Here is a 45,928-nt window from a genome sequence, read left to right on the forward strand (position 1 = left end):
CTGGTCTACAAACTCGACGAGAACTTCATGCCGATCGAGCCGGCCGAGTACCTCGACCCCGAGGCAGCAGCGGCTGGTGCCGCAGCGGTGGCGTCGCAGGGTAAGAAGTAGTCGAAATCCCCAGACCGATACGAAAGGGCGGGAACCGATTCGGTTCCCGCCCTTTCTCGTCAACTCAACCGGGTGTCAGTCGTCGCTCTCGGCGGTCCAGTCGCCGGTTGCGAGGTACTGGACCTTCTTCGAGATCGACACGGCGTGGTCGGCGAAACGCTCGTGATAGCGAGAAGCGAGTGTCGCGTCCACCGTTGCGACAGGCTTACCCTTCCAGGTCTCGCCGAGAACCTTGTCGAACACCTTGACGTGCAACTCGTCGACTCGGTCGTCCTCGTTGCGGATCTCCTCCGCGAGGCGTACGTCCTGGGTGCGGAGGAGCTCGGTGAGCTTGTGCGCGATCTCCACATCGAGGCGACCCATCTCCGCGAAGGTCGAGCGGAGCCCCTTGGGTACCGCTCGCTCCGGGTAGCGGTATCGGGCGAGCTGGGCGATGTGCTCAGCCATGTCACCCATCCGCTCGAGGGACGAACTGATCCGGAGGGCGCTGACGACGATCCGCAAATCGCGCGCGACGGGTTGCTGCCGCGCCAGGATGTTGATCGCGAGTTCGTCGAGAGCAACGGTGAGTTCGTCGATTCGTACGTCGTTCTCGATCACTTCCTCGGCGATGGAGACGTCTGACTCGCTGAACGCCTGCACCGCGTTCGTGATGGAGATCGCCACGAGCTCGGAGATGGCGACGAGCCGTTCCTGAACCTCGGCCAGCTCCTGCTGGAATACTTCACGCATCTGATCTCCGTTCGGATGTTGGGGTCCGGCGCCCACATTTCAGGCGCCCGGGAACAAGCCCCGCCGCAACTCTGCCCACCCGAGGTTAACGTTTGGTGGCGTGCTTCTGAACAGGGGCCCAAATGCCCTGATGAGAGCACACCGCCCGGCGGGCGTGGTGCGGCCATGCCTCTAACCTAGTCGTATGGACTCTCCCTGGCTGGTGCTTGCAGCCCTCCTGCTCGGACTCGTCATCGGCTCCGGGTTCGCCATCGGACTCATCGCAGCAGCACGCCGCGGAGAACGGATCGCGACGGTCGTCGCTCCGTCTGTTCCCGACGGGGTCAGCCAGGTCCTCGACGCCCTCGAGAGCGCCGGGATCGTGGTCGACCCATCGGGGAACGTCGTGAAGGCATCCCCTGGGGCCCTCGCTCTCGGCCTGATCCGCGACGGCATGCTCGCTCACCCCGAGTTCGTCAGTCTGGCCGACCGCGTTCGTGACGGCGGCGAGCCGGTCACCGAAGACATCGACATCGTTCGCGGGAGGTTCAGTGACGTCGTCCTCCACCTCGGTGTACGCGGCGCGCGACTCGGCACGAGGTATGTCCTTCTTCTGGCGACCGATCACACCGAGTCCAGGCGGCTCGACGAAGTGCGACGCGACTTCATCGCGAATATCAGCCATGAACTCAAAACCCCCATCGGCGCCGTCGGTCTGCTCGCCGAAGCGCTCGAGCCGGCGGCCGATGATCCCGACCAGGTACGCAGGTTCGCCGCGCGGCTGGGCACAGAGGCGTCGCGCCTCGCTCGACTGACCGGTGAGATCATCGACCTGTCAAGACTCCAGGCCGCCGATGCCCTCAACCAGCCGGAACTCCTCGACGTTGACCGCGTCGTCGCGGCTGCGCTCGATCAGAACCGTGTGGCCGCAGACGCGGGCGGGGTCACGCTCGTGTCCGCGGGGGACGAGGGGGCACGGGTGTACGGAGATGAAGCGCTACTCGTGGTCGCTGTGCACAACCTCATCTCGAACGCCATCACCTACTCACCGCCGCGCGGTCGCGTCGGTGTGGGTATCTCCCGCAAGAACGGCGTCATCGAGATCGCCGTCACCGACCAGGGTCCAGGCATCCCCGAGGAAGACCGCGAGCGTGTGTTCGAACGGTTCTTCCGGATCGACCAGGCCAGGTCGCGGAACACCGGCGGTACCGGCCTCGGCCTCTCGATCGTGAAGCACACGATCCAGAACCACGGAGGCGAGGTGAAGGTCTGGTCGCTCGTCGGAAAAGGCTCGACATTCACCATCCGGCTTCCCGAAGCATCCGAGAAGCCCCTCACCGGGCAGATTCGGCTCCCTGTCGATACGGACTCCGTATCGGATTCAAACACCGAACGTGAGGACTCCATCAGATGACCCGCATTCTCCTTGTCGAAGACGAAGCAGCCCTGAGCGAGCCCCTCGCCTACCTGCTCGGTCGTGAGGGATACGAGATCGACGTCGTCGAAGACGGGCCAAGCGCGGTGACGGCATTCTCCGCGACCGAGCCGGACCTGGTGCTTCTCGACCTCATGCTTCCCGGGATCCCGGGAACCGAGGTGTGCAGGCAGATCCGAGCGGTGTCCTCGGCGCCGATCATCATGCTCACAGCGAAGGACTCCGAAGTCGATATCGTCGTCGGGCTGGAACTCGGTGCAGACGATTATGTGACGAAGCCGTACTCCAGCCGAGAACTCCTCGCCCGAATCCGGGCCGTCCTCCGTCGCCGCGGAACCGACGACGAGGTCGACGAAGCCGTACTCGAGGCCGGGACCGTCCGGATGGATCTCGAGCGCCACACCGTCGAAGTGAATGGCGCCGAGACGGCTATGCCCCTCAAGGAATTCGAGCTGCTCGAACTCCTGCTGCGGAATGCCGGCCGCGTACTCACCCGCGGACAACTCATCGATCGTGTCTGGGGGAGCGATTACTTCGGCGACACCAAGACGCTCGATGTCCACATCAAGCGGATTCGCTCGCGCATCGAGGAGAACCCCTCAGAACCGCGGATGCTCGTCACCGTTCGCGGGCTCGGCTACCGTTTCGAAGCCTGATCGATCGAAAAAAGCGCGACGCCCCTGCCGGGGCGTCGCGCTTTTTGAAGTCGACGGCTATTCGCCCTCGGGCGTAGCCTCAGGTGTGCTCGTCGGGCTCGCCGAACGGATCGGCACCGGTGGGCTCGGCACGAGGTCGCTGTATTCGGGCAGCGAGCCGTCGAGAACGGGGACGAGTATCTCCACGCCGGTCTCGTCGCCGTACTGGAAGAACACGGTGGTGAGCGAGCCGGGCAGGGCGTCGACGCCCGCGAGCAGGATCGGCTCGTCCTCGGCGGTGCCGAATGACACGGTCGACTCTTCGGGAACCTTGACGGTGACTGTCCCGTCTTCGCCCTCACCGAACTGGATGTCGAGGGACTGCGCAGAGCCACCGTTGGTCACAGACGCGATGAGGTTCCCGTCGGTACCCTCCTCGCCCATGATGATCAGCGCGTTGCGGATCTTGAGATCACCGACGCGACCCGACACGCCATCGCTCGGGTCGTAGTTCTTCGTCGTGGCCTGCGGGGCGACCAGGTTGCACGCGCTGGTGCCCAATACGACGGTGGCCGCCAGCACGACGGATGCGATCAAACGCGCCTTCACAGGTCCTCCAAGAACACAGGGCTGCGCACGCGGAAACAGCGTGCGGGAACGAGTCCGAGTTTAGCTTAGCCAGTCGCTCGCGCCGCCCAACGCTGGGCGAACTTTAGTGCATACCCCCTGTGGTATTCTGGTAGATGCTGAAGGGATACACATCCATGCTTTTTGAGGTTGGCGAAACCGTCGTATACCCCCACCACGGAGCCGCAACTATTGCGGAAGTGAAAACTCGGGTCATCAAGGGAGAAGAGAAGCTTTATCTGAAGCTTCGCGTCACCCAGGGTGACCTCGTTATCGAGGTGCCCGCTGAGAACGTCGATCTGGTCGGCGTTCGTGACGTTATTGGTAAAGAAGGTCTTGAGCGCGTCTTCGACGTGCTTCGTGCGCCGTTCACTGAAGAACCCACGAACTGGTCGCGCCGGTACAAGGCCAACCTTGAGAAGCTCGCCTCGGGCGACGTCATCAAGGTGAGCGAGGTCGTTCGCGACCTGTGGCGCCGGGACCAGGACCGCGGTCTTTCGGCCGGCGAAAAGCGCATGCTTGCAAAGGCACGCCAGATTCTCATCTCGGAACTCGCCCTCGCGGAGAAGACCGACGAAGAGAAGGCGTCGAACGTGCTTGATGAGGTTTTGGCTTCATAGTGTGATCTCGACAGGCTTGGTTACTGAGCCTGTTGAAGTGCGATCACCGGGTTTACTGGTGGTCGAGCTTTTTGTCGTTGATCTCGACAGGCTCGATCACCGGGTTTTCAGTGGTCGGGCTTTTTGTCGTTATTGAGGCGCCGTGCGACCCGGTATGGCGTGGGGAACACTCGGCGGCTCTGGGGCGAGCGCAGCGGGTCGGTAGGCTCGGGAACATGAATACGCGCTCCCCGATCGTCGGCGTCATCGTCGTCGCCGCAGGCAGTGGGACGCGCCTCGGCGCCGACCGCCCCAAAGCTTTCGTCGACTGCGCCGGACGCACCGTGCTCGAACGATCCCTCGATTCCGTGTTCGGTATGCAACGTGAAGCGCAGGTCGTCGTCGTCGCCCCTGCGGACCTCGTCGCCGAGGCAGAAGACATCGCACGCCGGGCGGCAGGTGCTGCCGAATCGTCGATTTCCGTCGTCGCCGGTGGGGACACCCGGCAGCAATCCGTGTCGAACGGACTCGCGGCTCTCGACGCCGGCATCCGGATCGTCCTCGTTCACGACGCCGCGCGCGCTCTGACGCCCGCCGCGATCTTCGACGACGTCGTGACGGGTGTCGCGCAGACGGCATCCGGAATCGTGCCGGGAGTTCCGGTGCAGGACACCGTGAAGCGGGTCGACGACGACGATGCGGTCGTCGAAACGATCGACCGCGCCGAATTGCGGTCGATCCAGACACCGCAGGGCTTCCCGCGAGCGTCGCTCGCTGCCGCGTACGCGGATGCCGAGATCGAATACACCGACGATGCGGCCTTGTTCGCCGCCGCCGGACATCCCGTGTCCGTGATCGACGGAGACGCGCTCTCGTTCAAGATCACGACCCCGTGGGACCTGCGGCGCGCGGAAGGTCTCCTCGCGAGCGCCCCCGCGAGCATCCGGGTCGGGATCGGAACAGACGTCCACGCCTATGACGATGAGTCAGAGCTCTGGCTTGCCGGTCTGGCGTGGCCGGGGGAGCGGGGCCTCTCCGGGCACAGCGACGGGGATCCCGTCTGCCATGCGATCACCGATGCGCTGCTCTCAGCCGCCGGCCTCGGCGACATCGGCAGCGTCTTCGGCACGAGTGACCCGCGATTCGCCGGGGCCCACGGTGAGACCTTCCTCACCGCGACCCGGTCGAGGCTGGCCGACGACGGCTTCACCATCGGAAACGTTGCCGTGCAGATCATGGGCAACAGCCCCCGGTTCGCGCCCCGTCGTGACGAGGCAGAAGTCTTCCTCACAGGTCTGCTCGGCGCTCCGGTGAGTATCGCGGCGACGACGACCGACGGACTCGGATTCACCGGTCGCGGAGAGGGCGTGTGCGCCATCGCGACCGCGACGGTGTCGCGCCAGTACTCTTGAGTCGTGGCAATCCAACTCTATGACTCCCGGGCGCAGGCCCTCCGTGACTTCACCCCGCTCGTCCCCGGCAAGGTCGGAGTCTATGTCTGTGGACCCACGGTCCAGTCATCCCCCCACATCGGCCACTTGCGATCGGCGCTCGTCTACGACCAGATGCGCCGCTGGCTGAACTACTCGGGATACGACGTCACCCTTGTGCGCAACGTCACCGACATCGACGACAAGGTCCTCGTCAACGCGTCCGGGAACGAGGAGTGGTGGGCTCTCGCCTATCGCACCGAGCTGGAGTTCTCCGCCGGTTACCGCGCTCTCGGCATCCTGCCGCCCACCTACGAACCCCGCGCGACGGCGAGCATCCAGCAGATGCACGCGATCATCGAACGGCTGATCGCGAACGCGCACGCCTACGTTGCCGAAGACGGTTCGGGCGACGTGTACTTCGACGTCCGCAGTTGGCCCGGATACGGTGCTCTGACCCGTCAGAACATCGACAGCATGGACGCAGCGACGGATGCCGATCCGCGCGGCAAGCGGGACCCGCGCGACTTCGCGCTCTGGAAAGGACACAAGGCTGACGAACCCTCGTCGGCGGCGTGGCCCAGCCCCTGGGGCGACGGCAGACCTGGCTGGCACATCGAATGCTCTGCGATGGCGAGCCGTTACCTCGGCGCCGCTTTCGACATTCACGGTGGCGGACTCGACCTGCGCTTTCCGCACCACGAGAACGAGCTTGCCCAGTCGACAGCGGCAGGCGACCCGTTCGCGTCGTACTGGGTGCACAACGGGCTCGTGAACGTCAACGGTCAGAAAATGTCCAAGTCGCTGGGTAATTCGGTGTACGCGGCGGACCTTCTCGGCGCGGCACGACCGATCGTCGTTCGTTACTACCTCGGCCAGGCGCACTACCGGTCGACCATCGATTACCACGATGGCGCGCTCCTCGAAGCAGAGGCAGCGCTCGATCGCATCGAGAGCTTCCTCGACCGGGTCACCCGTCGACTCACCGGCACCCGTTTCGCGGGGACAGGCACCGAGCAGATTCCGGATGCCTTCGCTGCCGCGATGGACGACGATCTGTCCATCCCGCAGGCACTCGCGGTATTGCATGACACAATAAGGCAAGGCAACGCGAGCATTGACGGGGAAGACCTCGCCTCAGCCGCCGCGGCGCAAGGGCAGGTGATGGCCATGACCGAGGTTCTCGGAATCAACCCTCTCTCGCCCGAATGGTCCCGCGGTCAGGACACAGCAGCATCCGCGGCGCTCGACACGCTCGTCGACACGTTGCTCGACGAGCGCCAGCAGGCCAGGGCGGCACGCGATTTCGCGGCCGCCGACAGGATCCGCAATGTCCTCACGACAGCGGGAATCACGATTGAAGACACCTCAACGGGTGCACATTGGAGTATTGATGGCCAGTAAGGATGGCCGCCCAGGGGCGGTTCGGAAGACGAAGAAGGGCCCGGCAAAGGGAACCGGTGGCCTCGGCCGCCGCGCCCTCGAGGGCAAGGGACCGACGCCCAAGGCCGAGGACCGGACCTATCACGCCGCAGGTAAGCGCAAGATCGCCAAGGACCGGTTGAGCCAGGCTCAGGCCAAGTCCGGTGGACGGCCGAGCACCGCACCCGTCGCCGGCCGCAAGCCCAAGCAGAAGCAGGCCGACGACAGCGAGATCGTCACGGGCCGCAACTCGGTACTCGAAGCCCTCCGCGCCAAAATTCCGGCTTCGGCGCTGTACATGGCGACCCGGATCGAGTTCGACGACCGGGTGAAGGAAGTTCTCGCCCTGGCAACGGCTCGCGGCCTCCCGATCCTCGAGGTCATGCGCCCCGAACTCGACCGCCTCGCCGGTTTCGACTCTGTGCACCAGGGACTCGCGCTCAAGGTTCCGCCGTACTCGTACGCCCACCCCACCGAACTGCTCGAGCAGGTCGTATCGCGCGGTCAGGTTCCGCTCTTCGTCGCGCTTGACGGCGTCACCGATCCTCGTAACCTCGGTGCCATCATCCGCTCGACCGCGGCGTTCGGCGGCCAGGGTGTCATCGTTCCACAGCGGCGCTCCGTCGGACTGACAGCGTCTGCCTGGAAGACGTCGGCCGGTGCCGCAGCGCGTACGCCGGTCGCCATGGCGACGAACCTGACCCAGACGCTCAAGGCGTTCAAGGCAGCAGGCGTCTTCGTCGTCGGTCTCGATGGGGGCGGCACGACCGACCTTCCCGGTCTCGAACTCGCCGACCGGCCGCTCGTCGTCGTCGTCGGCAGCGAGGGCAAGGGGCTGTCGCGCCTCGTCACAGAAACCTGTGACGCGATCGTGTCGATCCCGATCTCGGCAGCCACCGAGTCGCTGAACGCCGGCATCGCGGCATCCGTCACTCTCTACGAGATCTCGAAGATGCGCGCATCAGGCAAGAAGGCCAAGAAGAAGTAGGGCCTGACGTTCTTTCAGCTGGCGCGGCCCGGTCTCAGACCCGGTCGCGCCAGTTCTCGTTCGGGCTGTCGATCACCGCGGTCGGCAGCGTGATGGCGCCGGTCGGGGGAGCGATCACCGTTGCTTCGTCGCGGCGGTGACGCAGGATGTCGTTGATGTATGAGGTCAGCGCTTCGGCGAGCGGTACATCCCTGGCCTGGTTCTGGGACATGAACCAGCGGTGCTCGAGCAATTGGTGGAAGACCTCGGCCGGTTCGAGTTTGCCCTTGAGATCGCGCGGAATCGACTTGATGACGGGCTCGAAGACCCGGATCAGCCATTCGTGCGCCATCATCTCTTCGTCCATGTTCGCTTTCGCGAACGTCGCGCCGTACGAGTCCAGGTCGTTGAGCAGCCGTCGGGCCTGGTTCTCGCCGGCGTCGAGCCCGGTCAGCCGGAGCAGGCGGCGCTGGTGGTGGCCGGCATCGACGACCTTCGGCTGGATCCGCACCCGCGAGCCGGTCTCGTCTGTCTTGATCGCGAGCTCTTCGATGTCGAAGCCGAGTTCGTTGAGGCGGTGCACCCGCTCGTTGATCCGCCAGCGTTCGCTCGAAGAAAAGGACTCGGACCCGGTGAGTTCGGTCCACAGTGAGCGGTAGGCGGCGACGATGCCGTCCGAGAGCTTGATCGGGTCGAGGGCGTCGTCGACCCGGCCGCCGGCCTCGAGGTCCATGAGCTCGCCGGCGATGTTGACTCGGGCGATCTCGAGGTCGTTCTCCCTCTGCCCGTTCGACAGGCCGCCGCCGTACAGCTTGCCGGTCTCGGCGTCGACGAGGTAGGCGGCGAAAGCGCCGGCGTCGCGCCGGAACAGAGTGTTCGACAGCGAGACGTCACCCCAGAAGAAGCCGGCGATGTGAAGCCTGGCGAGGAGTACGGCGAGCGCGTCGACAAGCCGACCGGCCGTATCCGGGCGCAATTGCTGCGAGAACAGCGCGCGATACGGAAGCGAGAACTTGAGGTGCCGCGTGACGAGCACGCTCGGCAGGGGATCGCCGGATTCGTCGGATCGCCCGGTGATGACGGCGACCGGGTCGACGCACGGGATGTCCATGCGCTGAAGCGTGCGCAACATGTCGTATTCGCCGCGGGCCATCTCGGCGGTCGTTTCCTTCACAGCGACGACGTAGCCGGAAAGGTTCGCGAAGCGCACGAGGTGGCGTGAAATTCCCTTGGGAAGCGACGCAATGGTCTCGTTGGGCCAGTTCTCCAGCGGCAGGTCCCACGGCAGGTCGAGAAGCGCCGGATCGACGGTGGCGGCTGTGATGTTCAGTGATGCGCTCATGGTGAGTTAAACAGTAGCGCCGGCTGGCGGGGCGAAACCCCGCCAGCCGGCGCGATGCTGTTAGTCCGCCGAAACGGCTGCGTTCATGCGCAGGCCCGACTCGACGTCGAAGACGTGCACGTGGCGCGGCGTGGGGATCAGGAAGACCTTCTCGCCAGCGTGCGCGTGGGTGCGGCCGTCGACGCGTGCGACGAGGTCGGTGCGCTTGCCGTTGATGTCAGCGTGTCCGTACAGGTAGCCGTCGGCGCCGAGCTCTTCGACGAGGTCGACGTGGACCTCGAGTCCGTTGCCTGGCTCTGTCGATACTTCGATGTCCTCGGGGCGGACACCGACGGTGACCTGCTTGGCGCTGGTCTGACCGATGATGTCGCGGTCGACAGGAACGACGCGGGCGCCGAACTGGATGCCGCCGTCTGCGAGGTCAGCGGTCAGCAGGTTCATCGCGGGGGAGCCGATGAATCCGGCGACGAAGACGTTCTGCGGCTTCTCGTACAGGTCACGCGGGGTTCCGACCTGCTGGAGGATGCCGTCCTTCAGCACGGCGATCCGGTCACCCATGGTGAGTGCCTCGGTCTGGTCGTGCGTGACGTAGACCGTGGTGACACCGAGCCGGCGCTGAAGCGACGCGATCTGCGTGCGGGTCTGCACGCGGAGCTTCGCATCGAGGTTTGACAGCGGCTCATCCATGAGGAAGACCTGGGGCTGGCGGACGATCGCGCGACCCATTGCAACGCGCTGACGCTGACCACCGGAGAGAGCCTTCGGCTTGCGGGTCAGGTACTCCTCGAGGTCGAGCAGTTTCGCCGCCTCGAGAACGCGGGATGCCCGCTCGTCCTTGTTGACGCCGGCGATCTTCAGCGCGAAGCCCATGTTCTCGGCAACCGTCATGTGCGGGTACAGCGCGTAGTTCTGGAAAACCATCGCGATGTCGCGGTCCTTCGGCGGCACGTCGGTGACGTCGCGGTCACCGATGAGGATGCGGCCGTCGTTGACCTCTTCGAGGCCGGCGAGCATGCGCAGGGAGGTGGACTTACCACAACCGGACGGGCCGACCAGGACGAGGAATTCGCCATCGGCGACCTCGAGGTTCAGCTGGTCGACGGCGGCGCGGGTACCTCCTGGGTACATACGTGTGGCGTTGTCGAACGTTACGGATGACATGTTGTGCTCCTTCACCGGCAGGTACGTGCCGGACGATCCGAGTGAATGGATTCATGCATTGCCTGCTGCGTTGCATGCGCGCGGTCGTGCGGGTACACGATCGCGAGACTTCAGTATGGCATGAAGTGAAGGCCCGGGTGCGGGTTTCGCGCGGTGTCCGTACCCGCGGCATGCAGCATCCGTTTGGGCATTTCCCAGACTGCACAACTACGATCGGTGGGTGTTGGCCGCGGCAACCCGACCCGAAACCGACCGAATACTCACCCCCGAAGCGAGGATTTATGGACAGCGACGCACCGGAAGTTCTTCCGACGAAGAACGAGCGTCGCGAGGCGACCCGCGAGAAGGCGAAGGAGCTGCGGGAGTCGCAGAAGAAGCGCGATAAGCGCAACCGCGTGCTCCTCCAGGGTGGCATCGTCGTCGCTGTTGTCGCCGTCATCGTCGGTGTCGCGTTCATCATCACGAGTGCCATCCGGCCGCCGGCCCCTGGCCCCGCCAACATGGCCAGCGACGGGATCGTCGTCGGTTCAGCACTCGAAGTCGTGGAGACCCCTGCCCTCGCTGCCGGAGCGTCGCCCGTCGCCACAAAGGTCGACCCGAACGTTCCGAACATCCGGATCTACGTCGACTACCTGTGCCCTGTGTGCGGTGAGTTCGAGCGAGCAAACGCCGAACAGCTCGCCACCTGGGCCGAGAAGGGCACGGCGACGGTCGAGTATCACCCCATCGCGCTGCTCACCGGGCGGTCTGCCGGGTCCCAGTACTCCCTGCGTGCGGCGAACGCCGCCGCGTGCGTCGCCAACTACTCGCCGAATGACTTCTTCGACTTCAACTCCTCGCTGTTCAAGAACCAGCCCGAGGTCGGAACAGCGGGGCACTCGGATGAAGCACTCATGGAGTTCGCGGCCACGGCGATCCAGACGGATGCCGGTACGGCGCCTGCCGGACCGATCCAGTCGAACATCGATTCCTGCATCACAGATGCCACCTTCACCCCGTGGGTCCAGTCCGCGACGGACCGCGCCACCACCGAGAAGGTGCCGTACTCGTCGCTCGACAAGGTCAAGGGAACCCCGACCGTGCTCGTGAACGACAAGCAGTACACGGGGTCGATCACCGATGACGAAGAGTTCCAGGCCTTCGTGCTGTCTGTCGCCAGCGAGACCTACGCGAAGTCGAGCCCGAGCCCGAGTCCTTCGCCGTCCGCACCTGCCGAGTAGCGGCTAGATCTTTTCGTCGCGCTTGCGGCCCAGCCGCACCTGAACGCCCATGAGCGGGCCGACGAACCTGCGCTGGATCCGGCGTGCAGGTCCGAGCGCGTTCTGAACGATGTACTGGCCGAGGATTGCGCCCGCCGCGAGGGCGACGGCGACCGATGCAGCTTCGAGCATGCTGAGCAGCCCGTCGATCGAACCGGCGCTGAGTTCCAGCAGCCCCCGGAAGAGAATGAGCCCGGGAACCAGCGGGACGAGCGCCGAAACCACGAGCGGCAGGGGAGGAGTCCGCACCAGCCGCGAGGCGAGTGCTGACAGCACGCCGACGGCGACGGCGGCGGCAGCGGCCGACCAGGCGACGCCCAATCCGGCTACCTGCCCGCCCGTGTAGACGAGGTAGGCGAGAATTCCGAGCGCGCTGACCGCCCAGATGGCCCTGGCAGGCACTTCGACCGCGAGCGCGAAGCCGAGAATGATGATGACGGATGCTGCGCACAGCAACCAGATGTTGGCGAACGACGGCGGGACGTAATTGTCGATGTCGAGGACGAGGCCGAACCGGGCGAGGAGCGTGGTCGTCCCGGCGACTCCGGCGACGAGCCCTCCCGTGATGAGGAGAGCTTCGAGCACGCGCGCTGTTCCCGTGACGTAGAACCCGGACAGGACGTCCTGCACGGCGCCGAACGAGGTCACGCCGGCGAGAAGCACGATGATGGTCGCGACGACGACGAGGAACGAACTCGCCGCAGGATCGAGAAAGTGCACGACGGCAGCGACAATCGGTCCGACGGCGCCCCCGGCGAGAGTCTGGTAGAACACACTCATCCGGGTGCGTGCGAGAGCTGTTGTGAGGGAATCGACGAAGAAGGTGGCTACGAACGCGGCGGCGATGACGAGAGGTCCTCCACCGAGGAGAAGGGCAGCTCCTGCGCCGACGAGGCTCCAGCCCAGCCGCCGGATCAGCACCGGGTAGATCGGGCGCGCAGCGATGATCGTGTTGACGCGGATCCTGGCCTCCCCGACGGAGATCGGGGTGTGGAGAAGGTCGTCGACGAGGGTGGACGTGTTCGTGAGGCGCGTGTAGTCGAGCGTGCGGTACTTGACGTTTCTCGACCTGGTGACCGTGTCGTTCGTCGACGGATCGTCCCAGGTCAGTGTGATGACCGTGTGCGTCACATCCGCTTCACAGCCTTTGAGCCCGTAGGCCCGCGTGACGGCGAGCATCGTCGCTGTCGCATCTTCGGCGCTGGCACCGGAAGCGAAGATGACCTCGCCGCACCGGATGGCGAGATCGAGGATGCCTCTGCCCGTTTGTTCTGTCGTTGCGGGCGCCTGGGACTGCTCGGGCATGCGTGTGTTCCTCGTCGTGGTGGTCCTCCAAGGATGTCATGGCAGGACACGCCTCGAGGGTTCGTTATGATTGACGAGTCCACGCCGCCTTAGCTCAGTTGGCCAGAGCAGCGCACTTGTAATGCGCAGGTCGTCGGTTCGAATCCGACAGGCGGCTCTCATGTGTAAATGCTCGATGCGCCCCCGGTGGTCGCGGTGAACCCCAGGGCGGGAATCCCGCCCTGGCTCGCCATCACCATCGCCGCCGCGTGCGGTGGGCTCGTTGCCGTGCAGACCCGGCTCAACGGTGCCCTCGGCCTCGCAATCGGTGACGGCTTCGTTGCCGCCGTGATCTCTTTCGGATCCGGCCTCGTCATCCTCACCGTCTGTTTGATGTTCGTCCGGAGCGGGCGCACCGGCCTCGTGACGATCACCGCCGCCCTCCGCGAAGGAAGCATGCCGTGGTGGACGGTACTCGGCGGTCTCTCGGGTGCGTTCCTCGTCCTCGGTCAGGGCATCACCGGCGCTGTCGTCGGCGTGGCACTGTTCAGCGTCGCCCTCGTCGCCGGCCAGACGGTCTCGGGACTGATCCTCGACCGGGTGGGTTTCGGACCCAACGGGCGGGTTGCCACCACATGGCCGCGGCTCATCGGCGCGGCTCTCGCGATGATCGCCGTGCTGTGGTCCGTCTCGGGGCAGATCGGCGGCGACGTCCCGCTGTGGATGCTCGGGATGCCACTGATCGCCGGTTTCGGCACCGGCTGGCAGTCAGCGGTCAACGGCCGGGTCCGAGCTCGTGCGCACAGCGCGCTCACCGCGACGTTCCTGAACTTCGTTGTCGGCACGTCCGCCCTCGTCGCTGTACTCCTCATCCGGTCCATCTTCGTCGGCTGGCCGGAGAGTCTCCCGGCGCAACCGATGCTGTATCTCGGCGGGGCCATCGGCTGCGTGTTCATCGGCGTGAACGCGTTCCTCGTCGCCCACACCGGTGTGCTGCTTCTCGGGCTGGGCACCGTCGCCGGCCAGCTGATCGGGTCGGTCGTCATCGATGCCCTTGCGGCGGGCGGGGTCGGCCTCAGCGTCACAACGGTCAGCGGCGCCGCACTCGCCCTCGTCGCCGTGGGCGTCGCGACGTTCAGGCGGCCTAGAGCTCGCGGATAAGTGATTCGGCGTCGATGGGCTTGCGCGATCCCGTCTTCGCGTTCTCAGGGATGCCTCCGACGTAAAGCCAGCCAAGCAGGTATTCGTTCTTGCCGAGCTTGTGCATTTTTCGAACCGGCTTCGAACGCGTGTAGCTCCCTGTGCGCCACAGAACGCCCCAGCCGGCGTCGTACAGCAGCAGGCTGAGCATGTGGGCGACGCCGGAGGCAACAGCCTCCTGCTCCCACGCCGGCACCTTCGAGTTCTTCTTGAGCGAGACGACGATCGCGATGAGGAGGGAGGCCCGGAGCGGCTTGGACGACGGAGAATCGTCGCCCTCCGCCTTCGCTATCGCCTTGCCGAGCTTCTCCCGCGCCGAACCTCGCAACTCGAGTAGCCGCCACGGCCGCAGGGCACTGTGGTCGGCGACGCGGGCGGATGCCGCGACGAGGGGAAGCAGGTCCTCGTGCGTCGGGGCATCCGCCGTCACGCGCGACCACGAGCGGCGCGCAGCGACGACGTCGACCAGGCGGGTCACGTTACTCGACGGGTGCGAAGTTGAGTGCCAGCGAGTTCATGCAGTACCGGTCACCGGTCGGTGTCCCGAATCCATCGTCGAAGACGTGTCCGAGGTGGGAGTCGCACGTCGCGCAACGCACCTCTGTCCGTACCATTCCCAGTGAGTTGTCTTCGATCAGCTGCACGGCTTCCGGCCGGACGGACTCGTAGAAGCTCGGCCAGCCGCACCCGGAATCGAATTTGGTTCCGCTCTTGAACAGTTCTGCGCCACACGCTGCACAGGTGTACAGACCCGCGCGGCTCTCGTCGAGCAGTTCGCCGGTCCACGGGCGCTCCGTTGCCGCTTCACGCAGCACCGCGTACTGCTCACTGGTCAGTTCTTCGCGCCACTCGTCGTTGGTCTTGGTGACCGGGGTCTTGTCCACAGGCTGGTTCATAGTGCTCCTTACGGATAATGCTTGCCTCTTATCTAACCCCTTCCCGGGCTCTGGTGTTCCCGTCTTACGTTCAGGCTGGGCAACACCTGAGCATCGCCTGCTCGCCTCGTCCGACGCGCCACGGGAGAAGCGGAAGCGCGTTGCGCACGCCCTAGGATGGCGGCACGGTCTGCGAGCGGACACAAGGACTTCGAGCGGTGGTGAATATGGCGGACAACGGTTCTTCGGACGGAACGCCCCAGGAGCTCAGCGAGCGCGATCTCGCGATTCTCGAGTTCGAGAGCCGGTGGTGGCAGCACGCCGGCCAGAAAGAGGAGGCCGTCCGTGCCGCGTTCGGGTTCTCTCCCACCCGGTACTATCAATTGCTGGGCGTGCTCATCGATTCGCCGGCGGCCCTCGTTCACGATCCGCTCCTGGTCAAGCGCCTGCACAGGCTGCGCGACACCCGGCAGGCGGCACGCCGTGCCCGAGCGAGGAACGCAGACTGAACAACGTTCCGCGCCCCGATCGCGGATCGGCATCCGAGCCCGTCTGACCGAGACACCGTCTGACCGACAAGCACAACCGACAAGCACAGAGGACCTGACAGCAGCGACATGGCACACAACTTCGCCAAGGACAGGTTCGACGAGATCCCTGAAGACCTTCGACGGGTTGGAGCGCATCGCGCGCCCGTGCCGGCCGGCAGGGGCTGGTTTCTGTTCCTGTGGGCGGGACTGGCGACTCTTCTCCTCGTCGGGGCTGGGATCCTCGGCCTGACGCTCCTCGGTGATCGGGTCAACTTCGTCGAGACCCCTCGACCCGCAGCGACTGCCCCCGCGCCGACGGAGACGCCGGTGGCCGTTGCCACCATCGACCCGGACTCGATGGTCACCGTGCTGAACGGTACGACAACCAGGGGCCTGGCCACCCGGGCGATCGAGAAACTCAATTCTGCGGGCTGGACCCAGAGCATCACGCCGGGAAGTGCTTCAGCCACCGACGTCGAAAAGACCACCGTCTATTACGAAGACCCGTCGCAGGAAGGGGCTGCTCGCGGACTCGCAGAGGGACTCGGCATCGGGAGCATCCAGCTGTCGACGCAGTTCCAGATCCCCGTCGACGATGGGGAAGAACCCCTCCTGCAGCTCACGGTCGTGCTCGGATCGGACTACGCCGCCCAGGAGTGATCCTTCCGCAGTCTCGATCCGCCGACCCGATCGTTCCCGCTGCAATCCTGTGCCGTGGTCAAACCCCTGTTCGGGCGACAGTTCTTCTCGCTAGGATCTGGAACTGGTCATGATTGTGCTCTCATCGCCAGAGGCTGACGAGCCGGCACGATCGCCGGGCCCTGGCGCCGGCGGACCCGGGCTGGCGCCTGCCTGCACGGAGAACACTGCAATGGGAGTTACACATGGCGAACGGAACCGTGAAATGGTTCAACGCTGAAAAAGGCTACGGCTTCATCACCGTCGACGGGGATGGGCAGGACGTCTTCGTCCACTATTCCGCGATCGACAGCACCGGTTATCGCTCACTCGAAGAAGGCCAGCAGGTCAGCTTCGAGATCGGAACCGGCGCGAAGGGCCCTCAGGCAGAGGCTGTCCGCGCGGTCTGAGCCGCGCTGCCAGGCGCCGTCCACCATCGGTGGGCGGCGCCTGGTCGTCGGGGGCGTCCCCGCTGTGCTTCACACGACCGGCGCCGAGCTTGCACTCGCAGGGGCAGAGTGCCAGAATCGTGTTAGCACTCGCATTCGTAGAGTGCTAACTACGTTCATTACGTCCGGGAGGGACGAAAAACCACATGGCAAAAATCATTGCTTTTGACGAGGAAGCCCGCCGCGGCCTCGAACGCGGTCTGAACATTCTGGCCGACACCGTCAAGGTAACGCTCGGCCCACGCGGTCGCAACGTTGTCCTTGAGAAGAAGTGGGGCGCGCCCACGATCACCAACGATGGTGTGTCCATCGCCAAGGAGATCGAGCTCGACGACCCGTACGAGAAGATCGGTGCCGAGCTCGTCAAGGAGGTCGCCAAGAAGACTGACGACGTCGCAGGCGACGGCACCACCACCGCTACCGTTCTTGCCCAGGCACTCGTCCGCGAAGGCCTGCGCAACGTCGCAGCCGGCGCTGACCCGATCTCGCTCAAGCGCGGCATCGAGAAGGCAACCGCTGCGGTCATCGAAGAGCTCATCGCCAACGCGAAAGAGGTCGAGACCAAGGAAGAGATCGCTGCGACGGCATCCATCTCCGCCGGTGACGCCGAAATCGGCGCCATCATCGCCGAAGCCATCGACAAGGTCGGCAAGGAAGGTGTTGTCACCGTCGAGGAGTCGAACACGTTCGGCACCGAGCTCGAGCTGACCGAAGGTATGCGCTTCGACAAGGGTTTCCTGTCGGCATACTTCGTCACCGACCCCGACCGCCAGGAAGCCGTGTTCGAGGACCCCTACGTCCTCATCGCCAACTCCAAGATCTCCAACATCAAGGACCTGCTCCCGATCGTTGACCAGGTCATCCAGTCGGGCAAGCAGCTCCTCATCATCGCGGAGGATGTCGACGGCGAAGCCCTCGCAACCCTCGTTGTGAACAAGATCCGTGGCATCTTCAAGTCCGTCGCCGTCAAGGCTCCTGGCTTCGGGGACCGCCGCAAGGCTCAGCTCCAGGACATCGCCATCCTCACGGGCGGACAGGTCATCTCGGAAGAGGTCGGTCTCAAGCTCGAGAACGTCACCCTTGACCTCCTGGGCCGTGCCCGCAAGGTCGTCATCACCAAGGACGAGACCACCATCGTCGAAGGTGCCGGCGACGTCGAGCAGATCGCGGGCCGCGTTGCCCAGATCCGCAAGGAGATCGAGAACACCGACAGCGACTACGACCGCGAGAAGCTGCAGGAGCGCCTGGCCAAGCTGGCCGGTGGCGTTGCAGTCATCAAGGCCGGTGCCGCGACCGAGGTCGAGCTCAAGGAGCGCAAGCACCGCATCGAGGACGCTGTCCGTAACGCGAAGGCTGCCGTCGAAGAGGGCATCGTCGCCGGTGGTGGCGTTGCACTCATCCAGGCAGGCAAGACCGCATTCGAGAAGCTGTCGCTGACGGGCGACGAAGCAACCGGGGCGAACATCGTCCGGGTGGCCATCGACGCTCCGCTCAAGCAGATCGCCCTCAACGCGGGTCTCGAGCCCGGCGTCGTTGCAGACAAGGTCCGCAACCTGCCCGTCGGACACGGCCTCAACGCCGCGACCGGTGAGTACGTCGACATGCTCGTCGCAGGAATCAACGACCCGGTGAAGGTCACCCGTTCGGCGCTTCTCAACGCATCGTCGATCGCGGGACTGTTCCTCACCACCGAGGCAGTCGTTGCTGACAAGCCGGAGAAGAACCCGGCTCCTGCCGGCGACCCGACCGGTGGCATGGACTTCTAAGTCCGAGCAACTCGCACGAATCGGCGGGGCGTCTCCTTCGGGAGGCGCCCCGCTTTCGTCGTCGTGACGGCTGCACCGATCGCATCCGTCACACGCGGAACATGTTCGCGTTCGTCCGCTCGATCTCCTGGTACTGGGTTCCCGCCTTCGCGAGCGCGGTGTTGATGTGGACAGCGCTCTCTTCAACGCGCCGCTGGGTGCCGCGCCAATCGGCGACGACCCCCTGGAACGCGGTCGACGCTTCTCCCGTCCACGTCGACTGGAGCTCGGTCAGCTGGCGCATCATGGCGTCGACCTCGGACTGGATCGTCTCGATTCGCGCCCGGACGGACCCGGTCGTTCCCATGACGACATCGCTGTCCACCTGGTATCTGGTCATGACTCCTCCTCTGGATGACGGACGCGCGGGGCGCAGCATCCGTTCTCCGACCGTACGGGCGCCTCAGCGCGCACCGGACGGCAGGACATGAGCGGTGGAGGGCGTTCGGCGGCCAGTGCCCTGGGGAGGAGCGTCAGGCAGGAACGGCTCAGCTCGGAGGGGAGGGAACCGCGGTGTCTGCGAGCGGGAAACTCACGCGGAAGGTGGCTCCGCCTCCCGGTGTCTCGGTAACGGATACCGTGCCGTGGTGAGCGGCGACGATGGACGAGACGATGGCGAGCCCGAGGCCGGAGCCACCGGTCTCCCTCGTGCGGGAGGAATCGGCTCGCCAGAAGCGCTGGAAGATCTTCTCGCGAATCTGAGGGGGAACACCGTCGCCGTGGTCGATCACGGCGATCGTCGCGGTGCGCGACTTGAGGTCCGCGGACACCCCGATCTCGAGCGGGCTGTCGTCTGGCGTGAAGCGGAGGGCGTTCCCGACGAGGTTGGTGACGACCTGACGCAGTTTATTCTCTTCACCCATGACGATCGCCGGAACCTCGGGCTCGGGGTCCGGGGCGACCGCGAGGTTCGACCGGATCGTCAACGCAGGACCGGTGTCGGTCGCCTTGCGTGGGCGTCGCTGGCGCAACCGGGCGAGCGTTGCCCCGGCAAAGGCGATCGATCCCGTCGCTGTCGACTCGTCGTCCGTCGGCATGGCGCGAGTGACGGAGGATGCCGCGGGGGCGGATTCCGTCTGAACCGGGGCAGGCGGAAGAACCGGCGTCGGCGGGCAATCCACGACGACGCTCACCGTGCGTCGTGGCGACGATGCGTTCGCGTCGAGCGCCGCGTCCCTCGCGATCGGAGTGAGGTCGACCGGCGTAAGTACCATCGGCTTGGTCTCATCGAGTCGCGCCAGTTCGAGGAGATCCTCGACGAGGCCGCCCATGCGAATGGCTTCCTTCTCGATTCGGCTCATCGCCTGGGCGAGGTCGTCGCTGTTCTGCAGCGCGCCCATCCGGTACAGCTCGGCGTAGCCCCGAACCGTGACGAGAGGCGTCCGCAATTCGTGGCTGGCGTCGCCGACGAAGCGCCGCATCTGGTCGATGGTCCGCGCCCGGTCTGCGAAGGCCTTGTCGATTCGCGCCAGCATGGTGTTGAGCGAGCGGTTTAAGCGCCCGACCTCGGTGTTCGGGGTCGCGACGGCGAGACGCTGGCTGAAGTCACCATCGGCGATCGCCGCTGCCGTGTGTTCCACCTCGCGCAACGGGTGGAAGGTGCTGGTGACGAGGAGGCGTGTGAGCAGAGCGCCGATGATGATGACCCCGAGCCCGAGACCGAAGAAGATCGTCAGGTAGGTGGCGATGATCGTCTCGGTCTCCCGCATCGAGATCGCCACAAGCACGACACCGATGGAGCCCTGGTGGTCCCACTGGTAGGGGACGACGACGGCGTGGTAGGTCGTCTTGCCGTCGATGCTCGAGACCTGGAAGACGCCGGTCTGCTTGACGGCATCCGACAGCTCGAACGTGCGGCTGATGTTCGGCAGCATCTCCTCCGGGCGATCCTGCCAGGTGGCGGCGCGCAATCTGCCGTCGGCGTCGTAGATCGCGGTGAAGTAGTCAGACGACATCGCATCCTTGACCATGTCGCCTGCGTTGTCAGCCTCTTCCTCGTCAACGTTGAGGAACCCGGGTGGAACCGGGGACTGCGCCGCGGCCACGAGATCGGTGTTGACCTTGTCCACGAGCGCCGGCCGAAGCATCACGACGGTACCGACACCGGCGACGAGCAGTCCAAAAGTGAGGACGAGCACGGTCACGCCGGTGATCTTCGTGCGCAGTGAAATCGCGTTCCACCACTCGGCTATGGGATCGTGCATGTACCCGTATTCGGTTTACGCCTTCGCTGTCTTCAGCATGTAGCCGAATCCGCGCTTGGTCTGGATGAGCGGTTCAGTCGAGAACTGGTCCAGCTTGCGTCGCAAGTAGGAGATGTAGCTTTCGACGATGCCGGCATCCCCATTGAAGTCGTACTCCCAGACGTGGTCGAGGATTTGCGCCTTGCTCAACACCCGGTTCGGGTTGAGCATGAGGTACCGCAGAAGCTTGAACTCGGTCGGGCTCAACTCGATGGGCGTCTCGCCGACGAGAACCTCATGGGTGTCCTGATCCATGGTGAGTTCGCCTGCGCGGATGACGGCATCCTCATCAGCATGCATGGTGCGTCTGAGGATTGCCTTGATGCGAGCCACGATTTCGTCGAGGCTGAACGGCTTGGTGACGTAGTCGTCACCGCCGACGGTGAGGCCCATGATCTTGTCCTCGGTGTCGTCCTTCGCGGTGAGGAACAGGATCGGAGCCGTGTAGCCGGCCGAGCGGAGGCGCTTCGTCACGCCGAACCCGTTCATGTCGGGCAGCATGACGTCGAGGATGATGAGGTCGGGCTCTTCCTCGAGCACGGCAGAGATGGCCTGGGCGCCGTTTCCGACGGCTCGCACGGCGAAGCCGGCGAAGCGGAGGCTGGTGGTGAGCAGGTCGCGGATGTTCGGTTCGTCATCGACGATGAGAATTCGTGGTCCAGTCATGTGCCCAGTCTCTGCGAGTTGGCTGCGATCTTCCTGAACGCCTTCGGTGTGTCATTGATACGGCTGAACCGGGAAGGATGCCGTGAGCCGCGGCGACAGGAGATCAGGATCGCGTCGCGTACGGCACGATGGGAGGATGACAGCTCCCCTGGACGCGTTCGACGATCGGATGCTCGTTCCTTCCCTGCCGGTTCGCACCCTGGGATCGCGGAACTTCGACTTTTCGCGGCAGGTCGCGGTGATGGCCGTCGTGAACCGGACACCGGACTCGTTCTACGACCGGGGAAGCACCTTCGGACTCGATGAGGCCGTGGCCGCAGCCCTGCGGGCCGTCGCGGACGGGGCAGACATCGTCGACATCGGTGGCGCACCGTTCGCACCGGGCCCCGAACTTGCCGTGGCTCGGGAGATCGAGCGGGTTGTTCCGGTGGTGGAGGCGGTTCGCGCCGAATCTGACGTCGTTCTTTCCATCGACACGTTCCAGCCCGAGGTAGCCCGCGCGGGAATCGCAGCGGGGGCGGACGTCATCAATGACACCACGGGGCTGCGGAACCCGGCGATGATCGCTGCTGTCGCGGACAGCAGCGCGAGTGTCGTGATCACGCACAGCCTCGCCGAGCCCCGGTCGCCGTTCGCCCGCCCGCAGTATGCCGATGTCGTCGCCGAGGTCCGGGCGTTCCTCTCCGCGCGCGCTGGTGCGGCGCTCGACGCCGGTATTCCGGCCGAGCGGATCATCGTGGACCCCGGCCACGACCTGAACAAGAACACGATGCATTCGCTTGCGCTGACCAGACGCTTCGGCGAGATCGCCTCGCTGGGATTCCCGGCACTCGCCGCGGTGTCGAACAAGGACTTCATCGGCGAGACCCTCGATCGCGATCGGGCGGAGCGCGTCTACGGGTCACTGGCCGCTGCTGTGGTCTCCATCCTCAACGGAGCAAGGATCCTCCGGATGCATAACGTGGCCCCTGCCGTCGACGCGGCGAGGATGACCGAGGCCATCCTCGGGTTCCGGCAGCCCGCGTACCTGCGTCACAACATGGGGGAGAGCAATGACTGAGCCCGCTGTGTTCTCCCTCGCGCCCGGGGGCAGCCTCACCGACGACGACATCACGGCCGTCTATGCCGTCGACGATCGCGCGTCCGCCTGGTTCCGAGTGAACTTCGTGTCGAGCATCGACGGGGCAGGAACCCACGACGGCCTCACCGCTGGCCTCGGAACTCCTGCCGACCGCCGGGTGTTCGACATCCTGCGGCGGCTCTCGGATGTCGTTCTCGTCGGGGCGGGCACCGTCCGGGCGGAGGGCTACGGGCCCATGCGCCTCGACGCTCCCGGCGTCGACTGGCGGCTGGCACACGGGCTTTCCGCACAACCCGTGTTCTGCATCGTCTCGGCGAGTCTTGACCTCGATCCCGCGCACCGCATCTTCACGGATGCCCCGGTGCGGCCGGTTGTCGTGACGGTCGCGAGTGCCCCAAGTGACAGGCGGTCAGCGCTCGGGGAGGTCGCCGATGTGGTCGTTGCCGGCGATACCACCGTTGACATCAGCAGGACGAAATCGGTCCTGGCGGAACGCGGCCTGACGCAAATCCATTCGGAGGGCGGCCCGCGTCTGTTCGCCGACGCCCTGGCACTCGACGCGGTCGACGAGATCTGCCTGACGATCAGTCCGTTCGCTGAGGGACCCGGCGCCGGGAGAATCGTCGCGGGCGATACCGACGGCATCCAGCGGAGAATGTCGCTCGCGTCGGTTCTCAGCTCGGACGGAACGCTGCTACTGCGCTACCTGCGCACCCCGGCCTGAGCCGAGCACATTCGTCGAGGATCGCAGCGCTTGAGCCCTGCTCGGATGCCGGTGCCTATTTCAGGGCGAGGATGCTGGACAGAGGCAATGTGCGCTCGATGTCCGCCTTCTTGTCCCGCCCGCGGAGCCTGCCCCCGGCGACGCCGGTGGGCTCGAGCACGAAGTCCATCGGACCGGACCGAGGCACGTCGACGGTCACGGTGACCGTCTGTTTGGCGCGGATGGCGGCATCGAGCTGGCGGGCGATCCAGGCGAGGTCGGTGCTGCCTGACACCTCTGACTCGACCTCGCGGAGTCTGCTGATCAGCGTTCCGTGATCAGGGAGGGGCGCGGGTTCGACCGGTGGGGATACGCGCCGCCGACGCAGGCTGATGGGTGTCCCATCGGCGGTTTCCGCAGCGACGGGGTAGCGAGCATCGCTGATCGCCCAGAAGACGACCTCGAACTCGAACCGGCTGAGCAGGCGCTTGTGTCCGTCCGGGCGCAACGCGACGGAGCTGAGAGCCTGGTCGACCTGCAGCAACCCAAGCAGGGCGTCATCGTCGGAGCGGATGTAACTTCTCGCGTTGGGATAGGCATCACGCTCTGATTCGGGCATCGCTCCGACACGGATGGCGCCGAACCTCGAGGCCGCGTGCGCGATGAGGTAGTCGACCGGCTGTGGGATACCGGTGAGCGAGATACCGGCGAGAAATCCCAGCATCCCCGGTGCCGTCTCTCCGGCGGAGAGGGCACGGTTCACGCTCTCGGCCGACAGCCGGTAGCTGAACGCCTGCGCTCGGCCCTCGAGGTCAGCGAAGCCCCGCAGGCGGAGGTCGAGTTCGGGTTCGAGCGGGCCGGGCGCAATGATCGTGAGGTCATGCTGGAGGTAGACCTGCCGGACGTGAGTGGGGAAATGGGAAGACATCGACGTCGCGGCTGCCGCGGCATCCGTCTCGAGGAGGATGCGCCCGGCTGTACTGGGTACCTGCGTGTCGGGGGAGGGCCCGCTCGTGATTCCGAGCATGGCCGCCTGGTCGGTCACACGGGTGACCTGGTTCGAGATCCACTCACCGCCCGCGGGGTACAGCCACCGGGCGAAGTCGTGGAGAGCGTTGCCCCACGTGCAGCGGGTGCGGGCGACGAGGACAGCGCGCACCTGCCGCGGAAGCGCGTCGAGCCAGGCGGCTGCGAGCACACGCCAGCGTTCGCCGGCGGTCATAACCAGCCAGGCCTCGCCCGCCGGGGACGTGAGCCAGAGTCCGGGCTCGTGGTGAACGAGTCCGGCGCGGACGGCGAGGTCAAGGTATGCGTCGATTTTCGAGCCGGCGACGTGCATCGCCAACGAGAGCCGTTTGCGTTCCGGCAGCGCCGGTCCACCCTTGCCGAGTTCGCGCGCGGGGCTGGCGAGAAGCTCGCTGAGCAACTCGGCGCTCGCCGATGTTGTTGCGAACGCCTGTTCCGCCGCGCTGAGGTCGGTGAGGGCTGCGGACGCCTCGGACGGCACAGGAGGCAGGGAGGGGGCGGGGTCGGATGCCAGGTGCACCGCGATCGGGGCACCTGACGTGGGCCACGTGGTCAGGACGGACTGAACCGCGTCGATGGAGCTGAATCCGTCATCCACACGGGTGAGAAGCGCCCTGTCGGCAGCGGAGGATGCGCGACTGGCGACGTCGGTCACGTCGACGTTCGTCGATCCCAAGGCAGCCAGGCGCTCGGCGATCCCCGCGGGCGACAAGGGCTCGGGCGTCGCCGCAGCGATGACCCCGAGGATGTTCCGGTCCAGGCGCTGGAGCGCGCCCCGGATGTTCGCCGGATCGAGAAGCAGCTCTGCAAGGTCGAAAAAATCCTGCGCCCTCGCTGCGGGCGTGATTCCGCGCTCCGTCAGGAGCTCCTCAAGCGCGGTGTCGGAGAGCGCCCGGAGATTTCCTGCGAGGGTGAGGATATCGGTCATGGGAGCTTTCGGTCAGCGCCCCGGCTGCTCTCGGCCGGACTCGCGGGCGCGACGGACGGCACTGGAGATCATCAGGGTGATGAGGAGGACGATCGCCAGCGGAAGGCCGATGTACGGCACCATCACGACGACGGGCCAGATGCCGGTCGCGAAGTCCTCGGATCCCATACCCTGCCCCGTGCCGACCATGATCGCGACGAACGTGCCGACGGAGAGCAGGACCAGGGCGAGCAGCATGAACGCGAGGATCCGCTCGAAGCGGCTGGCGTTGTGTGTTGAGGGATCGGTCACAGTCTCAGGGTATCGCCACAGTGCTCGCGGACCGAACGGACGAAGGGTGCCGGGCTTGTCGACGACGCTCTAAGCTGGAAGCGCGGGTACCCTCCCGTTCGTTGGCGGTCTTTGCCGCAACGACAGCACCGCATGTCCGCCTCACCGGCGGCGTGTCCAGTTCACAGCGAGGTTCGTCCATGCCCACCGGCAAGGTTAAGTTCTACGACGACGAGAAGGGCTTCGGCTTTATCTCGAGCGACGATGGCCAGGAAGTCTTTCTGCACGCCTCGGCTTTGCCCGCAGGAGTGACCTCGGTCAAGGCTGGTACCCGGCTTGAGTTCGGCATCGCCGACGGTAAGCGTGGTGTGCAGGCACTGTCGGTGCGGGTGCTCGATGCCCCGCCGAGCCTCGTCAAGATGAAGCGCAAGCCTGCTGATGACATGGCCATCATCGTCGAGGACCTCGTCAAGCTGCTCGATGGCCTTGGTGGAGATCTCCGCAGGGGTCGCTACCCCGATAATGCCCACAGCCGCAAGGTTGCACTGTTGCTGCGACGCGTGGCCGACGAACTGGACGCGTGATCGCCGCGCCAGGCTGGGCCCGCCGTCTTTTCCAGAGGAGCACTCCGATGACGAACGCCGAGAACTCCACCATCGAACCGACGGCCGAGGCAGTGGTTGGCGACGCTTCGGCGCCGGCAACCGAACGTGCCCCAGACGCCGGTGTGATCGAAACCGCTGCGACCCAGACGGATGCTGCCGAAGACGCAAAGACCGAGACGGCACCTGAGCCAAATGGATCGGACTCATCCGCTCCTGCGCAGGACGTCGCAGCAACCGAGGGCGAGAGTGCGGACGGTGAAACGAGCGAGGCGGAACCGGCACCTGCGGGGGAGCCCGCTGCGCGCCCGGAGCCGGTGACAGACGAGGTTCTGCTCGCCTCCGTCGACATTGCGCGAGCGGCACTGCTCGAGGTCACTCCGGCCGAGACGATCGGTGAACCTGTCGGTCACGTGGCCGAGGACGACCATGTTCTTTCGCTCTTCTTCGACAGCAAGCTTCGGGGTTACCCGGGCTGGCACTGGACGGTCACGCTGGCCAGGACCGATGACGGCCCGGTGACCGTGCTCGAAACAGAGATGATGCCGGGCGACAACGCGCTTCTCGCACCCGAGTGGGTGCCGTGGTCCGAGCGTCTTGCCGACTACCAGGCCGGCCAGGAGAACGAAGCACGTGCCCTCGCCGAGGCAGCCGCTCTTCTCGGCGACGACGAGGACGAGGACGACGAGGAAGAATTCAGCATCCTCCACGCCGGCGACGTCGACGGCGTGGACGTCGATGAGGCCGACGAATCAGACGCTGATGACGACGATTCGGACGACGACGAGTCAGATGATGACGAGTCAGATGACGATGACGACGAGTCGGACGACGATGACGACGAGTCGGACGATGATGACGACGAGTCAAACGACGACGAAGACGGTCCGGAGCGCAGCTACTGAGACTCGATCCACGTGAGAGCGTGAAAAAGGCCCCCTCCTCGGAGGGGGCCTCTTTTCGTGTTCTGTCCTAGAGGGCGTCGACGACGAACTCGATGCACCGCGTCAGCTGTCGCACGTCGTCAGGCTCGATCGCCGTGAACGTCGCAACGCGCAACTGGTTCCGTCCGAGCTTGCGGTACGGCTCGGTGTCGACGATGCCGTTGGCGCGGAGGACCTTCGCGATAGCGGAGGCATCGATGGCATCATCGAAATCGATGGTGACGACGACCTGAGATCGGTGCTCGGGGTTCGTGACGAACGGCGTCGTGTACGACGTCTTCTCTGCCCAGTCGTAGAGGTGTGACGACGACTCACTGGTGCGTGCTGAGGCCCAGTCGAGGCCGCCGTTGGCGTTCATCCACTCGATCTGGTTGTCGAGCATCACGAGCGTCGCCACCGCGGGAGTGTTGAGTGTCTGGTTGAGCCGGGAATTGTCCACCGCGTTCTTCAGGCTCAGGAACTCGGGAATGTAGCGACCGGATGCCGCGACCCGCTCCACGCGCTCGATCGCGGCGGGAGAGAACAGCGCGAACCACAGACCGCCGTCCGACGCGAAGTTCTTCTGCGGCGCGAAGTAGTAGACATCCGTTTCGGATGCGTCGATCGACACGCCGCCTGCGGCACTCGTCGCATCGATCACGGTCAGTGCGCCCTCGTCGCCGGCGACCCGGCGCACGGGGGCCATGACCCCAGTGGACGTTTCGTTGTGCGGCCAGGCGTAAACGTCGATGCCTGCGACGATCTCCACCTCGCTTCGGGACCCACCGGGGGCGTCACGTACGAGGGGTGCGTCGAGCCACGGTGCTGCCGCCGCTTTGGCGAACTTCTGGCCGAACTCTCCGAACGTCAGGTTCTCGCTGCGCTTCTCGATCAGCCCGAAAGCGGCGGCGTCCCAGAACGCGGTCGACCCACCGTTGCCGAGGACGACTTCGTACCCGTCGGGGAGGGAGAAGAGCGCGTCGAGGCCGGTGCGGACGCTGCCGACCAGATTCTTGACGGGGGCCTGGCGGTGCGACGTGCCGAGGAGGGCGGCGCCGGCGCGCGTGACGGCATCCACCTGCTCTGCGCGCACTTTGGAGGGTCCGCATCCGAAGCGGCCATCGGCGGGCAGGAGTTCTTGGGGAAGAGAAATCTCAGGCATTCTCTGATTCTAGAAGCCTGCGCATGCAGTGTCCTGCTCTGCGCACCGTGCCAGGCAGGTGCGGCACCGTGCCGTCGCGCCGGACCGCTAGGCTGGTCGGAACTGCGCTCAACCCTGGGAGACGTCAATGACTGACCTGATTGACACCACCGAGATGTACCTTCGTACCATCCTCGAGCTGGAGGAAGAGAACATCGTGCCCCTGCGCGCGCGGATCTCTGAACGGCTCGGCCACTCGGGTCCAACGGTGTCTCAGACGGTCGGTCGGATGGAACGTGACGGGCTTGTCGTCGTGTCCGGCGATCGTCATCTCGAGCTCACGATCACCGGTCGCCGCAAAGCCGTGCACGTCATGCGCAAGCACCGGCTCGCGGAACGGCTGCTCAGTGACGTCATCGGGCTCGAATGGGAGTTCGTGCACGAGGAAGCCTGTCGCTGGGAGCATGTCATGAGCGAGCAGGTGGAGCGCAAGCTCCTCGCGATGCTCGACCACCCCACCGAGTCCCCATACGGCAACCCGATTTCCGGGCTCGATGAACTGGGCGATACGCCCGCGGCCACCTTCTCCCATGGTGTGACAAGCATCGTCGAACTGGTCCGCAGCAACACCACCCCGGTCACGGCGACCATCCGGCGCCTCGGCGAGCCCGCGCAGGTCGATCCGGAACTTCTCCTGCAGCTCAAGCAGGCTGGCGTCATGCCGGGAAACGTCGGTATCTTCTCTGCCGTAGGGTCTTACGTTCTGGTTCGGGTTGAAGGCTGCGGAGACGGACTCGAATTGCCCAACGAGGTCGCGGGACACATCTTCGTTCAGGACGCGTAGCCCCGCGAATTCGGGCTCTCTTCGGCGCTCGCGCGAACGCGACCCCGGAGCATCCGCCGGTCATCGACCGTTATGAATTTGTTAAAAACCTGTGGATGAAGGTGACAAATTGGTAACGGTCCCGTAACCTCGGGGATGTCCGAAGGTCGGAAACCGACCGCAGGACCCGGCACAGGGCGCCTCATTCGCTCGTTCCCCTGTGCTGTGAAACCCGATATTCACTGCGAACGAGACAGCTCTGCCCTACCGCTGTGCGAGGCGCCGGACGTTCCCACCGTGGCCACACGTTCTCATCCTGACTCTGTCGGGGACTCGTTGCAGCCCATGGGCTCCGATACCGGCTCGAACCAGGATGTCGCCTACTCGCGCCGCGCCGTCGCCGGCGCAGCAGCAGCCTCCAGTGCACGACCGAGCGCCGCAGCAAAATCCAGCACCTGGAAGACCTGGCGTTCCACCGCCATCATGGCTCTCGTCGTTCCCGGGCTCTTCGCTACCGTCGCCCTCCCGGCATACGCCTTCTCGCCGATCGAGGAGAACGCGGCAGGCAGCTCGACACTGCAGTCGCTCAAGGAATCCGGTGCCCAGTCGCTTTCTGTCGACGCGGGCGTCACCGCCAATGCCGTCGCCCGCGACGGTTACTCCGCAACGACGGAGGCTGAGCTCGCCACCGCGCGGGCGGCGGCAGAGGCCGAGGCCCGTCGCGCCACCTTCGTCAGCACCCAGAAGACCTTCGCCGGACCTTCCGCCGAAGACCACCTCGCGAACCCGTCGTACCCCAGCTTCAGCCTCGACCAGGTGTTCGCCGTCGCGCTGCAGTACCAGGGCGTTCCGTATGTTTACGGCGGCGCAACCCCGGCCGGTTTCGACTGCTCCGGTTTCGTCAAGTACGTCTATGCGCAGTTCGGTATCAATATGCCGCACTCGTCTACAGCTCAGGGCAACATGGGAACCCGCATCTCGGTGGCTGACGCCGTCCCCGGCGACCTCGTTGTGAGCGCAGGACACATCGGCTTCTACGCTGGCAACAACATGATCCTTCACGCATCGCGGCCAGGAACACCGCTGCGCATCGGCCCGATCTATGCAGACAACTGGTGGATCGTCCGGATCGGAATCTGATCGACGGATTGCTGTCCACTCGATGAACAGCGACCGCACCGGCTGAGAATCGGCGTGCCTTCGGGAGAAGGTGCGCCGATTGTGGGTTACATTAAAGCCCTGACCTTTGGAAAGTGCGGGAAGCTCATGGATCGAATACCCGGTATCCACACCACGGATGCTTGCGGTTGTCTCGGCCACGGGCCTGCCGGCCACACATGTCACTGCCTCATATCGGTTGTGAATAGGCGCTGTCTGTAAAGACGGCGCCTTTTTGTTTGCCCGGATCCTCTCTTCTCCCCAGGTCGGAGAACACGAATGACCGTGAAGCCGTCACGGCGATTTGAGAGGAACCGACATGCGCACACTGGTGTTGAACGCCGGGTACGAACCCCTTGCCATCGTTTCATTCCGACGGGCGCTCGTGCTCGTCATGAATCAGAAGGCATCCATCGTCGAGATCGACACCGGCCACCCGGTGTGGGCGACCGATGGTGCGCATGACCGGCCATCCGTCATCGTCCTGACCCGGTACGTGAAGATCCCGAACTCGCGACGGGTGCCGGTGACCAGGCGTGGAGTGCTCCGCCGGGATGCCAACAGGTGCGGCTATTGCGGTACCTCCGCGTCGACGATCGACCACATTCTCCCGCGCTCGCGTGGGGGAGCAGACACCTGGGAAAACCTCGTCGCTTGCTGCCTCCGCTGCAACAACGCGAAAAGTGACAGGACGCCGGCTGAGATGGGCTGGTCACTGCGGACGAAGCCGCGGATGCCGTATGGCCCGACCTGGGCGGTGCGCGGTGCGGAACGCGCGACGGAATCATGGGACCAATACCTCACCCCCGCGGTTGCCGCCTAGGGATGAACGGGAGCCGGTCGGGTGCCGCGCAGTGCGTTGCGTCGGTCCGGCTCCGCTAAACTCAGAGAGTCAGCCTCTGTAGCTCAACGGAAGAGCACCTCCGTCCTAAGGAGTTGGTTGGGGGTTCGAATCCCTCCAGGGGCACGTCACGACGAGAACGGGGTCGTTCCCGGGGGAAACCCGGGAACGACCCCGCTTTTCTTGTTGCAGCCCGTCATCGGAGGCGGGTGAGGCCGGCACCCCACAATTCATGCTGACTGCGGAGGTGTTCTCGCTGCACCTCCGCCTCGTGACGCTCGCGGTCCGAGGGCGCTCGGCGTCGGCGGCTCGGCCTGATCGGTCGGCGTCCCCAGGTGACGAGAGCGACGCCGAGGTGGAGGGCGGCCCTGTCCACGAGACCGACACGGCGCACGGGGCGCTGCTCGAGGACAGGAGTGGGTTGGGGTGGGTGGTCAGAGCGACGCGGTGTGGTCGCCAGTTGCGTTTTCATGGTGGATTCCTTGATGAGGGCGGATCCGGGCGTGCGAAACACGCGTTCGGACTCGCCGAAGAGAGCTGTGGCCGCGAGAGATGCGGCCGGGAAATGACGCATGAACGCGTCAATACGGGGTGAGGTGACCTGGGGACGAAGCACGGAACGTGCCTGCTGGTCCTTCTGGTCGAGCTTCGGAAGCGTCACCACCGTCTGGGCCGGTGGGGTTTCCTACTGGCCGATCAGGCGGTGAAGACGCCGACGAAGCCGGCGGTGTGGAATGCGATTGCATTGGCGATGAACATCACGCTGACTCCTTTCGTCATTTTGGCGCAGGCACGACAGTACTGGAGTGCGGGTTCGAAGCGCAAGAACTTTTTTCAGGCGACTCGAGGCGAGCCGAGGCGCCCAAACACGGCAACTCGTCGAAAACCCGGTGGTGCTACCGGCGTTTGCCCCGTCCAGCGCTTAGTGTGTGGGTTGTGTGGCGGCTAGACAAGAAACCAGATGAGCGCGATTTTGATATCGACGCCAATACTTCGCTTGCGCTCTCGGTCACCAGCCCGACTGACCTGAGCGCCGGCGATCCGAACTTTGCGGTGGGCAACGTGGCAGAAACCGAACGGCAGCGCTGGCGCAGCCAGCTCCGAGCGGTGGGTGGACGTTCGCCCCTGCTCCATTTCGTCGACGAGCCCCGCACCCGCATCGAGCTGAGTTCGACCCACCCCGGTGGGCTGCCTCAATTCATCACCGGACACTCGACGTTGCTGTCGAACCTGATCCGCGACGAACTCGCCCTGCGAAGCGCCAAGGCGGCCGCAGACCAGATCACCGTCAAGGGCGTCGAGCTTCGCACTGTTCGCGGCATCGAGTCGGTGCACCTCGCCATCGGTCTTGCCCAGTGGCGAAACAACGGCGAGGACTTTTCCGCCCCCGTACTTCTCCGCCCCGTCGCGATCCGCCGCTACGGCCGTGACTTCGAGCTCAAGCTCAAGGGCGCTCCATTTTTGAACCCCGAACTGGCCCGTGCCCTCCACGAGCAGTTCAAAATCACGCTCGACGCCGATGCCTTCGAGGCACTTGCCGTCACGAACGGCGTGTTCAAGCCCCAGCCGGTCATCGATCGCCTTCGCGGCCTTACCCAGCATCTTGAATGGTTCAGCGTTCAGCCACGGCTCGTCGTGTCGTCCTTCGCGGATGTCGGCAATGCCCTCGTTCGCGACGCCAGCGACCTCGAGCACCCCGTCCTCGACGCGCTCGCCGGAAATCCCGGGGCCCGGCGACTGGTCGAGGGAATGTTCAGCCCGGTGGATGCCATCGGCCAGGACGAGCGCCCCCCGACAACCGACACCCTTCTTCTCGACGCGGACACCGAGCAGGAGAACGTGATCGCGCAGATCTCGGCCGGCCATTCCATCGTCGTCACCACCCTCCCCGGGACGGGCGGCACGCAGACCGTCGTCAACGCCATCGGTGCCCTCGTCTCGCAGCACAAACGAGTCCTCGTCGTCAGCGCTCGGCGCTCCAGCCTCGACGGCATCCGTCACCGCTTCAGCAAGGTCGGGCTCCCCGGTTTCACCGTGAGCCCGGCGACCATCCGGCGTGACCTGATCCAGGCGATCTCCCGCAACGAGAAAGCCGTCGCCCCCAAGGTGGCCGAGGTCGATGACGCCCTCGTTCGCCTGCGCAAGGTCCTTCTCGACTACCGTGGGTCGCTCCGCCGCGTCGACAGCGGTCTCGGCGTCAGCGTCATCGATGCGCTCGAAGCGCTCACTCGGATCGGCAACCTTCAGGTTCCTCCGACCACGTCCGCCCGGCTCGATCTCGGCAGCCTGGAGAAACTCGCTGGCAATCGCCAGATCGTCGCCCGCCAACTTGCGACGGCGGCAGCCCTCGGCGAATTCCAGTACGGACCGGATGACTCGCCCTGGTACGGAGCGCACTTCGCCAGCACCAAACAGGCGAAGGCAACGCACGACCTGGCCAAGAAGCTCCACCGCACCGAACTGCCCAGGCTGCTCGAGCGTGGCTACGAACTCATCGGGCAGACCCGCATGCGGGCGTTCGAGTCGGTCGAAGAACTCGGCGTCTACCTCCGGCTGCTTCTCGACGTCCGCGAGACCCTCGATAAGTTCCAGCCGAGCGTCTTCGACCGCTCACTCGGTGAGCTCATCGCCGCGACGAGCAACCGGCGGGACGCCCCCGCCATGTCGGGAGCCAACCGTCGCCGGCTGAAGAAACTCGCCCGCGAATACGTACGACCCGGCGTCCACGTCGCGGACATGAACGCCGCTCTCCGTCGCATCCAGCAGCAGCGGACGCTCTGGCAGCGCTACGTCGCCGCCGGGGTGACCCCGGAGGTGCCTCTTGGCATCGCCGACGTCCAGGTCGCCTACCAGCGTGTCGTCGAAGACCTCGGCAAGCTCGATGTTCCCCTCGGCCGCGATAAGTCAGCCGCGCTGATCTCCCTGCCTGTGAAGGAACTGGTCCGCCTGCTCTCCGGGCTTGCCGCTGACTCCCAGGTGATGGAGAACCTCCAGGAACGCACCACGCTCATCGCTGAGCTGCGTGAGAAGGGCCTGGCCCCGCTGATCACCGACCTGTCGGTGCGGCACGTCCCCGAGGAGCAGGTCGCCGCTGAGCTCGAACTCGCGTGGTGGCAGTCGGTGCTCGAGCACATGCTCGCGACCGACCGCGCACTGCTCGGAGCCAACACGAGCGTCATCGACCGTCTGGAGGCAGACTTCCGGCTGGTCGACGAAGCGCACGCGTCAGCATCCGGCGCTCTTCTCGGCGCGATGCTCTCCGACACCTGGAAGATCGGCCTCGTCGACTTCCCCGATGAGGCGACAGCGCTCAAGAAACTGCTCCGCGGAGATGGCACCACTCCGGCGAAGCTCGAGGCGACGGCGCCGCACCTGTCGCGGGTGCTCTCGCCGGTCTGGCTCGCGTCACCGTATGAGGTTCCCGTTCTTCCCGAGGGAGTGCGCTTCGATGCCGTCTTCCTCGTCGACGCTGGCGCGACGACCCTCGCCGAGAACGCCACGGCAATCCGCCGAGCCCGCCAGATCGTCGCGGTTGGCGACCCCGTCACCCAGAGCCCGACCCCGTTCGAGATCGCGATCGGAAACGCGCCGGAACCGGATGCCGTCGACGACGTCGACGCCCGCCACGCCGATTCCGCGCTCGCTCACCTCTCGAATCTCCTTCCGACGCTCACGCTCACCCGCAGCTACCGCGCCGGCGGCGAAGACCTCGCCGAACTGGTGAACCACCGGTTCTATGGCGGCGAAATCGAGTCGCTTCCGTGGGCGGGATCGTTCCTCGGGCACGGCAGCCTCACCCTCGACTACGTCCCCAATGGGCACGGGATGCCCGACCCGGAGACCGGGGGAGTGGAGAGCGTCGACGCCGAGGTCGCTCGCGTCGTAAACCTCGTTCTCGAGCACGCCATCAACCGGCCGCGTGAATCGCTCATGGTGATTACCGCGAGTGAACGGCACGCCACGCGCGTGCACCAGTCGGTCATCTCCGCGTTCGCGACGCGATCCGACCTGTCCGACTTCATCCTCAAGGAGCGAGCCGAGCCCTTCACCGTGCTCACCCTCGAGCAATCGGTCGCCGAGAGCCGTGACCGGGTCATCTTCTCTCTGGGCTACGGCGTCACCCCGCACGGACGGGTCCTGTCGAACTTCGGCTCCCTCGGCGAGCCGGGCGGTGACCGTCTCCTCGCTGTCGGGATGACCCGCGCGCGCAGGTCCATGGTCATCGTGTCGTGTATCCGCCCCGAGGACATCGACGTCGGTCGCTCGCAGCACGGGATCGCCGCGCTCACCGAGATCCTGCGGCAGCCGGTACAGCATGAGCCGACGCCACCGGCCACGGATGGCGCTGAGCCGATGTTGCTCGACCTTGCAGAGCGGTTGTATCGCAGCGGCCTGTCGGTCGAGGTCGGGTACCGCGGCAAACTCGCGCTCGTCGCGTCGTACGACGGCAAGGCGATCGCGGTGGAATCCGACCCCGAGGTGGGTTCGGATTCGCTGCGCGAGTCGCTGAGACTGCGCCCTGACGTCCTGCGTCGGCTTGGCTGGCACTACCTCCGCGTGCACAGCTTCGACCTGTTCAGCGACCCGGACGGGGTCGCAGCGAAGATCGTCTCGATGCTCGGCGCGCCTTCGCCACAGAAGGATGCCGCATCCGACGAAGACGCGTAGACCGTTTGCAGCGCTTAAACTGGGACCATGTCTGACGTTCCCGCTGTCTCTCAGGCGACCGGCATGCCGGTGACACGCCTGCGCGGGTCGAGGCGCGTTGTTCGGCCGGGAGCGCCCGGTACTGACCCGACCCCTCAATCGGTGGAGGATGCCGTCCGGGCGGCCGAAGACACCGACACATCGTGGAGCACACGATCGTCGGACAGCAACGACGATCAGTTGAAGCAGGACGTCCCGCCGCACTGGGGCTGACCCGGCGTCAACGAACAGACCCGTTAACGAACAAACCGCGGGCAACCGAAGCCGCCCGCGGTATGCCTGTGCGGTGTTACGGACGCATGTTGTTCTTTGCGAGGAGGTCGCGGATCTCGGTGAGCACGTCGATCTCGGTGGCGGGAGCATCCTCTTCGACGACTCCGGCCTTGCGGCGGGACTCGGCGTGCTCCTTCATCTTGTTGATGGGGAGCACGAAGATGAAGTAGACGACGGCGGCGACGATGAGGAACGTGATAACCGCGCCGATGACGGCACCGAACTTCAACTGGGCGTCGCCGAGAGTGAGGACGAGGGAGTTGTCGAGGCTGTCTGCGTCGAACGCCGCCGCGATCAGCGGGTTGAAGATGTTTTCGACGATGGACGTGACAACGGCGGTGAACGCCACACCGACGACGAAGGCGACGGCGAGGTCGATGACGTTGCCTCGAACGATGAAGTCCTTGAACCCTTTGAGCATGGTGGTGTCCTGCCGATCTTTATGAAGGTGTAGCGGTTGAAGTCCCTGTCGAGGATCCGCCGGAACTCCCGGCGGTTGACGGCGACGATACCGTCTTTTCGGCCTTTCCAGCGGACGACTTCTCGGTTTTCCGCGAATCATTGCGATAGAAGCCTGAGCCGTTGAACGTCACACCGACGGCGCTGAAGAGCTTGCGCAGTTTTCCCGAGCACGTGGGACATTCGGTGAGTGAGGAGTCGGTGAACGACTGCTGGATGTCAAAGGCGACATCGCAGACGGTGCATTTGTACGAGTACGTAGGCATGGTGGTTTCCTGGCTGGTTGCGGCAGTGTGCCGGGTCGGGAGTGCTAGAAGTCGAAGACGCGCGACGGCGTGACGACGCCGTTGACCGGCTGGTCGTGAATCTCACGCGGAATGGAGTCGAGAACCTCGTGGTCGTAGACAACCGCGTAGACCGGCGGGCACTTCTCCATCGAACCGAGAGTCTTGTCGTAGTACCCCCGACCCCAGCCGAGGCGCGTCCCGTCCGGGCTGATCGCAGCGGCGGGAACCAGGATCAGGTCGACATCGTTGATCGCGATGGGGCCGAGGGCGTCGCCGACGGGTTCCGGCATGCCGAACATGCCCTGCCGTTCAACGTCGCCGTCCGGGCTTCCGACGGTCCAGTCCAGTAGTCCGTCTTCCCGGGTGATCGGGAAAAGGACCCGGATATCGTTCGCCAGCGCCCAGTTGAGGAAGGGGCGGGTGTCAGGTTCGTTGGGCGCCGAGAGATAGCAGGACACGCTGCGGGCGTCGAGCCCGGTGACGAGAGCGACGAGATTGTTCGTCAATCCGATGGTGGCGTGCTCCCGCTCGTTCGCGGTGAGATGCTGTCGCCGTTCGCGGAGTTCGGCACGCATCGCGCGCTTTTCATGATCCGCAGGCGTGGGCATAGGTCCATTCTATCGAGAGGATGCGAACCAGACGGCATCCGTTCGCTGCAAGCCTGTCCCGGCGAAAATCGGTGCCCACTACGATTGAGCCATGTCGTCATCAGTTCGCAAAGTTGTCATCCCCGCCGCAGGCCTCGGAACGCGATTCCTCCCGGCCACCAAAGCGATGCCGAAGGAGATGCTTCCCGTCGTCGACAAGCCAGCGATCCAGTACGTGGTCGAGGAAGCGGTCAGCGCAGGCCTCAACGACGTGCTGATGATCATCGGTCGCAACAAGAACGCGCTCGCCAACCACTTCGACAGCGTCGTCGAACTCGAACTCGCCCTCGAAGCAAAGGGTGACACGAAGCGCCTCGACCGGGTCGTCGAATCCAGCGAGCTGGCCGACATCCACTTCCTCCGGCAGGGAGACCCTCGTGGCCTCGGCCACGCCGTCTCGCGGGCACGCCGCCACATCGGGAACGAACCGTTTGCTGTTCTCCTCGGCGATGACCTCATCGACGCTCGCGACCCGTTGCTCACGACGATGATCGCCGAGCAGGAGAGCCGCCAGGCCACGATCGTCGCCCTGATGGAGGTTCCGGCATCGACGATCTCGATGTACGGGTGCGCCGCCGTCGAAGCGACCGACAACCCTGACGTCGTCCGGGTGACCGGTCTGGTCGAGAAGCCCTCTCCGGAGGATGCTCCGTCCAACCTCGCCATCATCGGCCGGTACGTGCTGACCCCCGAGGTCTTCGACATCCTCGACCGCACGGCACCAGGAAAAGGCGGTGAGATCCAGCTCACCGATGCGCTGCAGGAGCTCGCCGCAGACGAGTCGATCGCCGGGGGAGTGTACGGAGTGATCTTCCGCGGACGTCGCTACGACACGGGCGATCGCCTGGACTACATCAAGGCCATCGTTCAGCTCGCATCCGACCGTGAAGACCTCGGAGTCGAGCTCAAGCCGTGGCTCAGGGACTTCGCCGCGAACCTCGACTAGCTCGCTGCCCGAAGGAGAACCGCGGTGGCTCAACCCGTTCCCGTGCTGATCGACGGCCCAATCACCGTCCGCCCTGTCCGCATCCGCGATGCGAAGGCGCTGGAGCACGAGCTCCTCAGCAACCGGTCATGGCTCCGGCCATGGGAGGCGACCAGCCCGTACGCGCCGCGATCCTTCGACATGCGCTCGAGCATCCGTTCGCTGCTTCAAAACGCCCGCTCCGGGGGAGGGCTTCCACTCGTCATGGAGTACGACGGAGAACTGGCCGGGCAGCTCAATGTTTCGGGCATCACCTACGGCTCGCTCTCGTCCGCGACACTCGGTTACTGGGTGTCGGAGCGCTTCGCCGGCCGTTCGGTGACGCCGACCTCCGTCGCCCTCGCCACCGACTACTGCTTCACAGAGCTGGGGCTGCACCGGATGGAGATCTGCATCCGTCCCGAGAACCGGCCCAGCCTGCGGGTTGTGGAAAAGCTCGGATTCCGGTACGAGGGTTTCCGCCGACGGTACATCCACATCAACGGCGACTGGCGTGACCATTTCTGCTTCGCCCTGGTGCGGGAGGAAGTGCCGGAGGGAGTACTCAATCGCTGGAAAAGCGGGAACGTTCCCTCGGATGCCGCCGAGGTTCCTGCGGTCGACCGGGTCGCCGCGCAATCTCCCCTGGTTCCTCGACCGCCTCTTTTCTGAACCTTCAACCTCAACTTTCGGGTGACACACCCCTCGCAATGAGAGCCGAAGTGCCGGCACGCTCGTAGTTTAGAGCCATGACTGGTGGCGGGCTTCTGAGTGGCGGGATAGTTTTTGCTGTTGCCGCGGTGCTCTGGATCGTCTACCTGCTGCCGACCTGGATGCGGCGGAGCGAATACGTGGCGACGGAACGCAACGCGATCCGATTGCAGCAGACTCTTCGGATTCTCGCTCAGACAGCTGAGGCACCCCAGGAGATCCGGGTCGAAGCGACAGCACGCGATGTCGCCGAACAGCAGAAGATTCTCAAGCGACTCGAGGCGGAAGTCAAAGAGCGAGCCCGCCTCGAGGCGACTGCGTCAGCGGAGGTCGCACGGGCGAGCGCCGCTGCCGCGATCGCAACGCTCCGGGCCGAACCCCGGGTCCGGATCGCACGTGCCCGTCGCCGGGCACGGCTGGCGACCACCGGCGTCCTTGTCGTTGCACTCGCAGCGGCCGGCGCTGGCGGCTGGACTCTCGCCACAGGCGGTTCCGTTCTGCTCCTGAGCGCAGGCGGCACGACCGCTGCCGTCGCGCTTGGCCTGATCATCCGGATGGCGAAAGTGGGCGCGCGCAGCACGGGAATCACCGTGCAGCTTCCCGCCGTGCAGAAGAGCGCCGTGTTCGAACCGGTCGAGATGGAGACGAGCGCTCCAGCCGCTGCCACCTGGACGCCGACACCGCTCCCCAAACCGCTTCACCTGTCCCAGGGCTCGATCGCCGCGGAGACAATCGCCCAGGCCGACGCCCACGACGCTCTCCGGCGCGCCGCGATCGCCCAGGTCATGGCTGCGCGTGCGGCCGAAAGCGCTCCTGTCGTTCCGACGATCGCCGCGAAGCCGGTCGAGCAACCGGCCGCAACGACCGGGTCGCCGAGCAGGTTCGCTGGCATGGGAATCGTCGATGAGTCCGAGGTCGCACCGACGGACATTTCCGCGATCCTCCAGCGCCGCCGCGTCGCAAGTTAGTGAATTCCGCGCGGCCGATCGCGTGATAATCTTGACGACATCAGGGCCTATGGCGCAGTTGGTAGCGCGCCTCGTTCGCATCGAGGAGGTCAGGAGTTCGAATCTCCTTAGGTCCACCCTGAATATCTGTTCCGCGGTGGGTTACTTCAGCAGCCGCGACAGCACCCGGTCGGCGAGGGGCTTGCCTCCGGTCTGGCACGTCGGGCAATACTGGAACGTCGAGTCGCTGTAGATGACCTGCCGTACCATGTCGCCGCAAACCGGGCACGGTTCGCCGGTGCGACCGTGAACCTGCATCGCGATCTTCTTCTCCTTCTTCAGTTCAGATGCCGCGAGGCCGTCAGCGCGGTCGATCGCGTCGAGGAGGGTGGCACGCATCGCGTGAAACAGCCGCTCTGCCTCGTCGGTGGTCATCGCCGCCGGTTTGAAGGGTGACATCCGGGCCGTGTGGAGGATCTCATCGGAATAGGCGTTGCCGATCCCCGCGATCAGTGATTGGTTACGGAGCACACCCTTGATCTGCGAGCGCCCCGCCCCCGCCAGAATGCCGGCGAAGGCCTCGAAGGTGAAACCGGGGGAGAGGGGGTCAGGGCCAAGCCTCGCAATCCCCGGTACGTCGAGCGGATCGCGCACCACGGAGACCGCGAGGCTCTTCTTCGTGCCTGCCTCCGTGATGTCGAAGCCGGAGCCATCGTCGAGCACCAGGCGGGCCGCCAGCGCCGTTCTGCCTGGCTTACCGGGCGCAGCGGGCGGATCGGAGCGCCAGCGCAGCCAGCCCGCTCGCGCGAGGTGGATGATCACGTGCAGCTCACCGATCTCAAGGTCGAGGAACTTGCCGTGTCTGCCGACGGACGCGACCACACCGCCGCTCAGGGCGGACACGGGCGGGTCGAATGTCTTGAGTGCGGCAAACGAGATCAGGTCGAACCTGTCGACGGTGCGCCCGGTCAGGAGTGAACGCAGATCGACGACGAGCGCATGGACCTCTGGCAGTTCTGGCACGCTTTGAGTCTGGGCCAGCCCACTGACATCCGTCCAGCGTCCCACTCGTTAGTCTGGGAGGAGTTCAGCAGAAGGAGACTTATGTTCGAAGGCGGCAGTTGGATCTGGGGCATCGCACTCATCGCGATGCTCGTTGTCGTGATCGCGCTCTTCGGACGACGACTCAAGGGAGCCTTCTCGGCGGAAGGATCCGCGCGCTTCGACACGACCGAGATCCCACCGGACGACCCGGAAACGCGCGAGTTCATCGTTCGAGACGACCAGACCGGGTCGCGCATGCAGTTTGTCACCCTGCACGAGCAGGGGCGCGTTGTCAGCATCGTCGTTCCGCAGAAACACCTGAGGAAGGGCGTGGAAGTCGATCTGTTCGAGGCCGTCGTGCCCACCGCTCCCCAGGTGCGTCGGTGGAGCTGGCCGCAGACGACACCAGACGGATACGCGGCGCTGCAGATCATCGCGAGGCGGATGCCGGACCTCGAGTTCATCGACGCGCAGGGAAACCGCGTGGTCTGACACCCTCAGGTCGTCGGGGATCGTGGCGTACCGCAACGCCAGCACGAATCCGCTTCGCCCTCGCACAGCGCGCCGCACGTCTCACAGACGAGGGTGAGCCAGCACACCGGGTCGCCGGACAATTCGTCGCCGTCCGATGTCATGGCGCCTTGTCGAGTGAGCCCTCGGCGTTCGCGTACGCGTGGGCGATCAGTTCGCGGAGTACGTTTTCGTCGACGCTCCCCAGCTTCTTGATATAGACGCACCCCTTGCCCAGGGTGTGAGGGCCGAGCCGGGTGAGCAGCTCGTCACTGGAGGGATGGCCCTGGAGCCCGTAGAGGGTCATGGCGGTCTTGCGCGGAGCAAAACCGACCTTCATCGTGTCGCCCTCGTGCCCGCTCGCGTACCTGTAGTGGAAGGACCCGAAGCCGACCATGCTCGGTCCCCACATCGCTGCGTCCTCGCCGGTGACCTCCGCCATGATCGCGCGCAACAGCACAGCATCCGTTCGCCGCTTCTCATTCTCGATCGAAGCGAGGAACTCGTCGGGGTCGGATGCCGTCTGCACGGTCTTCTGCTCAGCCATCTGCCCATGATGGCACCGCGGCTCGAGGGACTCAACGACTGCCGGTGAACTGCGGTCTTCTCCTGGCCGGTCGGGCGCCGGTCGGCCAGCCCCGGCCCGGCTGCGTGAGGTTCAGCTCGACCGCCTCGGAATAGTGGCCGATGAGCGCACCACAGACGCTGGTCCACGTTCTGGGTGCAACGCTCGCCCTCGCTGCCGACGCAAATGCCTTGCGCTTCGTCTCATCACCGGTGAGGTCTGCGACGCGACCGCGAAGCCCGGCCAGGTCACCGGGGCGATACAGCCAGCCTGTCCTGCTGGAGTCGACGAGGTCCAACGGCCCGCCTCTACCGGTCGCAACGACGGGTACCCCACTCGCCATCGCCTCCTGAATCGTCTGGCAGAAGGTCTCAGACTCCCCGGGGTGCACGAAGACGTCGAAACTTGCGACAGCCGTCGCGAGTTCGGCTCCGGAGAGGAAACCGAGAAACAGCGCGTGAGGGAGCAGGCGTTTCAGTCGCTCCCGCTCCGGACCATCCCCGACGATGACGAGGCGCATGTTCGGGATGTCCGAAAGCGCCACCAGATCTTCCACCTGCTTCTCAGCGGCAAGGCGGCCGACGTAGCCGAGAACCCGTTCTCCCGCCGGTGCGACCCGCTGCCGCCAGGCGTCGTCGCGATTGTCGGGGGAGAAGCGCTCCGAGTCGACGCCGCGAACCCACAGGCGGATCCTGTCGATGTCGTGGCTCTCGAGCTGGGCGAGCGAATGCTGGGAGGGCGCAAGAGTGAGAGTTGCGCGCTGGTGGATCCGCCGGACGTGATCCCAGAGAAGTGGTTCCGCCAACGGGTATCTGTAGCGTGCCGCATAGGCGGGAACGTCGGTCTGGTACACGGCCACGGTGGGCAGCGCGAGGCGCTCAGACGCCCGCAGCGCTCGCCAGCCAAGGACGAACGGTGAGGCGAGATGCACGATGTCGGGGCGAAAGCCGGCAAGCAGCCGGGTCAGCCGCGCCGCGCTGCCCGTCGCGAGTCGCACGTTCGGGTATGAGGGAAGAGCAAAGGCCGGCAGCGAGGCCACCGGATATCCGTGCAGTTCTGACGGAGTGGCTGAGGCCCTCGGTGCGATGACGAGGACGTCGTCGCACCGATCGGCGAGGTGCTCGAGGATTCGGAGGAGGGAGTGGGTGACGCCGTTCATGTGCGGCAGGAAAGACTCGGCAACCAGTGCGATTCTCATACAGTCAGCTTCACGGCGCCGGCTCTCGTCTCGGCGGACGACCGGCGTCGAGAAGATGACCGTTCGGTGACCGATGTTCGTTCAGCCGCCGAACACCGTGGTTGCGACGGTGAAGATCACAAGACCGGCGAGAGCGCCGACGACGGTGCCGTTGATGCGGATGAACTGAAGATCCTTGCCCACCTGCAACTCGATCTTGTCGCTCGTCTCCTTCGGGTCCCACCGCTCGATGGTCTCGGTGATGACCCCGGCGATCTCGTGACGGTGCTTGTCGACGAGCGCCACCGCCGCATCCGTCACCCAGTCGTCGACCTTGTCGGTGAGCCGGTCGTCGCGGCCGAGGCGCTCGCCGATGTCCATCAGCGTGGCGGTGAGCTGGCGTCGAAGGCCGCTCTCGGGATCCTCGAGCGAGGCGATCAGGGCCTCCCTGGTCGTGTTCCATGCCCGGCTGGCAAGATCACGTACGCGGGGGCTGTCGAACATCTCGCTCTTGACCCGCTCGAACGCGGCAATCGTCTCCGGGTCGTCCTGCAGCTTGTGCGTGAGTTCAGCGAGATAACGATCGAGGGCGACACGGGCAGTGTGCTGGTCGTCCGTGCGCATTCGGTGCACGAACTCGACGGCTTCGCGGTAGATCCGTTCGTCGACGAGACGATCCACGAACGACGGCAACCAGCCGGGGAGGCGCGCGGAAACCAGGCGCGAGAACGCGGCGGGATTGGTGGTGAGCCACTCCTCGAGTCCGTCGAGCAACAGATTGACGGCGTTCTGGTGTCCGCCGTCTGCCACCAGTCGCTCACCCCAGGCACCGAGGTGCTCGCTCCAGCTGGGATCGATGATGTGGGTTCGGGCGAGCTGCTCGACCACGTCCTGCACGTCGTTGTCGTCGAGGAGTTCGAGCGTGCTGCGTGCTGCAGCTGCCGCGTCGTCGGAGAGCCGAGTTGCGTTCTCGGGGCGCGCAAGCCACGCTCCCACCGTGCGGCCGATCGCGACCGATTCGAGCTTTTCCCGAACGACAGTGGTGGAGAGAAAATTCGACTCGACGAATTCGCCGAGACTGGCGCCGATCTCGTTCTTTCGCCGAGGAATGATCGCCGTGTGCGGGATCTTCAGACCAAGCGGATGCCGGAACAGTGCAGTCACCGCGAACCAGTCGGCGATCGCACCGACCATCCCCCCTTCGCTCGCGGCGCGCACCCATGCCAGCCAGTGGATATCGTCCTGCAGTGCGAATGAGATGCAGAAGATGACGGCCATGACTCCGAGCAGACCCGTCGCCGTCCGCTTCATCCGGACGAGCGCCACCCGGCGCTCAGCGTCGAGAGGGCTGTCGATCAGTAACGTCATTCGCCCATCGTATGTCGCGGGCACACGCCGTCAGACGGGCTTGCGAGTGGCCGCTTCCGCACTCTGGGCCGCTGAGCCCGCGGGAGGGGCAGGGGAGGCCATTGGCGTGGACGCGACTTCGGTCGGCAGTGGCGGGCGCGGGGGAAGCGGCTGGTCCGGGTAACCGGGAGAGCCCGGTGGGCGGGCGCTGCCAGCGGGACGCCTGCGGCGCACGAGCCAGACGACGAGGGCCGCGAGGAGGGCGAGCGGGACGAGCCACGGAAGAGCGATACCGAGCACGACGAGGAGCCCGCCGACGAAGGAGATGAGTGAGGTGAAGCCGACAACGACACCGCCCCAGAAATCTCCCGGAGCGGCCCCCGCCACCTCTCCCGGTGTGGTGATATACATCTCGACGGTCGCGAGGTCCACGCTGTCCCTGAGGGAGTCGCGCTGAGCGGTCAGTCCGTCGAGTTCACTCTGGCGCTCCGACAGGGCCGCCTCGAGGTCGATGAGGTCGGCAGTCGTCGTCGCCTGGGACATCATGGTGAGCAAGCGACTGACACTCGTCTCGAGCGCCGTGATCCTGGCGTCGAGATCGGCGGACTGAGTCGTGACATCCGTCTCATTCAGCGAGGAACGGAGAAGCTCGCCCAGCGCCTTCAACTCGATGAGCGTCGCATCGAGAGAGCCCGACGGCACCCGGAGGACGAGCTGGGCCGAGCCATCGCTGGGCTCCTCTGCGGGAGAATCGGTACGACTGTCCACGTGGCCGCCGGCCTCCAGCGCGACGCCGACGGCGTCGTCAGCGACCGCGATGGGATCGGATGCTGCCAGGGAGATGGACGCCGTGCTCACGACCTGACGATCGGCCTCATCGCCACCAAGGTCCTCCGATCCTTCGACCTGTGGTTCCTGGACGCCTCCTCCGTCGGAAGATGCGCCGCCCGACAGAGCTGCAGAGCAGCCGGTGAGCAGGGTGAGCACCAGAAGCAAGGCCGTCAGGGGAGCAACGCGACGGCGGCTTCGTTCGATCGTCGAGGAGTTCATGGCCTCACTCTAGATGTACTGCCCAGCAAGGTTGGTTAACCGGCTGATGGGTGGGTGGCCTCCGATGGCGGTGTGGGGTCTGTGGTGATTGTATTCGTGGAGCCAGGCCGGGAGTGCGTTTCGGCGGGCTGACTCGGTTGTGTAGTGCTTGCTGAATGCCCAACCGTCGGCGAGGGTGCGGTGGAAGCGTTCGATCTTCCCGTTTGTCTGCGGCCGGTAGGGCCGGGTCTTCTTCGCCTTGATGCCGAGCTCGGTGCAGGTGTCGCGCCAGAGGTGGGATTTGTAGGCGGAACCGTTATCGGAGAGTACCCGCTC

49 protein-coding genes and 3 tRNA genes (1 of these 52 running past the window's edge) are annotated in these 45,928 nt (G+C 65.3%); 29 read left to right on the forward strand and 23 right to left on the reverse strand.

All coding sequences use genetic code 11. From position 1 onward, the window contains the following. A protein-coding gene (locus D9V29_RS06665; RefSeq protein WP_121672552.1) for a phosphoglyceromutase crosses the window boundary here: on the forward strand, positions 1-111 show its final stretch. The gene continues 639 nt to the left of window position 1, outside the view; 111 of the gene's 750 nt are visible here — the last part of the coding sequence; the start codon falls outside the window, past its left edge; its stop codon occupies positions 109-111. Positions 112-186: 75 nt separating this feature from the next. On the opposite strand, the gene phoU is transcribed toward D9V29_RS06665, so the two are convergent. Continuing rightward, on the reverse strand, positions 187-843 hold the full coding sequence (phoU, locus tag D9V29_RS06670) for a phosphate signaling complex protein PhoU (RefSeq protein WP_121672553.1): 657 nt from the start codon (positions 841-843) through the stop codon (positions 187-189). 184 nt (positions 844-1,027) lie between these two features. On the opposite strand from phoU, the gene D9V29_RS06675 reads away from it, so the two are divergent. Beyond that, positions 1,028-2,236, forward strand: a complete 1,209-nt coding sequence (locus tag D9V29_RS06675) for a sensor histidine kinase (RefSeq protein ID WP_121672554.1) — start codon at positions 1,028-1,030, stop codon at positions 2,234-2,236. Next, a complete protein-coding gene (locus tag D9V29_RS06680) occupies positions 2,233-2,913 on the forward strand; it encodes a winged helix-turn-helix domain-containing protein (protein WP_121672555.1) in 681 nt (226 codons plus the stop codon). Before D9V29_RS06675 ends, D9V29_RS06680 begins: the two co-directional genes overlap by 4 nt. A 57-nt stretch (positions 2,914-2,970) precedes the next feature. On the opposite strand, the gene D9V29_RS06685 is transcribed toward D9V29_RS06680, so the two are convergent. Then, positions 2,971-3,501 carry a hypothetical protein gene (locus tag D9V29_RS06685; protein ID WP_183084936.1) on the reverse strand — a complete coding sequence of 177 codons (531 nt, stop codon included), beginning with the start codon at positions 3,499-3,501 and terminating at the stop codon, positions 2,971-2,973. 155 nt (positions 3,502-3,656) lie between these two features. Here D9V29_RS06685 and D9V29_RS06690 point away from each other — a divergent pair, with 155 nt between their 5' ends. The 4 genes from D9V29_RS06690 (at position 3,657) to rlmB (ending at position 7,958) form a co-directional block, all read left to right on the forward strand. Then, positions 3,657-4,139, forward strand: coding sequence for a CarD family transcriptional regulator (locus tag D9V29_RS06690; protein WP_090713134.1), 483 nt, complete (start codon positions 3,657-3,659; stop codon positions 4,137-4,139). 215 nt (positions 4,140-4,354) lie between these two features. Continuing rightward, positions 4,355-5,530, forward strand: coding sequence for a 2-C-methyl-D-erythritol 4-phosphate cytidylyltransferase (gene ispD / locus D9V29_RS06695; protein WP_121672556.1), 1,176 nt, complete (start codon positions 4,355-4,357; stop codon positions 5,528-5,530). Between the two features lie 3 nt (positions 5,531-5,533). After that, a complete protein-coding gene (gene cysS / locus D9V29_RS06700; RefSeq protein WP_121672557.1) occupies positions 5,534-6,952 on the forward strand; it encodes a cysteine--tRNA ligase in 1,419 nt (472 codons plus the stop codon). Next, complete coding sequence (gene rlmB / locus D9V29_RS06705) at positions 6,942-7,958, forward strand: 23S rRNA (guanosine(2251)-2'-O)-methyltransferase RlmB (RefSeq protein WP_121672558.1); 1,017 nt, start codon at positions 6,942-6,944, stop codon at positions 7,956-7,958. Before cysS ends, rlmB begins: the two co-directional genes overlap by 11 nt. Positions 7,959-7,992: 34 nt before the next feature. Here rlmB and D9V29_RS06710 read toward each other — a convergent pair whose 3' ends face one another. After that, positions 7,993-9,279 carry a DUF4032 domain-containing protein gene (locus tag D9V29_RS06710; protein ID WP_121672559.1) on the reverse strand — a complete coding sequence of 429 codons (1,287 nt, stop codon included), beginning with the start codon at positions 9,277-9,279 and terminating at the stop codon, positions 7,993-7,995. Positions 9,280-9,339: 60 nt separating this feature from the next. Then, on the reverse strand, positions 9,340-10,440 hold the full coding sequence (locus D9V29_RS06715) for an ABC transporter ATP-binding protein (RefSeq protein ID WP_121672560.1): 1,101 nt from the start codon (positions 10,438-10,440) through the stop codon (positions 9,340-9,342). Positions 10,441-10,721: 281 nt separating this feature from the next. On the opposite strand from D9V29_RS06715, the gene D9V29_RS06720 reads away from it, so the two are divergent. After that, on the forward strand, positions 10,722-11,660 hold the full coding sequence (locus D9V29_RS06720) for a DsbA family protein (protein ID WP_121672561.1): 939 nt from the start codon (positions 10,722-10,724) through the stop codon (positions 11,658-11,660). A 3-nt stretch (positions 11,661-11,663) separates the two neighbouring features. Here the strand turns inward: D9V29_RS06720 and D9V29_RS06725 are convergent, their stop codons facing one another. Then, on the reverse strand, positions 11,664-13,004 hold the full coding sequence (locus tag D9V29_RS06725; protein WP_121672562.1) for a threonine/serine exporter family protein: 1,341 nt from the start codon (positions 13,002-13,004) through the stop codon (positions 11,664-11,666). 83 nt (positions 13,005-13,087) lie between these two features. On the opposite strand from D9V29_RS06725, the gene D9V29_RS06730 reads away from it, so the two are divergent. Next, positions 13,088-13,161, forward strand: a tRNA-Thr gene (locus D9V29_RS06730). An 11-nt stretch (positions 13,162-13,172) separates the two neighbouring features. Then, entirely contained in the window at positions 13,173-14,144 is a 972-nt protein-coding gene (locus tag D9V29_RS06735) for a DMT family transporter (protein ID WP_229790589.1), read from the forward strand. Here the strand turns inward: D9V29_RS06735 and D9V29_RS06740 are convergent. Together D9V29_RS06740 and msrB are read right to left on the reverse strand one after the other, a co-directional pair. Continuing rightward, positions 14,128-14,661: a nitroreductase family protein gene (locus D9V29_RS06740; protein ID WP_121672563.1), complete on the reverse strand. Its 534-nt coding sequence runs from the start codon at positions 14,659-14,661 to the stop codon at positions 14,128-14,130. The two genes, D9V29_RS06735 and D9V29_RS06740, sit on opposite strands and share 17 nt — an antisense overlap. 1 nt (position 14,662) lies before the next feature. Next, a complete protein-coding gene (msrB, locus tag D9V29_RS06745) occupies positions 14,663-15,079 on the reverse strand; it encodes a peptide-methionine (R)-S-oxide reductase MsrB (RefSeq protein WP_121672564.1) in 417 nt (138 codons plus the stop codon). Positions 15,080-15,285: 206 nt separating this feature from the next. On the opposite strand from msrB, the gene D9V29_RS06750 reads away from it, so the two are divergent. The 4 genes from D9V29_RS06750 to groL all read left to right on the forward strand — a co-directional run bounded on the left by D9V29_RS06750 (position 15,286) and on the right by groL (position 18,481). After that, positions 15,286-15,567: a DUF3263 domain-containing protein gene (locus D9V29_RS06750; RefSeq protein WP_121672565.1), complete on the forward strand. Its 282-nt coding sequence runs from the start codon at positions 15,286-15,288 to the stop codon at positions 15,565-15,567. A 108-nt stretch (positions 15,568-15,675) separates the two neighbouring features. Next, complete coding sequence (locus D9V29_RS06755; RefSeq protein WP_121672566.1) at positions 15,676-16,248, forward strand: LytR C-terminal domain-containing protein; 573 nt, start codon at positions 15,676-15,678, stop codon at positions 16,246-16,248. Positions 16,249-16,472: 224 nt separating this feature from the next. Then, entirely contained in the window at positions 16,473-16,676 is a 204-nt protein-coding gene (locus D9V29_RS06760) for a cold-shock protein (protein ID WP_121672567.1), read from the forward strand. A 185-nt stretch (positions 16,677-16,861) separates the two neighbouring features. After that, positions 16,862-18,481, forward strand: coding sequence for a chaperonin GroEL (groL, locus tag D9V29_RS06765; protein ID WP_121672568.1), 1,620 nt, complete (start codon positions 16,862-16,864; stop codon positions 18,479-18,481). Positions 18,482-18,569: 88 nt separating this feature from the next. Here the strand turns inward: groL and D9V29_RS06770 are convergent, their stop codons facing one another. The 3 genes from D9V29_RS06770 to D9V29_RS06780 all read right to left on the reverse strand — a co-directional run bounded on the left by D9V29_RS06770 (position 18,570) and on the right by D9V29_RS06780 (position 21,429). Further along, positions 18,570-18,860: a WXG100 family type VII secretion target gene (locus tag D9V29_RS06770; RefSeq protein WP_121672569.1), complete on the reverse strand. Its 291-nt coding sequence runs from the start codon at positions 18,858-18,860 to the stop codon at positions 18,570-18,572. 148 nt (positions 18,861-19,008) lie between these two features. Next, entirely contained in the window at positions 19,009-20,724 is a 1,716-nt protein-coding gene (locus D9V29_RS06775; RefSeq protein WP_121672570.1) for a sensor histidine kinase, read from the reverse strand. 15 nt (positions 20,725-20,739) lie between these two features. Next, a complete protein-coding gene (locus tag D9V29_RS06780; protein WP_108391630.1) occupies positions 20,740-21,429 on the reverse strand; it encodes a response regulator transcription factor in 690 nt (229 codons plus the stop codon). Between the two features lie 136 nt (positions 21,430-21,565). On the opposite strand from D9V29_RS06780, the gene folP reads away from it, so the two are divergent. Then, positions 21,566-22,489, forward strand: coding sequence for a dihydropteroate synthase (gene folP / locus D9V29_RS06785; RefSeq protein WP_229790588.1), 924 nt, complete (start codon positions 21,566-21,568; stop codon positions 22,487-22,489). After that, positions 22,482-23,234 carry a pyrimidine reductase family protein gene (locus D9V29_RS06790; protein WP_121672571.1) on the forward strand — a complete coding sequence of 251 codons (753 nt, stop codon included), beginning with the start codon at positions 22,482-22,484 and terminating at the stop codon, positions 23,232-23,234. Before folP ends, D9V29_RS06790 begins: the two co-directional genes overlap by 8 nt. 55 nt (positions 23,235-23,289) lie before the next feature. Here D9V29_RS06790 and D9V29_RS06795 read toward each other — a convergent pair whose 3' ends face one another. After that, a complete protein-coding gene (locus D9V29_RS06795; protein ID WP_121672572.1) occupies positions 23,290-25,167 on the reverse strand; it encodes a helicase-associated domain-containing protein in 1,878 nt (625 codons plus the stop codon). Between the two features lie 12 nt (positions 25,168-25,179). Then, positions 25,180-25,458 (reverse strand): multidrug ABC transporter ATPase, encoded by a 279-nt coding sequence (locus tag D9V29_RS06800; RefSeq protein ID WP_121672573.1) that lies wholly within the window; start codon positions 25,456-25,458, stop codon positions 25,180-25,182. Between the two features lie 179 nt (positions 25,459-25,637). On the opposite strand from D9V29_RS06800, the gene D9V29_RS06805 reads away from it, so the two are divergent. After that, entirely contained in the window at positions 25,638-26,021 is a 384-nt protein-coding gene (locus D9V29_RS06805) for a cold-shock protein (RefSeq protein WP_121672606.1), read from the forward strand. A 47-nt stretch (positions 26,022-26,068) separates the two neighbouring features. After that, positions 26,069-26,944: a DUF3027 domain-containing protein gene (locus D9V29_RS06810; RefSeq protein WP_121672574.1), complete on the forward strand. Its 876-nt coding sequence runs from the start codon at positions 26,069-26,071 to the stop codon at positions 26,942-26,944. Between the two features lie 67 nt (positions 26,945-27,011). Here D9V29_RS06810 and serC read toward each other — a convergent pair whose 3' ends face one another. Beyond that, positions 27,012-28,124, reverse strand: a complete 1,113-nt coding sequence (gene serC / locus D9V29_RS06815) for a phosphoserine transaminase (protein ID WP_121672575.1) — start codon at positions 28,122-28,124, stop codon at positions 27,012-27,014. A gap of 127 nt (positions 28,125-28,251) precedes the next feature. Between serC and D9V29_RS06820 the strand changes: the two genes are divergently transcribed. The 4 genes from D9V29_RS06820 to D9V29_RS06835 all read left to right on the forward strand — a co-directional run bounded on the left by D9V29_RS06820 (position 28,252) and on the right by D9V29_RS06835 (position 31,051). Next, a complete protein-coding gene (locus tag D9V29_RS06820; RefSeq protein WP_121672576.1) occupies positions 28,252-28,947 on the forward strand; it encodes an iron-dependent transcriptional repressor DtxR in 696 nt (231 codons plus the stop codon). A gap of 276 nt (positions 28,948-29,223) precedes the next feature. Next, positions 29,224-30,066, forward strand: coding sequence for a C40 family peptidase (locus D9V29_RS06825; protein WP_183084937.1), 843 nt, complete (start codon positions 29,224-29,226; stop codon positions 30,064-30,066). 337 nt (positions 30,067-30,403) lie between these two features. Next, a complete protein-coding gene (locus D9V29_RS06830) occupies positions 30,404-30,907 on the forward strand; it encodes an HNH endonuclease (protein WP_121672578.1) in 504 nt (167 codons plus the stop codon). A 72-nt stretch (positions 30,908-30,979) separates the two neighbouring features. Then, positions 30,980-31,051, forward strand: a tRNA-Arg gene (locus tag D9V29_RS06835). A 70-nt stretch (positions 31,052-31,121) separates the two neighbouring features. Here D9V29_RS06835 and D9V29_RS14895 read toward each other — a convergent pair. Continuing rightward, a complete protein-coding gene (locus tag D9V29_RS14895) occupies positions 31,122-31,397 on the reverse strand; it encodes a hypothetical protein (RefSeq protein ID WP_183084938.1) in 276 nt (91 codons plus the stop codon). Between the two features lie 464 nt (positions 31,398-31,861). On the opposite strand from D9V29_RS14895, the gene D9V29_RS06845 reads away from it, so the two are divergent. Beyond that, the gene (locus D9V29_RS06845) at positions 31,862-35,593 is read left to right on the forward strand and encodes an AAA family ATPase (protein ID WP_373294859.1); all 3,732 of its coding nucleotides are present in this window, start codon (positions 31,862-31,864) and stop codon (positions 35,591-35,593) included. A 27-nt stretch (positions 35,594-35,620) separates the two neighbouring features. Then, a complete protein-coding gene (locus D9V29_RS14760) occupies positions 35,621-35,845 on the forward strand; it encodes a hypothetical protein (protein ID WP_147436230.1) in 225 nt (74 codons plus the stop codon). 76 nt (positions 35,846-35,921) lie between these two features. On the opposite strand, the gene mscL is transcribed toward D9V29_RS14760, so the two are convergent. From mscL to D9V29_RS06860, 3 genes are read right to left on the reverse strand one after another with little or no spacing between them, the layout of a single operon-like run. Continuing rightward, a complete protein-coding gene (gene mscL, locus D9V29_RS06850) occupies positions 35,922-36,326 on the reverse strand; it encodes a large conductance mechanosensitive channel protein MscL (RefSeq protein ID WP_121672580.1) in 405 nt (134 codons plus the stop codon). 19 nt (positions 36,327-36,345) lie between these two features. Then, on the reverse strand, positions 36,346-36,630 hold the full coding sequence (locus D9V29_RS06855) for an FmdB family zinc ribbon protein (protein ID WP_121672581.1): 285 nt from the start codon (positions 36,628-36,630) through the stop codon (positions 36,346-36,348). Positions 36,631-36,674: 44 nt separating this feature from the next. Then, the gene (locus tag D9V29_RS06860) at positions 36,675-37,259 is read right to left on the reverse strand and encodes a 5-formyltetrahydrofolate cyclo-ligase (protein WP_121672582.1); all 585 of its coding nucleotides are present in this window, start codon (positions 37,257-37,259) and stop codon (positions 36,675-36,677) included. 91 nt (positions 37,260-37,350) lie between these two features. Here D9V29_RS06860 and galU point away from each other — a divergent pair, with 91 nt between their 5' ends. The 4 genes from galU (at position 37,351) to D9V29_RS06880 (ending at position 40,057) form a co-directional block, all read left to right on the forward strand. Next, positions 37,351-38,244 (forward strand): UTP--glucose-1-phosphate uridylyltransferase GalU, encoded by an 894-nt coding sequence (gene galU, locus D9V29_RS06865; RefSeq protein WP_121672583.1) that lies wholly within the window; start codon positions 37,351-37,353, stop codon positions 38,242-38,244. 24 nt (positions 38,245-38,268) lie between these two features. Then, entirely contained in the window at positions 38,269-38,934 is a 666-nt protein-coding gene (locus D9V29_RS06870) for a GNAT family N-acetyltransferase (RefSeq protein WP_183084939.1), read from the forward strand. A gap of 77 nt (positions 38,935-39,011) precedes the next feature. Next, positions 39,012-39,941 (forward strand): hypothetical protein, encoded by a 930-nt coding sequence (locus D9V29_RS06875; RefSeq protein WP_147436231.1) that lies wholly within the window; start codon positions 39,012-39,014, stop codon positions 39,939-39,941. A gap of 43 nt (positions 39,942-39,984) precedes the next feature. After that, positions 39,985-40,057 (forward strand) — tRNA-Ala (locus D9V29_RS06880). Positions 40,058-40,082: 25 nt separating this feature from the next. On the opposite strand, the gene D9V29_RS06885 is transcribed toward D9V29_RS06880, so the two are convergent. Beyond that, a complete protein-coding gene (locus tag D9V29_RS06885) occupies positions 40,083-40,943 on the reverse strand; it encodes an Fpg/Nei family DNA glycosylase (protein ID WP_121672585.1) in 861 nt (286 codons plus the stop codon). Positions 40,944-41,024: 81 nt separating this feature from the next. Between D9V29_RS06885 and D9V29_RS06890 the strand changes: the two genes are divergently transcribed. Further along, positions 41,025-41,456: a hypothetical protein gene (locus tag D9V29_RS06890; RefSeq protein ID WP_121672586.1), complete on the forward strand. Its 432-nt coding sequence runs from the start codon at positions 41,025-41,027 to the stop codon at positions 41,454-41,456. Between the two features lie 139 nt (positions 41,457-41,595). Here the strand turns inward: D9V29_RS06890 and D9V29_RS06895 are convergent, their stop codons facing one another. The 5 genes from D9V29_RS06895 to D9V29_RS06915 form a co-directional block, all read right to left on the reverse strand. Beyond that, a complete protein-coding gene (locus D9V29_RS06895) occupies positions 41,596-42,021 on the reverse strand; it encodes a DUF1801 domain-containing protein (protein ID WP_121672587.1) in 426 nt (141 codons plus the stop codon). A gap of 31 nt (positions 42,022-42,052) precedes the next feature. Beyond that, positions 42,053-43,237 carry a glycosyltransferase family 4 protein gene (locus tag D9V29_RS06900; protein ID WP_121672588.1) on the reverse strand — a complete coding sequence of 395 codons (1,185 nt, stop codon included), beginning with the start codon at positions 43,235-43,237 and terminating at the stop codon, positions 42,053-42,055. 81 nt (positions 43,238-43,318) lie between these two features. Continuing rightward, positions 43,319-44,584, reverse strand: coding sequence for a DUF445 domain-containing protein (locus D9V29_RS06905; RefSeq protein ID WP_121672589.1), 1,266 nt, complete (start codon positions 44,582-44,584; stop codon positions 43,319-43,321). Positions 44,585-44,614: 30 nt separating this feature from the next. Then, entirely contained in the window at positions 44,615-45,613 is a 999-nt protein-coding gene (locus D9V29_RS06910) for a DUF4349 domain-containing protein (protein ID WP_121672590.1), read from the reverse strand. 9 nt (positions 45,614-45,622) lie between these two features. Continuing rightward, on the reverse strand, positions 45,623-45,928 hold a 306-nt coding region (locus tag D9V29_RS06915; protein ID WP_147436232.1), incomplete at its 5' end, for an integrase core domain-containing protein.

Origin of the sequence: Mycetocola manganoxydans (assembly GCF_003667545.1) — a bacterium.
GTDB classification, from domain to species: Bacteria; Actinomycetota; Actinomycetes; order Actinomycetales; family Microbacteriaceae; genus Mycetocola_A; species Mycetocola_A manganoxydans.

What these genes read in the sequence shown, in the direction of transcription:
- phoU (WP_121672553.1), bottom strand. Translation starts at nt 843, where the DNA reads ATGCGTGAAGTATTCCAGCAGGAGCTGGCCGAGGTTCAGGAACGGCTC.
- D9V29_RS06675 (WP_121672554.1), top strand. Translation starts at nt 1,028, where the DNA reads ATGGACTCTCCCTGGCTGGTGCTTGCAGCCCTCCTGCTCGGACTCGTC.
- D9V29_RS06680 (WP_121672555.1), top strand. Translation starts at nt 2,233, where the DNA reads ATGACCCGCATTCTCCTTGTCGAAGACGAAGCAGCCCTGAGCGAGCCC.
- D9V29_RS06690 (WP_090713134.1), top strand. Translation starts at nt 3,657, where the DNA reads ATGCTTTTTGAGGTTGGCGAAACCGTCGTATACCCCCACCACGGAGCC.
- ispD (WP_121672556.1), top strand. Translation starts at nt 4,355, where the DNA reads ATGAATACGCGCTCCCCGATCGTCGGCGTCATCGTCGTCGCCGCAGGC.
- rlmB (WP_121672558.1), top strand. Translation starts at nt 6,942, where the DNA reads ATGGCCAGTAAGGATGGCCGCCCAGGGGCGGTTCGGAAGACGAAGAAG.
- D9V29_RS06710 (WP_121672559.1), bottom strand. Translation starts at nt 9,279, where the DNA reads ATGAGCGCATCACTGAACATCACAGCCGCCACCGTCGATCCGGCGCTT.
- D9V29_RS06715 (WP_121672560.1), bottom strand. Translation starts at nt 10,440, where the DNA reads ATGTCATCCGTAACGTTCGACAACGCCACACGTATGTACCCAGGAGGT.
- D9V29_RS06720 (WP_121672561.1), top strand. Translation starts at nt 10,722, where the DNA reads ATGGACAGCGACGCACCGGAAGTTCTTCCGACGAAGAACGAGCGTCGC.
- D9V29_RS06725 (WP_121672562.1), bottom strand. Translation starts at nt 13,004, where the DNA reads ATGCCCGAGCAGTCCCAGGCGCCCGCAACGACAGAACAAACGGGCAGA.
- D9V29_RS06735 (WP_229790589.1), top strand. Translation starts at nt 13,173, where the DNA reads ATGCTCGATGCGCCCCCGGTGGTCGCGGTGAACCCCAGGGCGGGAATC.
- msrB (WP_121672564.1), bottom strand. Translation starts at nt 15,079, where the DNA reads ATGAACCAGCCTGTGGACAAGACCCCGGTCACCAAGACCAACGACGAG.
- D9V29_RS06750 (WP_121672565.1), top strand. Translation starts at nt 15,286, where the DNA reads ATGGCGGACAACGGTTCTTCGGACGGAACGCCCCAGGAGCTCAGCGAG.
- D9V29_RS06755 (WP_121672566.1), top strand. Translation starts at nt 15,676, where the DNA reads ATGGCACACAACTTCGCCAAGGACAGGTTCGACGAGATCCCTGAAGAC.
- D9V29_RS06760 (WP_121672567.1), top strand. Translation starts at nt 16,473, where the DNA reads ATGGCGAACGGAACCGTGAAATGGTTCAACGCTGAAAAAGGCTACGGC.
- groL (WP_121672568.1), top strand. Translation starts at nt 16,862, where the DNA reads ATGGCAAAAATCATTGCTTTTGACGAGGAAGCCCGCCGCGGCCTCGAA.
- D9V29_RS06770 (WP_121672569.1), bottom strand. Translation starts at nt 18,860, where the DNA reads ATGACCAGATACCAGGTGGACAGCGATGTCGTCATGGGAACGACCGGG.
- D9V29_RS06775 (WP_121672570.1), bottom strand. Translation starts at nt 20,724, where the DNA reads ATGCACGATCCCATAGCCGAGTGGTGGAACGCGATTTCACTGCGCACG.
- D9V29_RS06780 (WP_108391630.1), bottom strand. Translation starts at nt 21,429, where the DNA reads ATGACTGGACCACGAATTCTCATCGTCGATGACGAACCGAACATCCGC.
- folP (WP_229790588.1), top strand. Translation starts at nt 21,566, where the DNA reads ATGACAGCTCCCCTGGACGCGTTCGACGATCGGATGCTCGTTCCTTCC.
- D9V29_RS06790 (WP_121672571.1), top strand. Translation starts at nt 22,482, where the DNA reads ATGACTGAGCCCGCTGTGTTCTCCCTCGCGCCCGGGGGCAGCCTCACC.
- D9V29_RS06795 (WP_121672572.1), bottom strand. Translation starts at nt 25,167, where the DNA reads ATGACCGATATCCTCACCCTCGCAGGAAATCTCCGGGCGCTCTCCGAC.
- D9V29_RS06805 (WP_121672606.1), top strand. Translation starts at nt 25,638, where the DNA reads ATGCCCACCGGCAAGGTTAAGTTCTACGACGACGAGAAGGGCTTCGGC.
- D9V29_RS06810 (WP_121672574.1), top strand. Translation starts at nt 26,069, where the DNA reads ATGACGAACGCCGAGAACTCCACCATCGAACCGACGGCCGAGGCAGTG.
- serC (WP_121672575.1), bottom strand. Translation starts at nt 28,124, where the DNA reads ATGCCTGAGATTTCTCTTCCCCAAGAACTCCTGCCCGCCGATGGCCGC.
- D9V29_RS06820 (WP_121672576.1), top strand. Translation starts at nt 28,252, where the DNA reads ATGACTGACCTGATTGACACCACCGAGATGTACCTTCGTACCATCCTC.
- D9V29_RS06830 (WP_121672578.1), top strand. Translation starts at nt 30,404, where the DNA reads ATGCGCACACTGGTGTTGAACGCCGGGTACGAACCCCTTGCCATCGTT.
- D9V29_RS14895 (WP_183084938.1), bottom strand. Translation starts at nt 31,397, where the DNA reads ATGAAAACGCAACTGGCGACCACACCGCGTCGCTCTGACCACCCACCC.
- D9V29_RS14760 (WP_147436230.1), top strand. Translation starts at nt 35,621, where the DNA reads ATGTCTGACGTTCCCGCTGTCTCTCAGGCGACCGGCATGCCGGTGACA.
- mscL (WP_121672580.1), bottom strand. Translation starts at nt 36,326, where the DNA reads ATGCTCAAAGGGTTCAAGGACTTCATCGTTCGAGGCAACGTCATCGAC.
- D9V29_RS06855 (WP_121672581.1), bottom strand. Translation starts at nt 36,630, where the DNA reads ATGCCTACGTACTCGTACAAATGCACCGTCTGCGATGTCGCCTTTGAC.
- D9V29_RS06860 (WP_121672582.1), bottom strand. Translation starts at nt 37,259, where the DNA reads ATGCCCACGCCTGCGGATCATGAAAAGCGCGCGATGCGTGCCGAACTC.
- galU (WP_121672583.1), top strand. Translation starts at nt 37,351, where the DNA reads ATGTCGTCATCAGTTCGCAAAGTTGTCATCCCCGCCGCAGGCCTCGGA.
- D9V29_RS06875 (WP_147436231.1), top strand. Translation starts at nt 39,012, where the DNA reads ATGACTGGTGGCGGGCTTCTGAGTGGCGGGATAGTTTTTGCTGTTGCC.
- D9V29_RS06890 (WP_121672586.1), top strand. Translation starts at nt 41,025, where the DNA reads ATGTTCGAAGGCGGCAGTTGGATCTGGGGCATCGCACTCATCGCGATG.
- D9V29_RS06895 (WP_121672587.1), bottom strand. Translation starts at nt 42,021, where the DNA reads ATGGCTGAGCAGAAGACCGTGCAGACGGCATCCGACCCCGACGAGTTC.
- D9V29_RS06900 (WP_121672588.1), bottom strand. Translation starts at nt 43,237, where the DNA reads ATGAGAATCGCACTGGTTGCCGAGTCTTTCCTGCCGCACATGAACGGC.
- D9V29_RS06905 (WP_121672589.1), bottom strand. Translation starts at nt 44,584, where the DNA reads ATGACGTTACTGATCGACAGCCCTCTCGACGCTGAGCGCCGGGTGGCG.
- D9V29_RS06910 (WP_121672590.1), bottom strand. Translation starts at nt 45,613, where the DNA reads ATGAACTCCTCGACGATCGAACGAAGCCGCCGTCGCGTTGCTCCCCTG.